At 71.1% G+C, this 54,590-nt stretch carries 64 protein-coding genes (2 of these 64 only partly in view); 54 read left to right on the top strand and 10 right to left on the bottom strand.

All coding sequences use genetic code 11. The features are described from left to right. From upp to map, 27 genes are all read left to right on the top strand, one after another. Positions 1-559, top strand: partial view of a uracil phosphoribosyltransferase gene (upp, locus tag Aeryth_RS13675; protein WP_067859826.1) — the 3' portion only. The gene continues 191 nt to the left of window position 1, outside the view; the window shows 559 of its 750 coding nt (coding positions 192-750); its start codon lies beyond the left edge, outside the window; its stop codon occupies positions 557-559. Next, positions 556-1,482 (top strand): EamA family transporter, encoded by a 927-nt coding sequence (locus Aeryth_RS13670; RefSeq protein WP_083516452.1) that lies wholly within the window; start codon positions 556-558, stop codon positions 1,480-1,482. Before upp ends, Aeryth_RS13670 begins: the two co-directional genes overlap by 4 nt. Before the next feature lie 49 nt (positions 1,483-1,531). After that, on the top strand, positions 1,532-5,422 hold the full coding sequence (locus Aeryth_RS13665; RefSeq protein WP_144433793.1) for a non-ribosomal peptide synthetase: 3,891 nt from the start codon (positions 1,532-1,534) through the stop codon (positions 5,420-5,422). Between the two features lie 500 nt (positions 5,423-5,922). Continuing rightward, positions 5,923-6,231: a 30S ribosomal protein S10 gene (gene rpsJ / locus Aeryth_RS13660; protein ID WP_067859819.1), complete on the top strand. Its 309-nt coding sequence runs from the start codon at positions 5,923-5,925 to the stop codon at positions 6,229-6,231. A 17-nt stretch (positions 6,232-6,248) separates the two neighbouring features. Then, positions 6,249-6,929: a 50S ribosomal protein L3 gene (gene rplC, locus Aeryth_RS13655; RefSeq protein WP_067859816.1), complete on the top strand. Its 681-nt coding sequence runs from the start codon at positions 6,249-6,251 to the stop codon at positions 6,927-6,929. Between the two features lie 3 nt (positions 6,930-6,932). After that, on the top strand, positions 6,933-7,904 hold the full coding sequence (gene rplD / locus Aeryth_RS13650; RefSeq protein ID WP_067859813.1) for a 50S ribosomal protein L4, sunset domain variant: 972 nt from the start codon (positions 6,933-6,935) through the stop codon (positions 7,902-7,904). Between the two features lie 4 nt (positions 7,905-7,908). Further along, on the top strand, positions 7,909-8,211 hold the full coding sequence (rplW, locus tag Aeryth_RS13645; RefSeq protein ID WP_067859810.1) for a 50S ribosomal protein L23: 303 nt from the start codon (positions 7,909-7,911) through the stop codon (positions 8,209-8,211). A 13-nt stretch (positions 8,212-8,224) separates the two neighbouring features. Beyond that, positions 8,225-9,052, top strand: a complete 828-nt coding sequence (gene rplB, locus Aeryth_RS13640; RefSeq protein WP_067859807.1) for a 50S ribosomal protein L2 — start codon at positions 8,225-8,227, stop codon at positions 9,050-9,052. 33 nt (positions 9,053-9,085) lie between these two features. Beyond that, on the top strand, positions 9,086-9,367 hold the full coding sequence (gene rpsS, locus Aeryth_RS13635; protein ID WP_067859804.1) for a 30S ribosomal protein S19: 282 nt from the start codon (positions 9,086-9,088) through the stop codon (positions 9,365-9,367). Continuing rightward, on the top strand, positions 9,364-9,801 hold the full coding sequence (rplV, locus tag Aeryth_RS13630; RefSeq protein ID WP_083516451.1) for a 50S ribosomal protein L22: 438 nt from the start codon (positions 9,364-9,366) through the stop codon (positions 9,799-9,801). The genes rpsS and rplV overlap by 4 nt, the downstream gene beginning before the upstream one ends. A 2-nt stretch (positions 9,802-9,803) precedes the next feature. Beyond that, positions 9,804-10,622 (top strand): 30S ribosomal protein S3, encoded by an 819-nt coding sequence (gene rpsC / locus Aeryth_RS13625; protein ID WP_067859801.1) that lies wholly within the window; start codon positions 9,804-9,806, stop codon positions 10,620-10,622. Then, on the top strand, positions 10,622-11,044 hold the full coding sequence (gene rplP, locus Aeryth_RS13620) for a 50S ribosomal protein L16 (RefSeq protein WP_067859795.1): 423 nt from the start codon (positions 10,622-10,624) through the stop codon (positions 11,042-11,044). Before rpsC ends, rplP begins: the two co-directional genes overlap by 1 nt. Before the next feature lie 2 nt (positions 11,045-11,046). Then, positions 11,047-11,271, top strand: a complete 225-nt coding sequence (gene rpmC, locus Aeryth_RS13615; protein ID WP_067859792.1) for a 50S ribosomal protein L29 — start codon at positions 11,047-11,049, stop codon at positions 11,269-11,271. After that, positions 11,268-11,564, top strand: coding sequence for a 30S ribosomal protein S17 (gene rpsQ / locus Aeryth_RS13610; protein WP_067859789.1), 297 nt, complete (start codon positions 11,268-11,270; stop codon positions 11,562-11,564). Before rpmC ends, rpsQ begins: the two co-directional genes overlap by 4 nt. A gap of 7 nt (positions 11,565-11,571) precedes the next feature. Continuing rightward, positions 11,572-11,940: a 50S ribosomal protein L14 gene (gene rplN / locus Aeryth_RS13605; RefSeq protein ID WP_056209423.1), complete on the top strand. Its 369-nt coding sequence runs from the start codon at positions 11,572-11,574 to the stop codon at positions 11,938-11,940. A 2-nt stretch (positions 11,941-11,942) separates the two neighbouring features. Continuing rightward, positions 11,943-12,314, top strand: a complete 372-nt coding sequence (gene rplX / locus Aeryth_RS13600) for a 50S ribosomal protein L24 (protein WP_067859786.1) — start codon at positions 11,943-11,945, stop codon at positions 12,312-12,314. A gap of 2 nt (positions 12,315-12,316) precedes the next feature. Then, complete coding sequence (gene rplE / locus Aeryth_RS13595) at positions 12,317-12,877, top strand: 50S ribosomal protein L5 (protein ID WP_067859780.1); 561 nt, start codon at positions 12,317-12,319, stop codon at positions 12,875-12,877. A 1-nt stretch (position 12,878) separates the two neighbouring features. Next, a complete protein-coding gene (locus Aeryth_RS13590) occupies positions 12,879-13,064 on the top strand; it encodes a type Z 30S ribosomal protein S14 (RefSeq protein WP_067859778.1) in 186 nt (61 codons plus the stop codon). A gap of 126 nt (positions 13,065-13,190) precedes the next feature. Then, on the top strand, positions 13,191-13,598 hold the full coding sequence (rpsH, locus tag Aeryth_RS13585; protein WP_067859776.1) for a 30S ribosomal protein S8: 408 nt from the start codon (positions 13,191-13,193) through the stop codon (positions 13,596-13,598). Positions 13,599-13,613: 15 nt separating this feature from the next. After that, positions 13,614-14,156, top strand: a complete 543-nt coding sequence (gene rplF / locus Aeryth_RS13580) for a 50S ribosomal protein L6 (RefSeq protein WP_067859773.1) — start codon at positions 13,614-13,616, stop codon at positions 14,154-14,156. Beyond that, positions 14,156-14,539 carry a 50S ribosomal protein L18 gene (rplR, locus tag Aeryth_RS13575; RefSeq protein WP_067859771.1) on the top strand — a complete coding sequence of 128 codons (384 nt, stop codon included), beginning with the start codon at positions 14,156-14,158 and terminating at the stop codon, positions 14,537-14,539. The genes rplF and rplR overlap by 1 nt, the downstream gene beginning before the upstream one ends. A 40-nt stretch (positions 14,540-14,579) precedes the next feature. After that, positions 14,580-15,203: a 30S ribosomal protein S5 gene (gene rpsE, locus Aeryth_RS13570; protein WP_067859769.1), complete on the top strand. Its 624-nt coding sequence runs from the start codon at positions 14,580-14,582 to the stop codon at positions 15,201-15,203. After that, positions 15,203-15,385 (top strand): 50S ribosomal protein L30, encoded by a 183-nt coding sequence (rpmD, locus tag Aeryth_RS13565; protein WP_067859767.1) that lies wholly within the window; start codon positions 15,203-15,205, stop codon positions 15,383-15,385. The genes rpsE and rpmD overlap by 1 nt, the downstream gene beginning before the upstream one ends. A 1-nt stretch (position 15,386) precedes the next feature. Further along, complete coding sequence (rplO, locus tag Aeryth_RS13560; protein WP_067859765.1) at positions 15,387-15,827, top strand: 50S ribosomal protein L15; 441 nt, start codon at positions 15,387-15,389, stop codon at positions 15,825-15,827. 212 nt (positions 15,828-16,039) lie between these two features. After that, the gene (secY, locus tag Aeryth_RS13555; RefSeq protein WP_067859763.1) at positions 16,040-17,344 is read left to right on the top strand and encodes a preprotein translocase subunit SecY; all 1,305 of its coding nucleotides are present in this window, start codon (positions 16,040-16,042) and stop codon (positions 17,342-17,344) included. Continuing rightward, entirely contained in the window at positions 17,341-17,907 is a 567-nt protein-coding gene (locus tag Aeryth_RS13550; RefSeq protein ID WP_257721379.1) for an adenylate kinase, read from the top strand. The genes secY and Aeryth_RS13550 overlap by 4 nt, the downstream gene beginning before the upstream one ends. A gap of 19 nt (positions 17,908-17,926) precedes the next feature. Beyond that, entirely contained in the window at positions 17,927-18,766 is an 840-nt protein-coding gene (gene map / locus Aeryth_RS13545) for a type I methionyl aminopeptidase (protein WP_067859759.1), read from the top strand. Positions 18,767-18,776: 10 nt separating this feature from the next. Here map and Aeryth_RS13540 read toward each other — a convergent pair whose 3' ends face one another. Beyond that, the gene (locus Aeryth_RS13540; RefSeq protein WP_144433792.1) at positions 18,777-20,681 is read right to left on the bottom strand and encodes a CHAP domain-containing protein; all 1,905 of its coding nucleotides are present in this window, start codon (positions 20,679-20,681) and stop codon (positions 18,777-18,779) included. 203 nt (positions 20,682-20,884) lie between these two features. Here Aeryth_RS13540 and Aeryth_RS13535 point away from each other — a divergent pair, with 203 nt between their 5' ends. Next, positions 20,885-21,532, top strand: a complete 648-nt coding sequence (locus tag Aeryth_RS13535) for a biliverdin-producing heme oxygenase (RefSeq protein WP_067859755.1) — start codon at positions 20,885-20,887, stop codon at positions 21,530-21,532. A gap of 36 nt (positions 21,533-21,568) precedes the next feature. On the opposite strand, the gene ddaH is transcribed toward Aeryth_RS13535, so the two are convergent. Continuing rightward, complete coding sequence (gene ddaH, locus Aeryth_RS13530) at positions 21,569-22,456, bottom strand: dimethylargininase (RefSeq protein WP_236749744.1); 888 nt, start codon at positions 22,454-22,456, stop codon at positions 21,569-21,571. 153 nt (positions 22,457-22,609) lie between these two features. Here ddaH and Aeryth_RS13525 point away from each other — a divergent pair, with 153 nt between their 5' ends. From Aeryth_RS13525 to Aeryth_RS13485, 9 genes are all read left to right on the top strand, one after another. Next, the gene (locus tag Aeryth_RS13525; protein WP_067859753.1) at positions 22,610-23,050 is read left to right on the top strand and encodes an Lrp/AsnC family transcriptional regulator; all 441 of its coding nucleotides are present in this window, start codon (positions 22,610-22,612) and stop codon (positions 23,048-23,050) included. A gap of 277 nt (positions 23,051-23,327) precedes the next feature. Then, a complete protein-coding gene (gene infA / locus Aeryth_RS13520) occupies positions 23,328-23,549 on the top strand; it encodes a translation initiation factor IF-1 (RefSeq protein ID WP_007078610.1) in 222 nt (73 codons plus the stop codon). A gap of 82 nt (positions 23,550-23,631) precedes the next feature. Beyond that, the gene (gene rpmJ, locus Aeryth_RS13515; protein WP_008361054.1) at positions 23,632-23,745 is read left to right on the top strand and encodes a 50S ribosomal protein L36; all 114 of its coding nucleotides are present in this window, start codon (positions 23,632-23,634) and stop codon (positions 23,743-23,745) included. A gap of 189 nt (positions 23,746-23,934) precedes the next feature. Next, entirely contained in the window at positions 23,935-24,303 is a 369-nt protein-coding gene (gene rpsM / locus Aeryth_RS13510; protein ID WP_067859750.1) for a 30S ribosomal protein S13, read from the top strand. A 5-nt stretch (positions 24,304-24,308) separates the two neighbouring features. Continuing rightward, positions 24,309-24,707 carry a 30S ribosomal protein S11 gene (gene rpsK / locus Aeryth_RS13505; RefSeq protein WP_067859747.1) on the top strand — a complete coding sequence of 133 codons (399 nt, stop codon included), beginning with the start codon at positions 24,309-24,311 and terminating at the stop codon, positions 24,705-24,707. 29 nt (positions 24,708-24,736) lie between these two features. Further along, positions 24,737-25,345 (top strand): 30S ribosomal protein S4, encoded by a 609-nt coding sequence (rpsD, locus tag Aeryth_RS13500; RefSeq protein ID WP_067859744.1) that lies wholly within the window; start codon positions 24,737-24,739, stop codon positions 25,343-25,345. Positions 25,346-25,403: 58 nt separating this feature from the next. Further along, the gene (locus tag Aeryth_RS13495; RefSeq protein WP_067859737.1) at positions 25,404-26,414 is read left to right on the top strand and encodes a DNA-directed RNA polymerase subunit alpha; all 1,011 of its coding nucleotides are present in this window, start codon (positions 25,404-25,406) and stop codon (positions 26,412-26,414) included. Positions 26,415-26,457: 43 nt separating this feature from the next. After that, complete coding sequence (gene rplQ / locus Aeryth_RS13490; RefSeq protein WP_067859735.1) at positions 26,458-27,051, top strand: 50S ribosomal protein L17; 594 nt, start codon at positions 26,458-26,460, stop codon at positions 27,049-27,051. A gap of 172 nt (positions 27,052-27,223) precedes the next feature. Further along, positions 27,224-29,368, top strand: a complete 2,145-nt coding sequence (locus Aeryth_RS13485; RefSeq protein ID WP_144433791.1) for a S8 family serine peptidase — start codon at positions 27,224-27,226, stop codon at positions 29,366-29,368. A gap of 9 nt (positions 29,369-29,377) precedes the next feature. Here the strand turns inward: Aeryth_RS13485 and Aeryth_RS13480 are convergent, their stop codons facing one another. The 3 genes from Aeryth_RS13480 to truA are packed head-to-tail and all read right to left on the bottom strand — an operon-like array spanning position 29,378 to position 31,664. Continuing rightward, positions 29,378-29,986, bottom strand: a complete 609-nt coding sequence (locus Aeryth_RS13480) for a class I SAM-dependent methyltransferase (RefSeq protein ID WP_144433790.1) — start codon at positions 29,984-29,986, stop codon at positions 29,378-29,380. A gap of 25 nt (positions 29,987-30,011) precedes the next feature. Beyond that, a complete protein-coding gene (locus tag Aeryth_RS13475; RefSeq protein WP_067859727.1) occupies positions 30,012-30,833 on the bottom strand; it encodes an endo alpha-1,4 polygalactosaminidase in 822 nt (273 codons plus the stop codon). A gap of 9 nt (positions 30,834-30,842) precedes the next feature. Further along, complete coding sequence (gene truA / locus Aeryth_RS13470) at positions 30,843-31,664, bottom strand: tRNA pseudouridine(38-40) synthase TruA (RefSeq protein ID WP_067859724.1); 822 nt, start codon at positions 31,662-31,664, stop codon at positions 30,843-30,845. A 29-nt stretch (positions 31,665-31,693) separates the two neighbouring features. On the opposite strand from truA, the gene Aeryth_RS13465 reads away from it, so the two are divergent. Next, complete coding sequence (locus Aeryth_RS13465; RefSeq protein WP_067859720.1) at positions 31,694-32,977, top strand: purple acid phosphatase family protein; 1,284 nt, start codon at positions 31,694-31,696, stop codon at positions 32,975-32,977. Positions 32,978-32,984: 7 nt separating this feature from the next. On the opposite strand, the gene Aeryth_RS13460 is transcribed toward Aeryth_RS13465, so the two are convergent. The 3 genes from Aeryth_RS13460 to Aeryth_RS13450 all read right to left on the bottom strand — a co-directional run bounded on the left by Aeryth_RS13460 (position 32,985) and on the right by Aeryth_RS13450 (position 36,520). Beyond that, positions 32,985-34,562 carry a pilus assembly protein TadG-related protein gene (locus tag Aeryth_RS13460; RefSeq protein WP_067859717.1) on the bottom strand — a complete coding sequence of 526 codons (1,578 nt, stop codon included), beginning with the start codon at positions 34,560-34,562 and terminating at the stop codon, positions 32,985-32,987. Then, positions 34,559-35,056, bottom strand: coding sequence for a TadE/TadG family type IV pilus assembly protein (locus Aeryth_RS13455; RefSeq protein WP_067859715.1), 498 nt, complete (start codon positions 35,054-35,056; stop codon positions 34,559-34,561). Before Aeryth_RS13455 ends, Aeryth_RS13460 begins: the two co-directional genes overlap by 4 nt. A gap of 171 nt (positions 35,057-35,227) precedes the next feature. After that, the gene (locus Aeryth_RS13450; protein ID WP_067859713.1) at positions 35,228-36,520 is read right to left on the bottom strand and encodes a citrate synthase; all 1,293 of its coding nucleotides are present in this window, start codon (positions 36,518-36,520) and stop codon (positions 35,228-35,230) included. 319 nt (positions 36,521-36,839) lie between these two features. Here Aeryth_RS13450 and rplM point away from each other — a divergent pair, with 319 nt between their 5' ends. Genes rplM through Aeryth_RS13430 form a run of 4 tightly spaced genes read left to right on the top strand, consistent with a single transcriptional unit; the run spans position 36,840 to position 40,146 of the window. After that, on the top strand, positions 36,840-37,283 hold the full coding sequence (gene rplM, locus Aeryth_RS13445; protein ID WP_067859709.1) for a 50S ribosomal protein L13: 444 nt from the start codon (positions 36,840-36,842) through the stop codon (positions 37,281-37,283). Then, the gene (rpsI, locus tag Aeryth_RS13440; RefSeq protein WP_067859705.1) at positions 37,280-37,798 is read left to right on the top strand and encodes a 30S ribosomal protein S9; all 519 of its coding nucleotides are present in this window, start codon (positions 37,280-37,282) and stop codon (positions 37,796-37,798) included. The genes rplM and rpsI overlap by 4 nt, the downstream gene beginning before the upstream one ends. Before the next feature lie 5 nt (positions 37,799-37,803). Then, positions 37,804-39,147: a phosphoglucosamine mutase gene (gene glmM, locus Aeryth_RS13435; protein ID WP_067859703.1), complete on the top strand. Its 1,344-nt coding sequence runs from the start codon at positions 37,804-37,806 to the stop codon at positions 39,145-39,147. A gap of 33 nt (positions 39,148-39,180) precedes the next feature. Then, on the top strand, positions 39,181-40,146 hold the full coding sequence (locus Aeryth_RS13430) for a GNAT family N-acetyltransferase (protein WP_067859701.1): 966 nt from the start codon (positions 39,181-39,183) through the stop codon (positions 40,144-40,146). Positions 40,147-40,789: 643 nt separating this feature from the next. On the opposite strand, the gene coaA is transcribed toward Aeryth_RS13430, so the two are convergent. Next, positions 40,790-41,731, bottom strand: coding sequence for a type I pantothenate kinase (coaA, locus tag Aeryth_RS13425; protein ID WP_067859692.1), 942 nt, complete (start codon positions 41,729-41,731; stop codon positions 40,790-40,792). A gap of 55 nt (positions 41,732-41,786) precedes the next feature. On the opposite strand from coaA, the gene glmS reads away from it, so the two are divergent. From glmS to tsaE, 5 genes are all read left to right on the top strand, one after another. Beyond that, complete coding sequence (gene glmS, locus Aeryth_RS13420; RefSeq protein WP_067859690.1) at positions 41,787-43,637, top strand: glutamine--fructose-6-phosphate transaminase (isomerizing); 1,851 nt, start codon at positions 41,787-41,789, stop codon at positions 43,635-43,637. A gap of 101 nt (positions 43,638-43,738) precedes the next feature. After that, positions 43,739-45,157 (top strand): NAD(P)H-hydrate epimerase, encoded by a 1,419-nt coding sequence (locus tag Aeryth_RS13415; RefSeq protein ID WP_067859687.1) that lies wholly within the window; start codon positions 43,739-43,741, stop codon positions 45,155-45,157. Beyond that, positions 45,151-46,266, top strand: a complete 1,116-nt coding sequence (gene alr / locus Aeryth_RS13410) for an alanine racemase (protein WP_067859684.1) — start codon at positions 45,151-45,153, stop codon at positions 46,264-46,266. The genes Aeryth_RS13415 and alr overlap by 7 nt, the downstream gene beginning before the upstream one ends. A gap of 32 nt (positions 46,267-46,298) precedes the next feature. Next, entirely contained in the window at positions 46,299-47,327 is a 1,029-nt protein-coding gene (locus tag Aeryth_RS13405) for an alpha/beta fold hydrolase (RefSeq protein WP_067859681.1), read from the top strand. Next, positions 47,327-48,295 (top strand): tRNA (adenosine(37)-N6)-threonylcarbamoyltransferase complex ATPase subunit type 1 TsaE, encoded by a 969-nt coding sequence (tsaE, locus tag Aeryth_RS13400; RefSeq protein ID WP_067861806.1) that lies wholly within the window; start codon positions 47,327-47,329, stop codon positions 48,293-48,295. Before Aeryth_RS13405 ends, tsaE begins: the two co-directional genes overlap by 1 nt. Before the next feature lie 352 nt (positions 48,296-48,647). On the opposite strand, the gene Aeryth_RS13395 is transcribed toward tsaE, so the two are convergent. Next, entirely contained in the window at positions 48,648-49,670 is a 1,023-nt protein-coding gene (locus Aeryth_RS13395; RefSeq protein WP_067854539.1) for an IS30 family transposase, read from the bottom strand. A gap of 451 nt (positions 49,671-50,121) precedes the next feature. Between Aeryth_RS13395 and tsaB the strand changes: the two genes are divergently transcribed. The 7 genes in view from tsaB to Aeryth_RS13360 are tightly spaced (at most 54 nt apart) and all read left to right on the top strand, a layout consistent with a single transcriptional unit that may run on beyond the window. Further along, entirely contained in the window at positions 50,122-50,763 is a 642-nt protein-coding gene (tsaB, locus tag Aeryth_RS13390; protein WP_067859678.1) for a tRNA (adenosine(37)-N6)-threonylcarbamoyltransferase complex dimerization subunit type 1 TsaB, read from the top strand. Next, the gene (rimI, locus tag Aeryth_RS13385; protein WP_067859675.1) at positions 50,760-51,206 is read left to right on the top strand and encodes a ribosomal protein S18-alanine N-acetyltransferase; all 447 of its coding nucleotides are present in this window, start codon (positions 50,760-50,762) and stop codon (positions 51,204-51,206) included. Before tsaB ends, rimI begins: the two co-directional genes overlap by 4 nt. Then, positions 51,203-51,670, top strand: coding sequence for a DedA family protein (locus Aeryth_RS13380; RefSeq protein ID WP_067859671.1), 468 nt, complete (start codon positions 51,203-51,205; stop codon positions 51,668-51,670). Before rimI ends, Aeryth_RS13380 begins: the two co-directional genes overlap by 4 nt. Further along, the gene (locus Aeryth_RS13375) at positions 51,667-52,143 is read left to right on the top strand and encodes a DUF5709 domain-containing protein (RefSeq protein ID WP_067859658.1); all 477 of its coding nucleotides are present in this window, start codon (positions 51,667-51,669) and stop codon (positions 52,141-52,143) included. Before Aeryth_RS13380 ends, Aeryth_RS13375 begins: the two co-directional genes overlap by 4 nt. Before the next feature lie 54 nt (positions 52,144-52,197). Beyond that, positions 52,198-52,980 (top strand): lysophospholipid acyltransferase family protein, encoded by a 783-nt coding sequence (locus tag Aeryth_RS13370; protein ID WP_067859654.1) that lies wholly within the window; start codon positions 52,198-52,200, stop codon positions 52,978-52,980. Between the two features lie 42 nt (positions 52,981-53,022). Further along, a complete protein-coding gene (gene tsaD / locus Aeryth_RS13365; RefSeq protein ID WP_067859651.1) occupies positions 53,023-54,066 on the top strand; it encodes a tRNA (adenosine(37)-N6)-threonylcarbamoyltransferase complex transferase subunit TsaD in 1,044 nt (347 codons plus the stop codon). A 53-nt stretch (positions 54,067-54,119) separates the two neighbouring features. Further along, on the top strand, positions 54,120-54,590 hold the 5' end (the start) of the coding sequence (locus tag Aeryth_RS13360) for an ATP-binding cassette domain-containing protein (RefSeq protein ID WP_067859646.1). 477 nt of this gene lie beyond the right edge of the window; only the first 471 of its 948 coding nucleotides appear in the window; its start codon is at positions 54,120-54,122; its stop codon lies beyond the right edge, outside the window.

Genomic DNA, 54,590 nt, shown 5'->3' with positions numbered 1-54,590 from the left:
GTTCGTGCGAGCCGCTCGCCGCATCATCCGGCTCGTGCTAGAGGAGGCCCTCGCGGTCCGACGGCACGAGCCGCACCTGGTGCGCACCCCGCTCGGGGCGACCTTCGCCGGCGCCACTCCCCGTGCGCCTCAGCTCACGGCGGTCTCGGTACCGCGTGCCGGCGACGCGATGGAGCACGAGCTGCGGGAGATCGTCCCGGACACCAGATTCGGCAAGATCCTGATCCAGCGCGATCCGGTGACCACGCAGCCGCAGCTGTTCTACGCGAAGCTTCCGCGACTGACCCGCGGACACGACGTCATCCTGCTGGACCCGATGATGGCCACGTCCGGCACGGTGCAGCTCGCGCTCAGCACCCTCCTGGATGCCGGTGTGCTGCTCGAGGACGTGATCCTCGCCAACGTCCTCACCTGCCCGTCGGCGCTAGAGCGACTGGCACAGGCAGCCCCCGGTCTGCGCGTCGTCACCAGCTTCGTGGACGAACGGCTCACCGACCAGGCATTCATGCACCCCGGCATCGGCGACTTCGGTGACCGCTTCTACGGCACGACCGCATGAGTGGGTTGGAGGTGCGTCCCGCGCCGTCGCCGCCGGCGCAGGCATCGCTCGTCGGCCTGACGCTGCTGGCGGCGATCGCGCCGCTCGTGTGGGGCACCACCTACGTCGTCACGACGGAGATGCTGCCGCCCGATCGTCCACTGACGGCAGGCTTCCTCCGCGCCGCGGTCGCGGGTCTGCTGTTGCTCGCGATCGCACCGGGCGTGCCACCTGTCGGTTGGCGACTGCGCACCGTGGTGCTGGGGGTGCTCAACATCGGAGCCTTCTTCCCGCTGCTGTTCATCAGCGCGTATCGACTCCCTGGTGGACTGGCCGCCGTCGTCGGATCGCTGCAGCCTCTCATCATCGCCGCGCTCACCGCGACGCTCGGTTGGCGACAGCCGCCCCGGCGGCAGGTGGCGCTCGCCGTGGTCGCGGCCGCCGGCGTGGCGCTCATGACCGTCACCTCGCGCACGACCGTCGACGCCTGGGGACTCACGGCAGCGATCGCCGGCACGGCGAGCATGGCGGTCGGGATCCTGCTCTCGAGCCGCTGGCGCCTCCCTGCCGGGTACCGCCCGCTCACGTGCACGGCATGGCAGCTCGTCGTCGGGGGCGTGGTGATCGCGCCCCTCGTGCCGTTCACCGACAGCGGCGCCCTCGTGCTCGACGGGGCGGCGGTCCTGGGCTACCTGTGGCTCGCTCTCGTCGGTGGTGCCATCGGGTACGGCGTCTGGCTGCACGGCGCGCGGCAGCTGCCGCCGGCAAGCACCGCGCTGCTGGGGATGCTCAGCCCGCTGATGGCCGCAGTGCTCGGCTGGGTCGTGCTCGGTCAGTCCCTCGATCCCCTGCAGTGCCTGGGCTTCGCGCTGGCCCTCGGCGGGGCTGCGTCGGGCCAGCTCGTCGGTCTGCGTGCGGCGCGCCGCGACCGCGGAGCCCACTGAGCCCGCCCCTTCCGACACCGTCGTCCACCCGAACCGCAGGAGCACCAGCATGACGAGTCCCCTCACAGCCGCGATCGCGGCGGGCCCCCGGCACGGCCACCCTTCCCGTCCTCCGACCGTCGTCGCGATGCTCGCCGGCGTGGTGCGCGATCGACCCGACGCGCCTGCCGTCGTCGACGACGAGGGGGTCCTGACCTTCGAGGGCCTCTGGCGCGACGCCGGCATCCTCGCGCGCCGTCTCCTGGACGCCGGCGTCGGTCGCGGCGACTGCGTCGGTCTGCTCCTGGAGCCGGGTCGCTCCCTGGTCGTGAGCGTCTGGGCCGTGCTGCGCGCCGGTGCGGTGTACGTCCCCCTCGCGGTCGACTACCCGACGCCTCGCCTCCAGCTGATGGCGCGCGACTCAGGGTTGCGCCTCGTGCTGACGGCTCCGGGTCTGCGGGCGCGTGCGGAGTCGATCCTCCCGGCGTGCGTCGGGATCCTCATCGTCGAGGACAGGAGCAGCGCCGACGTCCTGACGATCGAGACCGCCGACGGGACCGGGGTCGAGATCGGGCCTGACCATCGTGCCTACGTCATCTACACCTCGGGAACCACCGGTCGACCCAAGGGCGTCTCGATCCGGCATCGTGGGCTGGTCGCGCAGCTAGGGTGGCTTGGCAGCGACCACGACCTGGGGCCGGGGGCGCGCATCCTGTTCAAGACGCCGACGAGCTTCGACGCCGCACAGTGGGAGCTTCTCGCTGGAGCGACCGGCGCGACGGTCGTGATCGCACCGCAGGGCGCCCACCGTGACGTCGGCGAGCTGTGCACCCTCGTGCACCGGCACCAGGTCACGCACTTGCAGTGCGTCCCCACGGTCTGGTCGGCCATGGTCGCCATCCCGCGCTTCGCCACGTGCACCTCCTTGACCGCCCTGTTCAGCGGGGGAGAAGCCCTCACCGCGTCGCTCGCGCGTGAGCTCGTGCAGCTTCACCCGTCGGCCCGACTTGTGAACCTCTACGGTCCGACGGAGACGACGATCAACGTCACCGCGCACGTCGTCACGCCCGACGACCTCGACGCTGGGGGGATTGTGTCGATCGGTCGACCGGTTCCAGGGTCGTGGACGGTGGTCCTGGGCGACGACGACACCCCGTGCGCGACCGGTGAGCTGGGTGAGCTGTGCATCGGAGGGGTGCAGCTCGCTGCCGGCTACGTCGGTCTCGACGAGCTGACCGAGGAACGCTTCCCGTCCGTCGTCCTCGAAGGTGCACTCCGGCGCGTCTACCGGACGGGTGACCTGGTGCGTCGGGACGCGGCGGGACTTCTCGAGTTCCACGGCCGGTCCGACGACCAGGTCAAGGTCAACGGGCATCGCATCGAGACCCTCGAGGTCAAGACCGCCATCGAGGCGCACCACTGGGTGGCCGACGCCGAGGTGCTCCCGTGGGTCGATCCGCGCACCGGCGCGAGCACCCTCGCGGCGTTCGTGGTCCTCGACAGCGACGAGGCGCCCTTGATGGACCAGGGTGCGACCGGACAGCACCACCTGTCCAAGGACGACCACACGCAGGTTCACGCCCAGCTCGCCGATCCCGGCGTCCGTCACGACCTGCACGCGGCGTCCGGCACTGTGCTACCAGGGCAGGACGGGCGACCCGAGCAGCGGGAGCTGGCCTTCCGGCGCACGTCGTACCGGACGTTCGAGGGCGGGACGGTGACGTCGGACCACGTGCTCCGGCTGCTGCAGGGCGAGCGGCTGTCGCTGACCGGACCGCGCGCGCTCGCCGACCTCGCCGACGTCGCCGACCTGCTGCGCTGGTTCGGGGCCTTCGACAGCGAGGACCGACTGCTCCCGAAGTACGCCTACGCCTCGCCCGGTGCGCTGTACGCCACCCAGGTGTACGTCGAGGTGTCGGGGGTGCACGGTCTCGACGACGGCGTGCACTACTACCACCCGCGACGTCACGCGCTGCATCGAGTCGGCGATGGCGCGCCACCGTCGAACATCCATCAAGGCCGCCCGGCCGCGCGAGTGCGCCTGCACCTTCGAGGAGTGCGGGACGCCATCCGCTCGGTCTACGCCGTCAACGTCGACGAGGTGCTGGCCTTCGAGGTCGGTCACCTCCTCGGACTGCTCGACGACGTCGCCGCAGCACACGGCCGTGCGGTCCTCATCGTGGACGACGCCGTGCCGCCGGAGGTCGGGGTCGAGGGCGATGTCTGCTGGACCACCGTCGACCTCGTGGCCCCCACCCTCCCCGTCGCGGAGCGTCCCGACCCTGGGGTCGGACCGGAGGGGGTCGAGGTTCTCGTCCAGGTGCACGGGCAGGTGGTCGGACTGCGGCCCGGCCTGTACCGCGTCCGGCTGGACGGTGAGGCTTCGGAGTCGCGGCGTGGGGCGTCGCTCGAGCCGATCGGGGACGAGCTCGTCGAGCGTCGTCACGTCGTCGCCATCAACCAGCGCAGCTACGCTGCCTCGGCGTTCGCCGTCGCGCTGCGGTGCCCGCGCGCAGCGGGCCTCTCCGGCCTGCGTGCGCTCGGCCGGGCGCTGCACCGGTTGCAGGACAACTCCGTCGGCATCGGCCTGCTCTCCTCGGGATACTCCTCGTTGTCGGGTCGAGAGCTTCCCGCGGCGGCACGTCTCACGGCACTGGTTCCGGAGGACGGCGACAAGCTGTCCTACATCGCGCTCGCCGGTCGGGTCAGCGAGGACCAGCAGCGTGCCGAGGACATGCGTGAGGACGTCGTGCACATGAGCGGCCCACAGGAGATCCTGCGCGACGACCTCGCTGCGGCGCTGCCGCGATACATGGTGCCGAGCAGGGTGATGGTGGTGCCCAGCATGCCGATCGGTGCGACCGGCAAGGTCGACCGGGCGGCACTGCTCGCGGCGCTGGAGGACGAGACGACGGTCCCGCGCGGCGAGCACAGGCCGCCGGTCGGCCCGATCGAACAGCGGATCGCCGACTGCTGGACGCAGGTCCTGGGGCAGGACGTCCTCGATGTCGAGCTGGACTTCTTCGCGGCCGGCGGGAACAGCCTCGCCGCGGTGCGCCTCGTGCACCTGGTCAACGACCGCCTGGGCGCTGCGCTGCCGGTACACGTGCTCTTCACGCACGGCACGGTGCGTCAGCTCGCGGCGCGGGTGGCGAAGGCCGAGGGCGACCCGGCTCCCGCGAGTGCGAGCCGGCTCGTCCGGCTCGTCGACGGCGTTGGTCCGGCGATCGTGCTGTGGCCAGGCCTCGGCGGCTACCCCGCGAGCCTCGCACCGCTGGCCCGGCTCGTCGCGCGTGGCCGCCCGGTGGTCGCCGTCCAGACGCGGGGCCTCAACGAGGGCGAACGTCCGGTGGACGACGTCGACGAGCTCGTGAGGTCGGACCTGGCGGAGATCGAGCCACTGCTCTCGGCAGGTGCGCCGACGTTCATCGGTTACTCCTTCGGGGCGCGGGTCGCCACCGACGTCGCGTGCAGCCTGGCGCAGCGTGGCATCGACGTCGAGCTGGTGCTGCTCGCGCCCGGGTCGCCGCTGGTGCCCGACGCGCCCGACCCCGCTGGCGAGGCCGACTTCGCCGATCCCTACTTCCGGACCATCCTCTGGTCCGTGTTCCTCGGTCGGCTGCCGGCGCCTGTCCTCGTCGCTGCGACGCGTGATCGGTCAGGCTTCGAGCGGCTCCTGCGCGAGCAGCGTCCCGAGCTCGACCGGGGTCTCGCCGCTCGCATCGTCGACGTGGTGTTGGCCACCTTCGGCCTGCGCGCTGCCGAGGCGGGACACCTGCGCGCGGTGGTCGAGAGAGCCCGCGTGATCGACGCCGAAGGTGACGGGTGGTCCTTCCTCGACCGACTGGACCTGGATCTCGTGCCGCAGCGTGTCAGGATCCCGGTCGACCACTACGAGGTGCTCCGTGGACCGGGGGTGCAGGTGGTGGCCGACCTGCTGGGCGAGCCCGCGCTCGCATGACGTCGGCGGGCGACGACGGCGACCGGACCGGCGCGCGATCTCGTGTGTGAGCGGGTGCCCGGACGTGCACGCGCTGGACACGGCTGAGGCGAGCCGCCTGGTCGCGCTTCCCCGGGCAGGTCCGCGACGGCGAGCGGCGCCGCACCGGGGCGACGCGGACGACTGTGGGAGGGCGATTTGTGCTGGGGCGGGGGAGTCTGTCAGACTAGTGCGGTTGCTCCGGCCGGATCGCTGGGGCGCGCCCGCCCGGAACTCACGCCGGGATCGACGAGCGCGCCGCACGGTGTCCGGCCTGACTGCTGGAAGCGACGTGACGCGGACTCCCTGGAGGCCGCGGCCCGCGACCGGAAGTCCAACCACCCAACTCCAGAAGGTTCGCGCACGCTCGTGGCCACCACCGCGACACGCCCGACCTCGGGGGGCGGAGGGGAGCGATCCCCTCCAGGGAGAACAAGCCCCAGGGGCACACCAAGCTGACGAAGAGTAAGGACGACCAGAGCATGGCGGGACAGAAGATCCGTATCCGGCTCAAGGCCTATGACCACGAGGTGATCGACACCTCGGCGCGCAAGATCGTCGACACGGTCACGCGCACCGGAGCCTCCGTGGCCGGCCCCGTGCCCCTGCCGACCGAGAAGAACGTGTTCTGCGTGATCCGGTCGCCGCACAAGTACAAGGACAGCCGCGAGCACTTCGAGATGCGTACGCACAAGCGGCTCATCGACATCATCGACCCGACGCCGAAGACCGTCGACTCGCTCATGCGTCTCGACCTGCCGGCCGGTGTCGACATCGAGATCAAGCTCTGAGGGAGGACGAGAACACCATGAGCACCTCCTCCACCGTCAACGCGCGCGGCCTCCTCGGCCGCAAGCTCGGCATGACGCAGGTCTGGGACGACGAGGGCAAGATCGTCCCCGTCACCGTCCTCGCCGCCGAGACGAACGTGGTCACGCAGATCCGCACCGCCGAGACCGACGGCTACACCGCCGTCCAGATCGGCTTCGGCGAGATCGACGGCCGCAAGATCACCAAGCCGCAGGCCGGCCACTTCGCGAAGGCCGGCGTCACGCCGCGCCGTCACGTCGTCGAGATCCGCACCGAGGCGATCGGTGACTACACGCTCGGCCAGGAGATCTCCCCGGAGATCTTCGCCGCCGGCGACGAGGTCGACGTGACCGCCACCAGCAAGGGCAAGGGCTTCGCCGGCGTCATGAAGCGTCACGGGTTCGCCGGTGTGTCCGCCTCGCACGGCGCGCACCGCAACCACCGCAAGCCCGGCTCGATCGGTGCGTGCGCCACGCCCGGGCGCGTCTTCAAGGGTCTGCGCATGGCCGGCCACATGGGCGCCGAGACCGTCACCACCCAGAACCTGACCGTCCACGCCGTGGATGTCGCCAAGGGCGTCATCCTCGTCAAGGGTGCGGTCCCCGGCCCGAAGGGTGGACTCGTCGTGGTCCGCTCCGCGGTCAAGTCCGCCTCCAGCACCGGCGTGAAGGGAGCCTGATCCATGGCTGTCAAGACCATCGATGCCGCGCTGCCCGTCGACATCTTCGGCGTGCAGACGAACATCCCCCTGATCCACCAGGTCGTCACCGCGCAGCTCGCCGCCGCCCGTCAGGGCACGCACGACGTCAAGTCGCGCGGTGAGGTGTCCGGCGGTGGCAAGAAGCCGTGGCGCCAGAAGGGCACGGGTCGCGCCCGCGCCGGCTCGATCCGCGCGCCGCACTTCACCGGCGGTGGCATCGTGCACGGGCCCACGCCGCGCAGCTACGACCAGCGCACGCCCAAGAAGATGAAGGCCGCCGCCCTGCGCGGCGCCCTCTCCGACCGGGCCCGCTCGGGTCGCCTGCACGTCGTCGAGTCGCTGGTCACGGGCGAGGCGCCCTCCACCAAGGCCGCCGTCGCCGCGATCGCCGAGCTGACCACGCGTCGCCGGGTGCTCGTCGTCGTGCGCCGTGAGGACGCCCTCACGGCCCTCAGCCTGCGCAACGTCACCGACCTCGTCGTGCTGACCTTCGACCAGCTGAACACCTACGACGTCGTGCTCAGCGACGACGTGATCTTCACGCAGGACGCCTTCGAGGCGTTCGTCGCGGCGCGCTCCACCGAGGGCGCCGAGACGATCGCGCTCAGCGCGGCCGTCGTCGAGGCCGACGCCAAGCCCGCCGCGAAGCCGGCGAAGAAGGCGTCCGCGAAGAAGGCTCCGGCCGCCCAGGAGGCTCCGGCGCAGGCCGAGGCCGCCCCGGCGACCGAGGAGTCCGGCGCGGAGGGCGCGACCAAGACGCAGCCCTACGGCCCCGGCTCCAAGGCCCCGCTCAAGAGCGGCAACGCGCCCAAGGGTCACGAGATCAAGGGCAACGTCGACTCGATGAAGTTCCACACGCCGGACAGCCCCTGGTACGACCAGACGGTCGCCGAGGTCTGGTTCGACACCGAGGAGACCGCGCAGGCCGCCGGTTTCGAGAAGGCTGGTGAGTGACCGCATGAGCACCCTGCACAAGGACCACCGCGACGTCCTGATCGCGCCCGTCGTCTCCGAGAAGACGTACGCGCTCATCGACGACAACAAGTACACGTTCCTGGTTCACCCGGACGCGAACAAGACGGAGATCAAGATCGCCGTCGAGAACGTGTTCGGCGTCAAGGTGACGGCCGTGAACACGCTGAACCGCAAGGGCAAGACGCGCCGCACCCGCAACGGGCTCGGCAAGCGCAAGGACACCAAGCGGGCCATCGTGAGCGTCGCCGCTGGCCAGAGCATCGACATCTTCTCGAGCCCGAGCTGAGGACTGATCAGACATGGCTATCCGTAAGTACAAGCCGACCACGCCGGGCCGTCGGGGCTCCAGCGTCGCCGACTTCGCCGAGATCACCCGGACCACGCCGGAGAAGTCCCTCGTCGAGCCGCTGCCCAAGAAGGGTGGCCGCAACAACCAGGGTCGCATCACCACGCGTCACCAGGGTGGCGGTCACAAGCGCGCCTACCGCGTGATCGACTTCAAGCGCTACGACAAGGACGGCGTGCCGGCCAAGGTCGCTCACATCGAGTACGACCCCAACCGCACCGCGCGCATCGCGCTCCTGCACTACGCCGACGGCGAGAAGCGCTACATCATCGCGCCCGACGGCATCCGCCAGGGCCAGGCCATCGAGGCCGGCCCGACCGCGGACATCAAGGTCGGCAACAACCTGCCGCTGCGCAACATCCCCGTCGGCACGCAGATCCACGCCGTGGAGCTGCGTCCGGGTGGTGGCGCCAAGATGGGCCGCTCCGCCGGTGTGCGCGTGCAGCTCGTCGCCAAGGAGGGTTCGCGCGCCCAGCTGCGTCTGCCCTCCGGCGAGATGCGCTACGTCGACGTCCGCTGCCGCGCCACCATCGGCGAGGTCGGCAACGCCGAGCAGTCCAACATCAACTGGGGCAAGGCCGGCCGCAACCGCTGGAAGGGCAAGCGCCCGACCGTCCGTGGTGTGGCCATGAACCCGATCGACCACCCGCACGGTGGCGGTGAGGGCAAGACCTCGGGTGGTCGCCACCCGGTCTCGCCCTGGGGCAAGCCCGAGGGCCGTACGCGCAAGCGCAAGGCCAGTGACCAGATGATCGTCCGCCGCCGCAAGTCCGGCCGCTGAGCCTCGACGAGCTCAGGAATCCAGGAGTAGAGAATGCCCCGTAGTTTGAAGAAGGGTCCCTTCGTCGACGGCCACCTCGAGAAGAAGGTGGACGCTCAGAACGATGCCGGAACCCACACCGTGATCAAGACCTGGTCGCGTCGCTCGATGATCCTGCCGTCCTTCATCGGACACACGATCGCCGTGCACGACGGCCGCAAGCACGTCCCCGTGTTCATCACCGACGCGATGGTCGGGCACAAGCTGGGCGAGTTCGCCCCCACCCGCACCTTCCGCGGTCACGAGAAGGACGACCGAAAGGCCAAGAGGCGATGAGTGCAGCTACCCGAGAGAACGTGAGCGAGCGTCGTGCGCGCCTGCTGGGCGACGCCGCGGGCGCGTTCGCCGTGGCCCGCTTCGTGCGGGTCACCCCGCAGAAGGCTCGCCGTGTCGGCGACCTGGTCCGCGGCATGGACACGCAGGAGGCGCTCGCCATCCTGCAGTTCGCCCCGCAGGCCGTCGCCTCCAACTTCTACAAGCTGGTCGAGTCCGCCGTCGCGAACGCGGTGACCACCGAGGGCCTGGACGCGTCCGACCTCGTGATCTCCACGCTCCTGGTCGAGGAGGGCCCGACGATGAAGCGGTGGCGTCCGCGCGCGAAGGGTTCGGCCAGCCGCATCCTCAAGCGCACCAGCCACCTCACCGTCGTCGTGCAGCCGTCCGCCGACGTGCCGCAGTCGCGCAAGAACACCAAGAAGGGCGGTCGCTGACCATGGGCCAGAAGATCAACCCGCACGGCTTCCGCCTGGGCATCTCCACCGACCACAAGAGCCGCTGGTACGCCGACAAGCTGTACAGCAGCTACGTCGGCGAGGACGTCAAGATCCGCAAGCTCCTCACCAAGGGCATGGACCGCGCCGGCATCAGCCGCGTGGAGATCGAGCGCACGCGTGACCGCGTCCGCGTCGACATCCACACCGCGCGTCCGGGCATCGTCATCGGTCGCCGTGGCGCCGAGGCCGACCGCATCCGTGGCGAGCTGGAGAAGCTCACCGGCAAGCAGGTGCAGCTCAACATCCTCGAGGTCAAGCAGCCCGAGCTCGACGCCCAGCTCGTCGCGCAGGGCGTGGCCGAGCAGTTGAGCGGTCGCGTGCAGTTCCGTCGTGCGATGCGCAAGGCGATGCAGACGACCATGCGCTCCGGCGCCAAGGGCATCCGCATCCAGTGCTCGGGCCGTCTCGGCGGCGCCGAGATGAGCCGCTCGGAGTTCTACCGCGAGGGCCGCGTGCCCCTGCACACGCTCCGCGCCGACGTCGACTACGGCTTCTACGAGGCCAAGACCACCTTCGGTCGCATCGGCGTCAAGGTGTGGATCTACAAGGGTGAGGTCGCGGGCACGCGCGCCGAGCGCGAGGCCGAGGCCGCGCGTCGCGCCGCCGCTCCCGGCAGCCGTCGCCCCCAGCGCGGGCGCCGTCCCGCTCGTGACGACCAGGCCGGCCAGGGTGCTCCCCAGGCCGAGCAGGCCGCTCCCGCCGCCGAGGCTCCTGCCACGGCCGGCGCCGGCGCTGCCACCGAAGGAGGGCAGTCCTGATGTTGATGCCTCGTAGGGTCAAGTACCGCAAGCAGCACCACCCCAAGCGCCGCGGCATGGCGAAGGGCGGCACGGAGCTGGCGTTCGGCGACTTCGGCATCCAGGCGGTCGAGGGTCACTACGTGACCAACCGTCAGATCGAGTCCGCTCGTATCGCCATGACGCGTCACATCAAGCGTGGCGGCAAGGTGTGGATCAACATCTACCCCGACCGCCCGCTGACCAAGAAGCCGGCCGAGACCCGCATGGGCTCCGGCAAGGGCTCGCCCGAGTGGTGGGTCGCGAACGTCAAGCCCGGACGCGTCATGTTCGAGCTCTCGGGTGTCTCCGAGGACGTTGCGCGCGAGGCGATGCGTCGCGCCATCCACAAGCTGCCCATGAAGGCGCGCTTCATCACCCGCGACACCGAGGGAGGGTTCTGAGCATGGCTGCGAAGACCACTGCCGCAGAGCTGCGCGGCCTCGATGCCGAGGCTCTGGAGACCAAGCTGCGCGAGGCCAAGGAAGAGCTGTTCAACCTGCGCTTCCAGAACGCCACGGGACAGCTCGACAACACGGCTCGTCTGAAGACGGTCCGCCGCGAGATCGCCCGCATCTACACGGTGCTGACCGAGCGCGAGCTGGGCATCATCGAGGCGGTCGAGGCATGAGCACGAGCGAGAAGGACACCGTGACCACGAACACCGAGACCACCCGCAACTACCGCAAGGTGCGCGAGGGCCTCGTCACGAGCGACAAGATGGACAAGACCGTCGTCGTCATCGTCGAGGACCGCGTGAAGCACCCGCTGTACGGCAAGGTGCTGCGACGCAACGTGAAGCTCAAGGCGCACGACGAGGCCAACGCGGCCGGCGTCGGCGACCGTGTGCTCATCCAGGAGACCCGCCCGCTGTCGGCCACCAAGCGCTGGCGCGTCGTGGAGATCCTCGAGAAGGCGAAGTGAGAGACAGATGATTCAGCAGGAGTCGCGACTCAAGGTCGCCGACAACACCGGTGCGAAGGAGATCCTCTGCATCCGCGTGCTCGGCGGCTCGGGTCGACGCTACGCCGGTATCGGCGACACCATCGTCGCCACCGTCAAGGACGCCATCCCCGGCGGCAACGTCAAGAAGGGCGACGTCGTCAAGGCCGTGGTCGTGCGCACCGTCAAGGAGCGCCGCCGTCCGGACGGCTCGTACATCAAGTTCGACGAGAACGCCGCCGTCATCCTCAAGGCCGACGGCGACCCGCGTGGAACGCGCATCTTCGGCCCCGTGGGCCGCGAGCTGCGCGACAAGAAGTTCATGCGGATCATCTCGCTCGCCCCGGAGGTGCTCTGAACATGGCCAGCAACAAGCGAACGCTGTCGATCCGCAAGGGTGACCAGGTCAAGGTCATCGCGGGTGCCGACAAGGGCGTCGAGGGCAAGGTCATCGAGGTGCTCGCCGAGCGCGAGCGCGTCATCGTCGAGGGCGTGAACCGCATCAAGCGCCACACCCGCGCCGGTGCCGACGGCACCCAGGGCGGCATCATCACGCGTGAGGCCCCCATCCACGTCTCGAACGTGATGCTCGTCGTCGACGTCGACGGCGACAAGACCACGACGCGCGTCTCGCACCGCCGCGACGACGTCACCAAGAACCGTCCCGACGGTTCCAGCTACGAGGCGCAGCGCTCCGTGCGCGTGTCCTCCAAGACCGGAAAGGAGATCTGAGCATGGCTGAGACGACCACCGCTCCGCGGCTGAAGGCCAAGTACCGCGAGGAGATCCTCCCGGCGCTGCGCGAGGAGTTCGACCACGCGAACGTCATGCAGGTGCCCGGACTGACGAAGATCGTCGTCAACATGGGTGTCGGCGAGGCTGCCCGCGACGGCAAGCTCATCGAGGGCGCCATCCGCGACCTCACGGCGATCACCGGCCAGAAGCCGCAGGTCACCAAGGCTCGCAAGTCCATCGCGCAGTTCAAGCTGCGCGAGGGCATGCCGATCGGTGCGCACGTCACGCTGCGCGGCGACCGCATGTGGGAGTTCCTCGACCGCCTGCTCACGCTGGCGCTGCCCCGTATCCGCGACTTTCGCGGCCTCAACGGCAAGCAGTTCGACGGTCGCGGCAACTACACGTTCGGTCTGACCGAGCAGGTCATGTTCCACGAGATCGACCAGGACAAGATCGACCGGTCGCGGGGCATGGACATCACCATCGTCACCACCGCCACCAACGACGACGAGGGTCGCGCGCTGCTGAAGCAGCTGGGCTTCCCCTTCAAGGAGAACTGACATGGCGAAGACCGGCCTCAAGATCAAGGCGGCCCGCAAGCCGAAGTTCGCGGTCCGTGGCTACACGCGCTGCCAGCGCTGCGGCCGTCCGAAGTCCGTGTACCGCAAGTTCGGCCTGTGCCGGATCTGCCTGCGCGAGATGGCCCACCGCGGCGAGCTGCCCGGAGTGACCAAGTCCTCCTGGTGAACTCGTCGGCCTCGTGCCGCTGACCACCACCCCTTCCACCACGACCGTCGCAGGTCCTCCCTCACCCGTCCGGGAACCCGGGCCCGGGGACGGGATGCGAAACCACGGCAGGAACGGAAACATCACATGACCATGACCGACCCGATCGCGGACCTGCTCACGCGGATCCGCAACGGCAACCAGGCGTACCACGACGACGTGTCGGCGCCCTACTCCAAGCTGAAGGAGGGCGTGCTCGCCCTGCTGAAGCAGGAGGGGTACATCACCGACTACAAGGTCGTCGAGCCCGCCGAGGGCGAGGTGGGCAAGTCCCTCCACGTGACCCTCAAGTACGGCCCCCAGCGCGAGCGCTCGATCGCCGGCATCCGCCGCATCAGCAAGCCGGGCCTGCGGGTGTACGCCAAGTCCACGAACCTCCCGAAGGTGCTCGGTGGACTGGGCGTCGCCATCATCTCGACCAGCCAGGGCCTGCTGACCGATCGTCAGGCCACGACCAAGGGTGTAGGCGGAGAAGTCCTCGCCTACGTCTGGTGAGGGAGGAGCACACACATGTCGCGCATCGGCAAGCTTCCCGTCGCCGTCCCGAACGGCGTCGAGGTCACCATCGAGGGTCAGGACGTCCGCGTCAAGGGCCCCAAGGGCGAGCTCTCGCACCGCGTCGCCGAGCCCATCACGGTCAACCGTGGTGAGGACGGCAGCCTCGAGGTCCAGCGTCCCGACGACGAGCGTCGCAGCAAGGCCCTGCACGGCCTGAGCCGCACGCTCATCAGCAACATGGTCGTCGGCGTCACCGACGGCTACGAGAAGAAGCTCGAGATCGTGGGCGTCGGCTACCGCGTCCTGTCCAAGGGCCCGACGGAGCTCGAGTTCGCGCTCGGCTTCAGCCACCCCGTGATCGTCAAGGCCCCCGAGGGCATCACGTTCAACGTGGAGGCCCCCACCAAGTTCTCGGTCATCGGCATCGACAAGCAGTCGGTCGGCGAGGTCGCCGCGAACATCCGCAAGATCCGCAAGCCCGAGCCCTACAAGGGCAAGGGTGTCCGTTACGCCGGCGAGCGCGTGCTGCGCAAGGCTGGAAAGGCTGGTAAGTGATGGCCGTCTCCATCAAGCAGGTCAAGGGTCGCTCGGCCCGCGCCACGTCGCGCGCGCGTCGCCAGATCCGTGGCCGCAAGAAGCTGCACGGCTCGCCCGAGCGTCCTCGTCTCGTCGTGACCCGCTCCAGCAAGCACATCGTGGCCCAGGTCGTCAACGACCTCGAGGGACACACGCTGGCCTCGGCCTCGACCCTCGAGGCCGACCTGCGCGCCTTCGACGGCGACAAGACCGCCAAGGCGAAGAAGGTCGGCGAGCTCGTCGCCGACCGTGCGAAGGCTGCCGGCATCGAGGCCGTCGTCTTCGACCGCGCGGGCAACCGCTACGCGGGTCGCGTGGCCGCCCTGGCCGACGGCGCGCGCGAGGGTGGGCTGGAGTTCTGATGTCCACCAAGACGAACAACTACGACATGGGGAGTGCCGCATGAGCGCCCAGCAGAGTGGTAACCGCCGCGGAGGCGGAGACCGTCGCGGTGGTCGAGGCGACCGCGGCGGCGACAAGTCCAACTACATCGAGAAGGTCGTCACGATCAACCGTGTCGCCAAGGTCGTGAAGGGTGGTCGTCGCTTCAGCTTCACCGCCCTCGTGATCGTCGGCGACGGTGACGGCCAGGTCGGTGTCGGCTACGGCAAGGCCAAGGAGGTCCCCACGGCGATCTCCAAGGGTGTCGAGGAGGCGAAGAAGAACTTCTTCCGCGTCCCGCGCATCCAGGGCACCATCCCGCACCCGGTGCAGGGCGAGAAGGCGGCCGGTGTCGTCTTCCTGCGTCCTGCGTCGCCCGGTACCGGCGTCATCGCCGGTGGCCCGGTGCGTGCAGTGCTCGAGGCCGCCGGTGTCCACGACGTCCTGAGCAAGTCGCTCGGCTCGTCGAACTCCATCAACATCGTCCACGCGACGGTGGAGGCCCTCAAGGGCCTGGAGTCGCCCGACGCGGTCGCGCAGCGTCGTGGCCTCGCGGTCGAGGACGTCGCCCCGTCGGCCCTGCTCAAGGCTCAGGCCGAGGGCATCAAGGAGGCGCAGAACGCGCCCGCCGAGGTCGGTGTCTGATGGCGCGCCTCGAGATCACCCAGGTTCGTTCGGCGATCGGTCGCCCGCAGAACCAGCACCACACGCTGCGGTCGCTGGGTCTGAAGCGCATCGGCGACGTCGTCGTCAAGGAGGACCGCCCCGAGATCCGCGGCATGGCGAACACCATCCCGCACCTCGTGGCCGTCAAGGAGGTTGACTGACATGGCGCTGAAGCTTCACCACCTGCGCCCCGCCCCCGGCGCCAAGACCGCCAAGACCCGCGTGGGTCGCGGTGAGGGCTCCAAGGGCAAGACCGCCGGTCGCGGCACCAAGGGCACCAAGGCCCGCTACCAGGTGTCCGCCGGCTTCGAGGGTGGACAGATCCCGCTCCACATGCGTCTGCCGAAGCTGAAGGGGTTCAAGAACCCCTTCCGCGAGGAGTACCAGGTCGTCAACGTCGAGCGCATCGGCACCCTCTTCCCCGAGGGTGGCGCCATCGACGTCGACGCGCTGGTCGCGAAGGGCGCGGTCCGCAAGGGCCAGCTGGTCAAGGTGCTCGGCGAGGGTGACCTCTCCGTGGCCGTCCAGGTGACCGCCCACAAGTTCTCCGGCTCGGCCCGCAGCAAGATCGAGGCCGCCGGCGGCAGCGCGACCGAGCTCTGAATGACGCTCTGACGAGACGACGGCGAGGTTCGTGGCCCTAGCGGCCACCGGACCTCGCCGTCGTTCGTCGTCCGGCCCTCGCAGGCCGCGGCCCGTCCCGGGCGCCCGCCCCACGCGTGGGGTGCAACGACCGGGCAACGGCCGATCTGCGAGAACTGACTGTTAGAGTCGCCGAGGTCCCGCCAGGGGCCCACGATCGAGGAGGACACCCGGTGCTCAGCGCCTTCGTCAACGCGTTCAAGACGCCTGACCTTCGACGCAAGCTGCTGTTCGTGCTCGCCGTGATCGTGCTGTTCCGGTTCGGCTCGACCCTGCCGGCCCCCGGCATCAACGTGAGCAACGTGCAGCGCTGCGTCGACCTTGCCTCGCAGGGCGAGAACAGCAGCCTCTTCGCGCTCATCAACGTCTTCTCCGGCGGCGCGCTCCTGCAGCTGACCGTGTTCGCGCTGGGCATCATGCCCTACATCACCGCGAGCATCATCCTGCAGCTGCTCGTCGTCGTCATCCCGCGGCTGGAGGCCCTCAAGAAGGAGGGCCAGTCCGGCCAGGCGAAGATCACGCAGTACACCCGCTACCTGACGCTCGGCCTCGCCGTCCTGCAGGCCACGGGCATCGTGGCGCTCGCGCGCAGCGGCCAGCTGTTCGGTGGCGTCGACTGCGGCCAGCTGCTCTACCGCCCCGACAGCATCCCGGCCTTCCTGCTGATCGTCCTCACCATGGTCGCGGGCACCGCCGTCATCATGTGGCTCGGCGAGCTCGTGACCGACCGCGGCGTCGGCAACGGCATGTCGATCCTGATCTTCACGCAGGTCGTCGCGACGTTCCCCGGCGCCATGTGGCTGATCAAGGAGCAGAAGGGCTGGGCGACGTTCTCCGTCGTGGTGCTCGTCGGTCTCGTGATCGTCGCGGCCGTCATCCTCATCGAGCAGGCGCAGCGTCGGATCCCGGTCCAGTACGCGAAGCGCATGGTCGGGCGTCGGATGTTCGGCGGCTCCTCGACCTACATCCCGCTGAAGGTGAACCAGGCCGGCATCATCCCGGTCATCTTCGCCTCGAGCCTGCTGTACCTGCCGGCGCTGTACGCGCAGTTCCGACCCGACGGACCGGGCGCGGTGTTCATCACCGACCACTTCGTGCGTGGTGACCACCCGTACTACATGATCACCTACTTCGCGCTGATCGTGTTCTTCGCCTACTTCTACGTGGCGATCACCTTCAACCCGGAGGAGGTCGCCGACAACATGCGCAAGTACGGCGGCTTCATCCCCGGCATCCGTGCCGGCCGTCCGACGCAGGACTACCTGGCGTACGTCCTGAGCCGCATCACGGCACCGGGCGCGGTGTACCTGGGCTTCATCGCCCTGATCCCGATGGTGGCCGTGGCGCTGCTCGGCGCCAGCCAGAACTTCCCGTTCGGCGGCACCTCGATCCTCATCATCGTGGGCGTCGGCCTCGACACGGTGAAGCAGATCGAGAGCCAGCTCCAGCAGCGCAACTACGAAGGGTTCCTGCGGTGACTCGTCTCCTCATCATGGGTCCGCCCGGTGCCGGCAAGGGCACCCAGGCGGCGACGCTGGCGCAGCGGATCCAGGGCGCGCACGTCTCGACCGGCGACATCTTCCGGGCGAACGTGCAGCAGCAGACCGAGCTCGGCCGGACCGCGCAGCGCTACATGGACGCGGGGGAGTACGTGCCCGACGAGGTCACGAACGCCATGGTGCAGGACCGCCTCGCCCAGGACGACGCACGCGAGTCCTTCATCCTCGACGGGTACCCACGCACGCTCGAGCAGGTCTCGACCCTCGACCGGATCCTCGCCGACCTCGGCTCCGAGCTCGACCACGTGCTCGTGCTGACGGTCGACCACGAGGAGCTGATCGCCCGGCTGCTGAAGCGGGCCGAGACCAGCGGGCGCGCCGACGACACCGAGGACGTCATCCGGCACCGCCAGGAGGTCTACATCGCAGAGACGGCGCCCTTGCTGCCGGTGTACCGCGAGCGTGGCCTGCTGCGTGAGGTCGACGGCATGGGCACGGTCGACGAGGTCGAGGCGCGCATCGACGCCGCACTCGGCCTCTGACCCGAGGCCGGGGGAGACCGTGTTCGGTCGCGGCATCGAGATCAAGACGCCCGAGCAGGTGGCGCTCATGCGCCGCGCCGGACTCGTCGTCGCGCACGCGCTCGAGGCGGTCCGCGAGACCGTCGCACCCGGGGTGACGACGGCCGAGCTCGACGCCGTCGCGCACGACACCATCCGCGCACACGGCGCGACGTCGAACTTCCTGCACTACGGCGCCGAGCCCGGCGTGCCGGGCTTCCCCGGCGTCATCTGTGCGTCGGTCAACGACGAGGTCGTGCACGGCATCCCCGGGTCGCGGGTCCTGCGCGAGGGCGACGTGGTCTCGATCGACTGCGGCGCGATCGTCGACGGATGGCACGGCGACTCCGCCGTGACCGTCACCGTCGGCGAGGTCGCCCCCGAGGTGCAGCAGCTCGTCGACAACACCGAGCGGGCGCTCTGGGCCGGCATCGCCGCGGGCGGCGTGGGCCGACGCGTCGGCGACGTGAGCCACGCGATCGAGCGCAGCGTGCGCTCGGCCGGTGACTACGGCATCGCCGACGGCTACACGGGGCACGGCATCGGCACGGCCATGCACCAGGCGCCCGACGTGCCGAACGTCGGGCGAGCCGGCAAGGGTCCGCGCATCGTGCCCGGTCTCGTCCTGGCCGTCGAGCCGATGGTCACGCTCGGCTCGGCCGACACCCGCACCCTCGACGACCACTGGACGGTCGTGTCCGACGACGGGTCCTGGGCCGCCCACTGGGAGCACACGGTCACCTGGACCGCCGACGGCGCATGGGTGCTGACGGCGCTCGACGGCGGGCGTGCGCGGCTCGCCGAGCTCGGTGTGCCCTACGCGGGCGACGACGCGTCGTAGCCGTCGCGGTTCAGCGACGCGGCGCGGCGACGACCGGCGCGGTCGTGCGGGTCGAGGCGATCGTGCGGGCGACGTAGCCGCTGCGGCTGCCCGTGACCGTCACGTGGATGCGCTTGCCGCGGTCGGCGGCCACCGGGCGGTAGGCACTCCCGGTCGCGCCGGCGATGAGTCGGCCGTTGGCGTACCAGCGGTAGCTGAAGGTGGCCACGGGGGACCACGCCGGGGTGCTCGCTCGCAGCACCGCACCCACCTGGGCCGCCCCGGAGAGCACTGGCCGGTGCACCGTCCTGAACGCCACCGGTGCCGCCTGGACGGGCGGGGTGGTCCGGCTCGACGACAGCGTGCGGGTGACGTAGCCGTCGCGCGTGCCCGTGACCGCCACGCGGATGCGCTTGCCGCGGTCCGCGGACGTCAGGCGGTAGCTGGTGCCGGTGGCGCCGGGGATCGGGCGGCCGTCGGCGAACCACTGGTAGGTGAAGGTGGCGACCGGCGACCAGGCGTCGGTCCGGACCTGCAGCGTGGTGCCCACCTGGGCCGGACCGGACAGCACGGGCTGCGCCGTCGTGCTGAACTGCCCGGGCGCGACGGCGTCGGTGGGCTGGGACGCGACCTGCGTGGTCGTGTAGGCGGTGCGCGAGCCGGTGACGACGACGTGCAGACGGTGCCCTCGATCGTCCGGGGTCACGGTGTAGCGCGCCGTCGTGGCGCCGGCGATCGGGGTGTCGTCGGAGAACCACTGGTAGGCGAGCGTGGCCGTCGGCGACCACGCCGCCGTGCTCGCGGTGAGGACCGACCCTACCGCGGACGTGCCCGCGACGACCGGTGCCGGCGCGAGGTCGAAGACGCCCGGGGCGACCGGGTCGGTCACGGAGGCGGACTCCAGCACCTGCGTGTTGTAGCCCGGACGCGAGCCCGTGGCGACCACGCCGATGCGCTGCCCGAGCAGGCCGGCGTCGAGCGGCAGGGTGCTGCTCGTGGCCCCGGGGATGATCTCGTCGTCGGCGTACCACTGGTAGTCGAGCGTGGCCGCAGGCTTCCAGGCGGGAGCGGACGCGACCAGCTGGGCGCCCACGCGCTCCGTGCCCGTCAGCGTCGGTCGTGCGGTCGTGCCGAAGTCGCCCGCCGCGATCGGCTTGGACGTGCGGGCCGAGGTCGAGGGCGTCGCGGGGTACCCGGCGCGCCGCCCGGTGACGACGACGTGGACCTTGCGGCCGCGCTCGGCCGCGGTCAGCCGGTAGGTCGACGCGGTGGCCCCGCGGATCGGCGTGCCGTCGGCGACCCACTGGTAGGTCAGGGTGGCCGTCGGCGACCAGGAGCCGGCTCGCGCCGTCAGCAGGCTGCCGACCTTCTCGGCGCCGGCGAACGTGGGTCTCGGGGCCGAGGTGAAGCGGGGGGTGACGTCGGGGTCGGCGAAGTGGATGAAGCCGTCCGGCCAGCCGGACCCGGACTTCGTGATCCGCCGGTGGTCGAAGTCGCGACCCCAGTTCGACTCCGAGACGATGATCTCGGTGGGGGAGGCGACCCGCTCGACGTACGCGACGTGGTTGCCGGTGCGGCCCCACCAGGCGACGGAGCCGACCGCGGGCGTCGCGTCGGTGATGGAGGCCATCGTCGTGCCCCAGTCGCGGGCGTTGCCGACGCCGGAGGCCGGACGCCGGTTCGGCATGCCGTTGGTGGTGACGAGGCGGTACGCGACGTAGTTCGTGCAGTTCGTGCCGCCGTACATGTTCCAGTAGCTCGTGCGCTGGTTCTGCTCGTAGCCGTGGTGGTCGTACCCGGCGCGCAGGCAGTTCGCGTAGCCCGAGCACAGCAGGGTCGAGGCGGCCTGCGCGGTGGGCGCAGCGGCCAGCGTCCCGGCCACCAGGACGGCGGCGAGGGAAGATAGCAGCGCTGAGAGCACCCGGGAACGCGACACGCCGAGCAGCGTACGGGATTTCGGGGGCGCGTGGGACCTGTGTGACGGAAGTGGTCGCTGTCAGGACCTCGCGGACGGTCGCGCAGGCGGTGAGAGGGTGCTCGCCCACGCCGGGGACCCCCATGGACTGCTTAGGGTTGCCTAGCCTATGCTTCAAGCACGGGTCGGCCGACCCGTACGGTCGGGGTGGACGAGAGGCAGACATGACGATCATCGAGCCGGACACCTCCTCGTTGTCGCGCCTGCTGCGCGACGGCTCCCGACGTGAGCACGAGTCCGCGGAGGGCTCGGCCTTCATGAGCGAGCTGCTCGCCGGCCGCGTGTCGCCCCGCGGGTACGCGGACTACCTGGCACGGCTGCAGCGGGTGTACGCGGCGCTCGAGGCCGCCGGGCGGGCGCTCGCCGGGCACCCGGTGGTCGACGCCGTGCTCGACCCCGCCCTGGAGCGGTCGTCGGCGATCCTCGACGACGTCGCGCACTGGGGGACCGGCCACGCGGCGACGCCGGCGACCGACGCCTACGTGGCGCGGATCGAGACCACCCGTGACCACCCCGCGCGGTACGTGGCGCACCACTACACGCGGTACCTGGGCGACCTCTCCGGCGGTCGCGCGATCGGTCGGGTGCTGGGGCGGACCTTCGACCTCGACCACGACGGGCTCGCCTTCTACGCGTTCGCCGACGTGCCGAAGCCGAAGCCGTACAAGGACGCGTACCGCCAGCGCCTCGACGCTCTCGACCTCACTGCGCAGGAGCGGCTCGACGTCCTCGCCGAGGTGCGCCTCGTCTTCGGGCTCAACGAGGCGCTGTTCGCCGAGCTGTCCGCGGACCTCGACACGTACCGCCTCTGACGGGCCGCCTGGCGCGAGGCGTCCCGCGTCCTGGGCTCAGGAGTGGTGCTCCTGCGTGCAGCACTTGACGCTGCCGCCGGCCTTCAGCAGCTCGCTCACGTCGACGGGGACCGGCACGTAGCCGCGCTCCTCGAGCTGGCGAGCGAGGGTGCGCGCCTGCACGGGGACGACGACGTGGCGTCCGTCGCTCACCGCGTTGAGCCCGAGCACGAGGGCGTCCTCCTCGGTGCACTCGACCGCGTCCGGGAACAGCTCGCGCAGCGTGCGACGGCTGTGCTCGGAGAACGCCGACGGCAGGTAGGCGATGTCGGCCGGGGCGTCGCCGTTGCCGTCGTCGAGCACGGCCAGGGCGGTGTCGAGGTGGTAGAAGCGAGGGTCGACGAGCTGCAGGCTGACGACCGGACGGTCGAGCACGCGGGCCGCCTCGACGTGCGCGTGCAGGCTCGTCCGGAAGCCCGTGCCCGCCAGGATCATCGAGCCGAGCACGAGGAAGTCGCCCTCGCCCTCGTTGGTCTGCGTGGGGTCGGCGACGGCGACGCCCTGCCCCCGGAGCCAGGCGGCGTGCTCGACGGCCTCGGCGGCCCGCTCGGGGTGACGGAACCGAGCGCCGTACGCGCGCCCACCGACGACCGTCGCGCCGTTGGCGGCGAACACCATGTCGGGCAGGCCGGGCACCCCGTCGAGCACGTGCACCCGGTGGCCCAGCGCGCTGTATGTCTGGCGCAGCACCTCCCACTGGACGAGCGCGCGCCGGCGGTCGACGGCGACCCCCGGCCGCATCCACGCGTTGATCGCGTAGGTGACCTCGAAGTGGGTCGGTGCGCACATGAGGTACGTGCGGGTCCGGGCGGTCCGGGTGACCTGGCGCGCGGGTGAGGGACTCGCCGGGACGTGGGTGGCGGGACGGGTCTCGAGCACGGTCACGGTGACCTCCTGGATCAGTGGCGTCACCCCTGCGACGCAACGAATCCATCGTAGTTCGCCGCTCTGGTGATCCGAGAGTTCGAAACTGCGCGTCCTTGCGCAGGAACCTGACGTTCTGGGGCCAGGGGCGGCGATTCGTTGCACCATGGGTCCATGGACGACGTCGACCGCCGGATCATCGACCACCTCGTGCGCGACGGCCGGGCCGGCTACGCCCGGATCGCCGCCGACGTCGGCCTGTCGGCCCCGGCGGTCAAGCGTCGGGTCGACCGGCTCGTCGCCGACGGTGTCGTGAAGGGCTTCACCGCGGTCGTCGACCCCGACCTCATGGGCTGGGCCGTCGAGGCCTACGTGGAGGTCCACTGTCGCGGCACGATCACGCCCGAGGCCCTCGGGTCCGCGTTCGCGAGGATCCCCGAGATCCACGCGGCCGCCACCGTGTCGGGCCAGGCCGACGCGATCCTGCGGATCGTCGCGCGCGACGTGCGCGACCTGGAGCGGGCGCTCGAGCGGGTGCGCACCGAGGTCGACAACGTCGACCACACCGATACCGCGATCGTGCTGTCGCGCCTCATCGACCGCTACACCGGCTGATCGCCGCTCACGTCGGCGGCCGGACGCCGAGCGCGCCGACGTTGTTCTCCAGCCTCATCGGCCCATCCTCACGCGCGTCGGCGGTGCGGTGCCAGCGCCCGCCGACCCTCGATTTGAAACGAGTGCCCCGACCGACGTAGACTTCCCTGTCGGCCTATGTCGGGCGCATCGACCCCTGCCCTCGTGGTTCACCCCTCGTCGGAAGCGGCTCCTCGGAGTCGCGGGTCCTCGCGCGTGCCCGGGCCGTCCCTGACGATCAACCGAGAAGCTGAGGTCCATGGCGAAAAAAGAAGGCGTCATCGAGATGGAGGGTGCTGTCGTCGAGGCACTCCCGAACGCGATGTTCCGGGTCGAGCTGGCCAACGGTCACAAGGTCCTGGCGCACATCAGCGGCAAGATGCGCCAGCACTACATCCGCATCCTCCCCGAGGACCGGGTCGTGGTGGAGCTGTCGCCGTACGACCTCAGCCGTGGACGGATCGTCTACCGCTACAAGTGATCGACACGTCGGGAACGACACCGTCGAGCACGCCACAACTGCACACCGAACACGTTCAGACTGAAGAAGAGAGAGCTTCTCGATGAAGGTCAACCCGAGCGTGAAGAAGATCTGTGACAAGTGCAAGGTGATCCGTCGCCACGGCCGCGTCATGGTGATCTGCGAGAACCCCCGGCACAAGCAGCGCCAGGGCTGATCGCACTTCTTCACCGCGACCCACTGAACATCTGACGGCTCCCGACGCCCCCTGGAGACAGGACCGGCGGCGGGTCACCCCCGGCGCAGAGGCCGGGGCCCGGCTCAGGACCCCCAAGGAACGGGTCCTGGAGGCAGCTGGGGCGCCTCAGGTGACGACACCTCTGCCGTACCGGAAGGAACTGCCACCATGGCACGCCTCGTCGGAGTCGATCTCCCGCGCGACAAGCGCATCGAGATCGCACTCACCTACATCTTCGGCGTCGGGCGCACCCGCGCCACCGACACCCTCGCCGCCACCGGCATCAGCCCCGACCTGCGGGTCCACGAGCTGACCGACGACCACCTCGTCGCGCTGCGTGACCACATCGAGGCCAACTACCAGGTCGAGGGCGACCTGCGCCGTGAGGTCACGGCCGACATCCGTCGCAAGATGGAGATCGGTTCGTACCAGGGCCGTCGCCACCGTGCGCACCTGCCCGTCCGCGGCCAGCGCACGAAGACCAACGCGCGCACCCGCAAGGGTCCGAAGCGCACCGTCGCCGGAAAGAAGAAGTGATCTAGATGCCTCCGAAGAACACCGGCGCCAAGAAGGTGCGCCGCAAGGAGAAGAAGAACGTCGTTCAGGGCCAGGCCCACATCAAGAGCACGTTCAACAACACGCACGTGACGATCACGGACCCCTCGGGCGCCGTGATCGCGTGGGCCTCCGGCGGAACCGTCGGCTTCAAGGGCTCGCGCAAGTCCACGCCCTTCGCGGCGGGCATGGCGGCCGAGGCCGCCGGTCGCCAGGCGATGGAGCACGGGATGAAGAAGGTCGACGTCTTCGTGAAGGGCCCGGGCTCGGGTCGCGAGACGGCGATCCGGTCGCTGAGCGGCGTCGGCATCGAGGTCGGCACCATCTCCGACGTCACCCCCAGCCCGCACAACGGCTGCCGCCCGCCCAAGCACCGTCGTCTGTGACGGACGCGAAGAACTCAGGAGTCTGAATCATGGCCCGTTACACCGGACCTCTCACCAAGAAGTCGCGCCGCCTCGGCGTCGACCTCGTCGGTGGCGACGCCGCGTTCGAGCGTCGTCCGTACCCCCCGGGCATGCACGGTCGTGCCCGCATCAAGGAGTCGGAGTACCGCACCCAGCTGCAGGAGAAGCAGAAGGCGCGCTACACCTACGGCGTCCTCGAGAAGCAGTTCCGCAAGTACTACGAGACCGCTCACCGCAAGCCGGGCAAGACGGGTGACAACCTGCTCATCCTGCTCGAGAGCCGTCTCGACAACGTGGTCTACCGTGCCGGCCTCGCCCGCACGCGCCGCCACGCGCGTCAGCTCGTGACGCACGGTCACTTCGTCGTCAACGGCGTGAAGACGAACATCCCGTCCTTCCAGATCAGCAAGCACGACATCATCGATGTCAAGCAGAAGAGCCTGGAGTCGACGCCGTTCATCGTCGCGCGCGAGACCCACGACCGGGACACCGTTCCCGGCTGGATCGACGTCGACGCCGACCGCGGCCGCATCCTGGTGCACCAGCGCCCGGTCCGCGAGCAGATCACCGTCCCCATCCAGGAGCAGCTGATCGTGGAGTACTACTCCAAGATCTGATCGACCTGTTCCACCGAGCCGGCTCTTCAAATAGCGGGAGAGCCGGAAAGGAAGTTCCATGCTCATCGCACAGCGCCCCGTCCTGACCGAAGAGGTCGTCGCCGACAACCGTTCGCGGTTCGTCATCGAGCCCCTCGAGCCCGGCTTCGGGTACACCCTCGGCAACTCGCTGCGCCGCACGCTCCTCAGCTCCATCCCGGGCGCGTCGGTCACGTCGATCAAGATCGACGGCATCCAGCACGAGTTCTCGACCGTCCCCGGCGTGACCGAGGACGTCACCGAGATCATCCTCAACCTGAAGAACCTCGTCGTCTCCTCCGAGCACGACGAGCCGTTCGTCATGTACCTGCGCGCGCAGGGCCCCGGCGTCGCCACGGCCGGCGACATCGAGGCCCCCGCGGGCGTCGAGGTCTACAACAAGGACCTGCACATCGCCACGCTGAACGAGAAGGGCAGCCTGGAGATCGAGCTCGTCGTCGAGCGCGGCCGCGGCTACGTCTCGGCGGTGCAGAACAAGACCGGCGACGAGGAGATCGGGCGCATGCCGGTCGATTCGATCTACAGCCCGGTCCTCAAGGTCACGTACAAGGTCGAGGCCACCCGAGTCGAGCAGCGCACCGACTTCGACAAGCTGATCATCGACGTCGAGACGAAGTCCTCGATCCTGCCGCGCGACGCGATCGCGTCGGCCGGTTCGACCCTTGTCGAGCTCTTCGGCCTGGCCCGTGAGCTCAACGTCGAGGCCGAGGGCATCGACATCGGCCCGTCGCCGGTCGACGAGCAGCTCGCCGCCGACCTCGCCCTGCCGATCGAGGAGCTCAACTTCACGGTCCGCTCGTACAACTGCCTCAAGCGCGAGGGCATCCACTCCGTGGGTGAGCTCATCACGCGCTCGGAGCAGGACCTGCTCGACATCCGCAACTTCGGCTCGAAGTCGATCGACGAGGTCAAGGCCAAGCTGGCCGAGATGGGCCTGGCCCTCAAGGACAGCCCGGCCGGTTTCGACCCGTCGGCCGTCCTCGACTCCTACGACGACGACGCCAGCTTCGCCGAGGACGAGCAGTACTGAGCTGCTCGCTCATCGACCGTATTACTGACCTGGAGACAGACACATGCCCACGCCCACCAAGGGAGCCCGCCTCGGCGGCAGCCCGTCGCACCAGCGCCTGATCCTGGCGAACCTCGCGACGGCGCTGTTCGAGCACGGCCGCATCACCACCACCGAGGCCAAGGCCCGCCGTCTGCGGCCCTACGCCGAGCAGCTCATCACGAAGGCCAAGACCGACACGGTGGCGAACCGCCGCCAGGTCGTCAAGGTCGTGCGTGACAAGAGCGTCCTGCACACGCTGTTCACCGAGATCGGTCCCGCCATGGCGAGCCGTCCCGGCGGATACACGCGCATCACGAAGATCGGTCCGCGCAAGGGTGACAACGCCCCCATGGCCGTCATCGAGATCGTCGAGGAGAAGTCCTTCACGGCGCAGGCGACCGCTCCGGCGACGAGCAGCGCTGCTCCGGTCGAGGAGCCGACGGCCGAGGAGACGCCCGCGGTGAACGCGGCCGACGACTCCGCCGAGGTCGAGACCGACGTCGTCGCGGGTGCGCCCGCCACGGAGGCCGAGACCGAGCCGGCTACCGAGACCGAGGTCGAGGCAGCTGCCGAGGCCGTCGAGGGTGCGACCGACGAGGACAACACGAAGGCCTGACCCCAGGTCCCGTCACGAGGGCCCCCACCGCACCTGCGGTGGGGGCCCTCGTGCGTACGTACGGGGAACGGGACGAGATTCCCGATACTGGTCGGGTGAGCGCTCGGCTGCCGATAGGGTCGGGCCGGGCGTGTCACTCGGGGGCGCTCGTCGTCTGCACCGAGGAGTCGTCGTGGTCAGGTCCGGAGTCGTCATGCTCGCCACCGGAGCGGTGCTCGCAGCACTGCTCCCCGCCACGGCGGTGGCCGCCTCGACCACGCCGACCAGCCCGGCGCCGGTGGCCGCAGCCGCGCTGGCCGAGGCTCAGGAGCCGTCGGCCGAGCCCGAGGCCGTGGGCATCATCGTGCAGAGCACGGCGTCGCAGGAGAAGGTCGAGGCTGCGGTCGCCGACGCGCTCCCGTCCGACGTCGAGGTGCGCGACACGGTCGACGGCGCCGCAGGCCTGTCGCTCGTGGAGCTCGACGGAGCGCTCGAGGGTGGCACGGCCAGCGCGGTCGCCGACGCGATCGAGCAGCGCGGCGACGTCGCGTTCGCGACACCGAACTACCGGGTGCAGGCCTTCTCCACACCGCCCGTCTCGACCGACGACCCGTACTTCGTCGACCAGCACAACCTCTGGGACCGCTCCCGGTCCAGGGGTGGTTACAGCGTGCGCGCCCCGTCGTTCTGGCAGACCACGCGCGGCAGCAGCGACACCGTCGTCGCCGTGCTCGACACCGGCATCGTGGCGAACCATGCCGACCTCGCGGGGCAGCTGGTCCCCGGCTACGACCTGGTGACCGACGAGTACGTCTGCCCGACGGGAGCGCAGACGTGCCACACGCGCGGGACCTTCACCAACGCCGACGACGGCGACGCGCTCGACCCCGACCCGTCCGACCCGGGTGACTGGATGGACGCGTCCTGGGCGAGGAAGTGCGGCGCGCCGAAGGGCACGAGCTACGCCAGCTCGTGGCACGGCACCCACGTGGCCGGGATCGTCGCGGCCAGAGCGGACAACGGACGCGGCACCGCCGGCGTCGCGCCTGGCGTCCGGGTGCAGCCCGTGCGCGTCCTCGGCCACTGCGGGGGCGACACCTGGGGCATCATGCACGGCATCTACTGGGCGGCCGGGGCCGACCTCGGCACGGTGGAGGACAAGGAGTTCGCGGGCACGCCCGTGAACCCGACGCCGGCGAAGGTGCTGAACATGTCGCTCGGCAGCACGATGCGCACGGACGCGCAGCGGCGGCAGGCCTGCAAGGCCTACGCGAAGCCGCTGGCGTTCGCGCGGTCGCGGGGCGCCACCGTGGTTGCGGCGGCGGGCAACGACAGCTTCACCAAGAACGTCAGCGCCAACCTCTCGGTCCCGGCGGCGTGCCCCGGCGTGGTCTCGGTCGGCGCGACCAGCCGCACCGGGCACCGGTCGTACTACTCCCAGGCCGGCTCCACCGTCGACCTCTCGGCACCGGGTGGCGACACGATCATGGACGCGCGGAGCGACGAGAGCGACGGCCGGGGCCACGGCGGCATCTGGTCCAGCCTGATCACCGCCACGACCCGCCCGAACACCGGGTACGTCTCCCGCCAGTACGAGGGCACCAGCATGGCGGCTCCCCACGTCGCTGCGGCTGCGGCGCTGCTGTACTCCCAGGGCGCGACGTCGCCCGCCAAGGTCGAGGAGACGCTCAAGCGGTCCGTCAGCCCCTTCCCGGCCCGCGACAAGCGGTTCGCGTCGGTCGTGGTCAGCGACGGGCGGAAGAACTACCGGCTGTTCGACCTGAACTGCACGACGTCGCGCTGCGGCACCGGGATGCTGAACCTCGAGCGGTTCGCGCCCCGGACCGGTGGCACCGCCACCGTCGGGCGGACGGTCTCCTTCGAGGGCTGGCAGACCAGCCGCAGCGACGTCGCCTACGAGTGGTTCATGGGCGATCCCACGCAGGTCCTGGGCCGGGGCCGGACCTTCACCGTGCCGAACTCGGCGCTGGGCCGTTCGCTGGCCGTCAGGGTCACGGTGCCCGGCCAGGGCGACACGATCGTCGGCACGCCCACCGTGGGCAAGTCGACCAGCACCACCTCCACGGCGCTCGGGACGTCGGTCTCGCGGACCAAGCGCGCGACGCTGAAGGTGCGGGTCTCCGGCCCCGTGGGCGCGACGGGCACCGTGCAGGTCTACGACGGCCGCCGCCGCGTGACCACCGTGACCCTCTCGCGCGGCCGGGCGACGGTGCTGCTGCCGCGGCTCTCGAAGGGCCGGCACACCATCAAGGCCGTCTACGCGGGCAGCTCGCTGCTCAAGGGCTCGTCGCGCGCCCGGACGATCACCTCGAAGTAGGTCGGGTCCTCAGCCCCGGCGCACGGTCAGCACGCGGAACCCCTTGCTGCTGGCCGTGCGCTCGGTCGGCCAGCCCTGGCCGACCAGCCAGCGCTGCAGGCTGTCGGCACCCAGGTTCCTGCCCACGACCAGCCGGGCGTGGCCGTCGTCGGCGAGCCGGTCGAGCCAGTGCAGCAGCAGCGCGTGCAGGGCGTCCTTGCCGATGCGGATCGGCGGGTTCGACCAGATCGCGTCGAACCTCAGGTCGCCGGGCACGTCGTCCGGTGCGGCGACGTGGACGCGCGCCCCGTCGTCCGCCGCCAGCGCGTCGGCGTTGAGCCGGGTGAGCTCGCGGGCCCGCTCGTTCACGTCGACCGCCCACACCCGCGCCGAAGGCGACGCCGCCGCGACGGCGCACGCGATCGGGCCCCAGCCGGACCCGAGGTCGAGGACCGTGCCCGTCGGCGGGTCGGCGGACTCCAGCAGGATCCGCGTGGCGTGGTCGAGGTGGTCGCCGGAGAACACGCCCGTGCTCGTGGTGCAAGTGAGCCGATGCCCCCAGGCCTCGACCGCGACGGTGCGGCGCTGGTCGGGTCCGTCGGGACGGTCGTCGAAGTAGTGGCCGCTCACGCGCACCATCCTCCCAGCGGCCCCGGGGATCGGCTCAGCAGTGTCGCGAGACGTGCCCACGGGCACCACGCGGCAGCACGTCGCGGTCGCGCAGCTGGATGGGGTGCTCGCCCGCGCGCTCGCTGCAGGCACGGGCGTAGGCCCGGCGGCCGTTGTCGGTGTACTCGACCTCCACGACGGCCGAGCCGTACACGTCGGTGTAGGCGGCGCACTCGCGGTACACCTCGCACTCCTCGGCCACGGCGAAGTCGAAGCCGAGCGCCCGGCCGTCCAGGTCGGGGGTGTTCTTCTGGGCGATCGCCAGCCCGGCGTCGTGCGCAGCGCGCACGAGGGCGCGTGCCGTCGCCTCCGTCTGGCGGCGTGTCAGCAGGCCCTTCGACCGCGTCCACGCGTCGAGATTGTCGGGCTCGACCGCTGCGTAGCCGTCGCGGGCACAGGCTCGGAACCAGCGGGCGACCACCGCGACGATGGCTGCCCGACGTGCCGCGGTGCGCTGGTCCAGCAGCACCTCGTCGGGCCAGCCGGGATCGCGCACCAGCCGTCCGCCCTCGCGCAGCAGCAGCGTGGGGTGGTGCTTCTTCCACCAGCCCAGGTCGCCCGGCTGCGTCTGGAAGGCGTTGACGTAGCAGACCGAGTACCGGTCCGGGTCGACCGGAGCCGTCCGGTCGCGGACGACCACGGTGACGTCGTCGGCCGGTCGGTAGGCACCGCCCAGCTGGTAGTCGGCGACGGCATCGGCCGGGAACGGCCGCACCTCGGGCGGCGCCTGGTCGGCGGCCGCGGAGCACGCCGACGCGACCAGGACGGCAGCGACGAGCAACAGGCAGAGCCGCAGGGCGCGCGCACGGGACGTCACCGTCCCAGGCTACGGCGTGGGTGTGCCGGGCCCCTCGTCACGGCGTCGTCGCGCCTCGCCGACCCTGGCGGCGAGCCCGGCGTCGTCGGGGTACACGACCTCCTCCAGCACCAGCCCGTGCGCCGGCATCACCTTGACGCGGGGGTCGCGGGCACCGGCCAGCAGGACCTCCCGCGCCCACGACGCGGGGTGCCGTCCCTCGCCGACCGCGACGAGCGCGCCCATGAGCGCCCGCACCATGGAGTGGCAGAAGGCGTCGGCCCGCACCGTGGTCACGAGCAGCCCGTCGTCGGGGGAGCGGACCGTGCTCAGCTCGAGCAGCGTGCGGATGGTCGTCGCGCCCTCGCGTCGCCGGCAGAACGCCGCGAAGTCGTGCTCGCCCACGAGCAGACCACCTGCTGCGGACATCGCCCCCACGTCGAGCGCCCGCGGCCAGGCGACCACCATGCCGCGGTGCAGCGGGTCGACACGGGCCGGGTCGTCCTGGATCCGGTACGCGTAGCGTCGCTCCAGCGCGGCGAAGCGTGCGTCGAACCCCTCGGGCGCGCGGCGGACCCGGTGGACGACGACGTCGTCGGGCAGCAGCCGGCGCAGCCGCCGGGCCAGCACCTCGGGGTCGACGTCGACGTCGAGGTCGACGTGCGCCACCTGGCCGCGGGCGTGCACGCCCGCGTCGGTGCGGCCGGCGCAGGTCAGGCCGGGCCGCTCCTCCAGGCGCAGCACGGTGGCGACGGCCTGCTCGACGGTCTCCTGCACGCTGCGCAGCCCGGGCTGCGTCGCCCAGCCCCGGAAGCCGGCCCCCTCGTAGGAGAGGTCGAGTCGCAGGCGCACCCCGACACGGTAGTCCCTACGCTGGTCCCGTGAAGCGCGGACTCGTGGCCTCCACCTGTGCAGCCCTCGTCCTCGCGGGATGCTCCCCGAGCACCCCGCAGGAGACCGCTCCTGCGGAGAGGGGCACGGGGACGACGCCGACGTTCGTCGTCCTCAACCCGACCCCCGACCCCGCGACGTCGCAGACCGTCACCTGGCGCTCGCGCGAGGCGTTCGACGACCAACGGGTGGTCGCCCGTCCCGTCGGGGGCGGCCCCGAGGTCCGCGCCGCCGCGACCCGCAAGGCGGCGACGAGCGTGCGCGACAGCGGCTCGGCGCTGCCGGCCTACACGGCCACCCTGCGCGGGCTGCAGCCCGGCACGCGCTACCGCTACCGCGTCGAGAACGCCGGGGGCACGGCCGGTCCGTACACGTTCCGCACGCCCCGCGACGACGACGCCCCGTGGACGTTCCTCGCCCTCGGCGACACCCAGGTCGACAACGCCGACGTCCCCGCGCGGATCGTGCGCGAGGCCGTCGACGAGCACCCGGAGGCCAACCTCGTCCTGCACGCCGGCGACGTCGTCAACGAGCCGTGGCGCCACGGTGAGTGGGTCGACCTGATGAAGGCCCTCGCCCCCGTGCGCACCAGCCGCAACCTCGCGGTCTCGATCGGCAACCACGAGCGGTGCATCCTCGTGCGCGGCTGCCGCTCGGGCGGCGCCGAGGGCTTCCGCACCTACTTCACCGACCCGTCGAACGACGTCGAGGGCCAGCAGCCGACCTGGTACAGCTTCGACCAGCAGGGCGTGCGCTTCGTGGTGCTCGACTCCTTCGGCACGGACCTCGAGGCCCAGGCCCGCTTCCTCGACGAGCGGCTCGCCGACAACCCGAACCGGTGGAGCGTCGTGCTCATGCACGCGGGGCCGTTCGCGTCGCGGGTCTACCGCACGAACACCGAGGTGTACTCGACGATCCTGCCGGTGGTCGAGAAGCACGACGTCGACCTCTTCCTCAACGGGCACGACCACGTCTACACCAGCGGCTACCACGGCGACCCGGACGGCACCGTCTTCGCGGTCTCGGACTCCGGGCCGAAGTACTACCAGATCTCGGGCGAGGACTGGACGCGCCGAGGAGCCACGCGCACGCGCTGGGCCAAGCAGGTGAGCACCTACCAGGTCGTCGACGTCGGGCCCGACGCGCTGCACTACCGCGCGGTCGTCGCCGCCCACGGGTACGCGCCCCAGCCGCGGCTGCGACCCGGGACGGTGCTCGACGACGTCACCGTCCGCAAGGACGCCGAGGGGACGAAGACCGTCACCCGCCGCTGAGCCGTGCTCAGCCGGCCAGGCGGGTGGCCGAGCACGACGGCGTGCCCAGCATCCGGACCTCCATGATCCCGAGCTGGATGCCGAGCATCTTCAGCAGGGGTTGGACGAGCAGGTCCAGCGTGCCGGTGAGCTTGTTGATGCCGTCGAGCACGGAGTTCGTGGTGCTGTCGACGCTGCTCAGGATGATCCGCTCGCCGCCGCCGTAGATCTGGGTGAGGTCCGGGGCCGGGGGATAGGGGAACTGCTGCGTGGTGGACTTCGCGCCCACGGTCCCGGTGATCCGCACGACGCCCGCGAGGGGGATGCCCAGCAGCGACAGCGGGGTGACCGTGGCGCTGCCCGTGCCGCCCGGCCCGCTGAGCGTCGCGAGCGAGGTGTCGCCGCGCACGGTCGTGGAGGCCTGCACGCCACTGGACGCGCACGTGACGCTGGTCAGCGTGGCGGTTCCCTTGCCGACCTGCACGCCCAGCGAGATGTTGCCGATGCCGGCGATCCCGAGGACGCTCACCCCGGTCCTGACGTCGAGCCGGACCTGGGCGGTGCGTGCCTGCGCCCCGACCCCGCCGCAGGCGATGACCGGCGGCTCGATGATCGTCAGCTGCGTGTTGGCGGTGACCAGGTCGAGCGGCACGCCGAGGTCGGTGCCGATCGCGACCGCGTTCTTGCCGTTCGCGACCGCGGCGGAGACGGCGGCGGTGCCGATGAGGTCGAGGGCGTTCAGCTGGGCGTCCAGGCCGGACTCCCCACCGGTGCCCACCGACAGGAAGCGCCCGAGATTGACGTTCAGTGCGCCCACCTGGCCGCTGAGGGTGTTCAGCAGGGTCGCCTGTGCCGTGCTGCCCTGGCGCTGCAGGACGGTCGCGGTCGCGACCATCAGCTGGCGCAGCGTCACGGTCGCGGTCGCGAGCTGCTGCGTCGTGCCGATGCCCAGCTCGGCGGCCACGTCGCCCAGCCGGACGGAGAGGGTCTTGAGGTCGACGAGACCGGAGTAGCCGACGAGACCCAGGTTCACCCGCAGGATGCGGTCGAGCAGTGGACTCAGGGCGCTCTGCGAGGAGTTGAGCACGAGCGACTTGGTGCCCGCGGAGAAGCAGACGGCGGGCTGGGCGCGGGCGCCGACAGCACTGCGTGCCGCGCTGCCCGAGCTGCGACCGATGACCGGTGCGAAGGCGAAGTCGACCGTGGTGCTGGACTCGACCTTCACCGCGTCGCAGACGCCGTTCGCCGCACCCGCCACGAACGTCTTCGTCGTCGTGTCGAGGTGGCCCGGCGTCACCACGAGCGGCGAGGTCCGGCCGATGCGACGGTTCTGGCGGGCCAGGCTCGCGTTCGCGGCGGTCGTCAGCGTCGTGGCGTCACAGGTGGGCAGCTTGCGGGCGGCGTCGAGCGCGACGACATCGGCGACCGACTGCATGTCGCGGACCGCCACCCGCTGGAGGCCGAGGTCGGCCGCGAACGCCGTGAAGCCCAGCAGGATCGTCATCGTGAGGATGGTCAGCGGCAGGATCGAGCCGCGCTCGTCGCGCCGACGCGAGGGCCGGCGGTCGTCGCCCCGCAGCGCGAGACGCGCCCACCGCCCGGTCACGAGTTGATCTCCGCCGTCGTCTCGTAGGAGACCTTGGACGGCAGGACCACCCCGAGCCCCGGGAACGACGGCAGCAGGGGGTGGTCGCGGTAGAGGTGGGAGATCGCGACCTTCGCGCACTTCGACGTCGAGCCGGTGCAGGTCATCGACGGCGTGATCACGCACGTGCCGACGACCTCGCTGCCGCGGGTGAGCGTGCCCGCGGACGTGCACGTGACGCCGTAGGAGCCGAGTGATCGGTTGACGGCCGCGCGGGCGTCGGACAGCGACGTCGTCGAGCCGCTCGGCGCCACCGCGAGGACCCGCGCCCCCTCGGCCGCGGCCTGGCTGATCCCCTGGCGGTAGCTCAGCATCCAGCCGTAGCTGATGATGCCGAACAGCAGCGCCACGAAGATGGGCAGCACGAGCGCGAACTCGACGGCTGCCGCACCGTCCTCACGGCGGCGCTGGTGCGTGGTGCGTCCCTGGACGCGTCGGTGTCGTCGTCCGACCATCACGATGCTCCCTCAGTCGTGACCGTCGGTTCTGCCGTGTGCAGAGCCGGCGTGAAAGCTCCCTCCCCTCCGGCGCTCCCACACCGGAAAGGTCTTTCGTCCCGCAACATAGCGCGAAAACGGCCCCCTGTCCGTGGAACCAGGACAGAGGGCCGTCGAGCGGTGCGGGGGTCAGGCCCAGCGCTGCTCCGCGGGCACGAAGTCGAGCGTGCGCGCTCCCGTGTAGATCTGCTTCGGGCGAGCGATCTTCTGCTCCTTGTCGTCGACCAGCTCGATCCACTGCGCCAGCCAGCCGGCCGTGCGGGGGATGGCGAACAGCACCGTGAACATCTCCGGCGGGAACTGCAGCGCCTCGTAGATGAGGCCGGAGTAGAAGTCGACGTTCGGGTACAGCTTGCGCTGCACGAAGTACTCGTCCTCCAAGGCGATCCGCTCCAGCTCCTGCGCGATCTCCAGCAGCGGGTTGACGCCGGTGACCTCGAAGACGTCGTCGACGGCCTTCTTGATGATCTTCGCGCGCGGGTCGTAGTTCTTGTAGACCCGGTGGCCGAAGCCCATCAGGCGCTCCTCGCCCTTCTTCACGCCCTCGATGAAGCTCGGGATGTTGTCCTTGCTGCCGATCCGCTTCAGCATGCGCAGGACGGCCTCGTTGGCGCCGCCGTGCAGCGGGCCGTAGAGGGCCGCGATGCCCGCGCTGACCGCCGAGTACGGGTCGACGTCGCTCGAGCCGACCGAGCGGACCGCGTTCGTCGAGCAGTTCTGCTCGTGGTCGGCGTGCAGGATGAACAGCACCTCGAGCGCCTTCGACAGGCGCGGGTCGGGGTCGTACTTCTGCTCGCTCATCTTGAACAGCATCGACAGGAAGTTCTCCGTGTAGGAGAGGTCGTTGTCGGGGTAGACGTACGGCTTGCCCTGGGCGTGACGGAACGCCCACGCACCGAGCGTCGGCATCTTGGCGATGAGGCGCACGACCTGGTCGTGACGCACCTCCTCGTCGGTGATCGCCCGCGCCTCGGGGTAGAAGGTCGACAGCGCGCCGACGCTCGACAGCAGCATGCCCATGGGGTGCGCGTCGTAGCGGAAGCCCTGCATGAGGCTCTTGAGGTTCTCGTGCACGAACGTGTGGAAGGTGATCTCGTGCACCCACGCGTCGTGCTGGTCCTTCGTCGGCAGCTCGCCGTGGATGAGCAGGTAGGCCACCTCGAGGAACGTCGAGGACTCGGCCAGCTGCTCGATCGGGTACCCGCGGTACTCGAGGATGCCCTTGTCGCCGTCGATGTAGGTGATCGAGCTGCGCGTGGACGCGGTGTTGGTGAAGCCGGGGTCGTACACGGCGATGCCGGGCTCGTCCTCGGTCTTGCCGATCTTGCCGAGGTCGGAGGCGCGGACGGTGCCGTCCGTGATCTCGAGCTCGTACTCCTCGCCCGTGCGGTTGTCGCGGACGGTCAGGGTCTGGTCGGTCACGATGGGTCTCCTGTGACGTGCTGTACGGGTCGTTGATGTGGTCCCGGACTCACTTCCAACCTAGTGCGGCCCCCCTCGGTGCGCGAGGCTGGGTCTCGGGGACCGGACCCGCGACCGGGGCTCGCGTCGTGCCCGGCACCCCGTTTTGACCCGGCTGGGGCGGGCCGGTTACTCTTGGACGTCGTTGTGCCCTGCGTGCGCGATCGCCCTCCGGCGGTCCGGCGCCGACGCGGGAAACCACGTCCCTTCCGCCGCCACCTCGCGGCACGGGACCGCGCAACGACACCGACGCCAAGAACGACAACGAGAAGGTCACGCCGTGCCCACGTACAGCCCGAAGCCTGCTGACATCAGCCGTCAGTGGCACGTCATCGATGCCCAGGACGTCGTCCTCGGGCGTCTCGCCGTCTCGGCCGCGCACCTGCTGCGCGGCAAGCACAAGGCGACGTTCGCCCCGCACGTCGACGGTGGTGACTTCGTCGTCATCATCAACGCCGAGAAGGTCGCGCTGACGGGCAACAAGCGCTCCGACAAGGACGTCTACCGCCACAGCGGCTACCCGGGCGGCCTGAAGACGATCGCCTACGGCGACCTCCTCGACAAGGACGCCCGCAAGGCCGTCGAGAAGTCCGTGGCCGGCATGCTGCCGAAGAACCGCCTCGGACGTCAGATCATCAAGAAGCTGAAGGTCTACGCCGGCCCGGAGCACCCGCACGCCGCGCAGCAGCCCCAGCCGTACGAGATCAAGCAGATCTCCCAGTGAGCACCCGAGCAGAAGAGACGAGCACCGTGGCCGACACCACCGAGACCGACGTCCCCACCAGCACCGACGGCGTCTACACGACCGAGACCTCGCCCTCCTCGGAGATCGCGACCAGCAACTCGGTCATCGCCCCCGGCGCGGCCACCGGCCGTCGCAAGGAGGCCGTCGCCCGCGTGCGCATCGTGCCCGGCACCGGCGTGTGGACCGTCAACGGCAAGCCGCTCGAGGAGTTCCTCCCGAACAAGCTGCACCAGCAGATCGCCAAGGAGGCCCTGGCGGCCACCGGCCTCGAGGGCAGCTTCGACGTCGTCGCCCGGGTCACCGGCGGCGGCATGACCGGCCAGGCCGGTGCGCTGCGCCTCGGCGTCGCCCGTGCTCTGAACGGCGTCGACGAGGAGGTCAACCGTCCGATCCTCAAGAAGGCCGGACTGCTGACCCGCGACGCCCGCATCAAGGAGCGCAAGAAGGCCGGCCTCAAGAAGGCCCGTAAGGCTCCTCAGTACAGCAAGCGCTGACTCCGTTGGGCCGGATCTTCGGCACCGACGGCGTACGCGGCCTCGCCAACCGCGACCTCACGGCCGAGCTTGCGCTCGACCTGTCGGTCGCTGCTGCCCACGTGCTGGGCGAGGCCGGTGCGTTCGCCGACAGCCGGCCCACGGCCGTCGTCGCCCGCGACCCGCGTGCCTCGGGGGAGTTCCTCGAGGCCGCGATCGTCGCCGGCCTGGCGTCGGCCGGGGTCGACGTCCACCTGCTCGGCGTCGTCCCGACGCCCGGTGCGGCGTACCTGACGGCCGAGCTCGACGCCGACATGGGCGTGATGATCTCCGCCAGCCACAACGCGATGCCCGACAACGGCATCAAGTTCCTCGCCCGCGGCGGCCACAAGCTCGACGACGCCGTCGAGGTGGCCATCGAGCAGCGACTGCGTGAGCCGTGGGACCGGCCGACCGGCATCGGCGTCGGTCGCGTCGGCGACAGCCACGTGGGCGTCGACGCCTACGTGAAGCACCTCGTCGGCACCGTGCCGGGACCGCTCACCGGCCTGAAGGTCGTGCTCGACTGCGCGAACGGCGCGGCGTACCACGTGGGGCCGGCGGCGTTCCGGCGCCTCGGCGCCGAGGTCGTCGCGATCCACGACGAGCCCGACGGCCTGAACATCAACGAGGCGTGCGGCTCGACCCACCTGGACGACCTGCAGGCGGCCGTCGTGCGTCACGGTGCCGACGCCGGATTCGCGTTCGACGGCGACGCCGACCGGTGCCTCGCGGTCGACGCGTCGGGTCAGGTGGTCGACGGCGACCAGATCCTCGCCGTGCTCGCCCTCGCCCGGCTCGAGCGCGGCCTGCTGCACGCCGACACGGTCGTCGCGACCGTCATGAGCAACCTCGGGTTCGTGCAGGCCATGGAGGCCGCCGGGATCACGGTGCTGCAGACCGCGGTGGGCGACCGCTACGTGCTCGAGGCCATGCGTGCCGGGGGCTTCACGCTCGGCGGCGAGCAGTCGGGGCACGTGATCATGGCCGACCACGCCACCACCGGCGACGGGGTGCTGACCGCCCTGCACCTCGCGGCCCGGATGAGCGAGACCGGCCGTACGCTCGCCGACCTCGCCGGCGTCATGCGACGGCTCCCGCAGGTGCTCGTGAACGTCCCCGACGTCGACAAGAGCCGGGTCGACGCCGACCCCGTGCTGCAGGGCGAGCTGGTGGCCGCGAACGGTGGCCTCGAGGGCCGCGGCCGCATCCTGCTCCGCCCGTCCGGCACCGAGCCGCTCGTCCGCGTCATGGTCGAGGCGCCGACGCTCGAGGAGGCCACGTCGGTGGCCGAGCACCTCGCCGGCGTCGTGCGCCGCACGCTGGGCTGAGGGCGTCCGCGGTGACCTCGTTACGGTGTCGCCATGCGCCTCGCCGAGATCGACCTGAGGGACGACGCTGCCTACACGGCCTTCCACGCGGTCTACGCACGCGCCCACACGGAGCGTTTCGACGAGCCGTGGGGGTTCGCCGAGAAGCGCACCAACCTGACCAGCGACGCGTACGCCGAGCACGTGGTCGTGGCGGGTGAGGTCGACGGCGAGGTCGTCGGGGGAGCGTGGGTGTCGTTCCCGCAGCAGGACAACCGGACGCTCGCGTACCTGCACGTCTTCGTCGTCCCCGAGGAACGTCGTCGTGGGTACGGCAGCTTGCTGCTGCGCGAGGTCGAGCGGCTCGCGGCGGAGCGCGGTCGGGTGAACGCGTTCGCGGAGGCGTCGTGGCCGGTGGAGGAGACCGAGGGCGCGGGGTCGGCGTTCGCGCTGTCGCACGGGTACGCCGTCGACCTGCTCGATGCGATCCGCGCACTCCCGCTGCCCGCCGAGGTCGCACCGCCGGTGTGGCGCGACGGGTACACGTCGGTGGCCTGGCGACGCTGCCCCGACGAGTGGCTCGACCAGTACGCGGTCCTGCGGGCGCTGATCCTCGCGGAGGCGCCGTCGGGGGAGGTGGGGCTGGAGCCCGAGCACTTCGACGCGCAGCGGGTGCGTCACGAGGAGGCCCGCTGGGCCGAGCAGGGCCGGGTCGGGCAGACGGTCGCCGCCGTCGCACCCGACGGCACCCTCGCCGGCCACACCCAGCTCGTGGTGCCCGACCACGGCGACACCGCCTACCAGTGGGACACGCTCGTCCTCCCCGCCCACCGAGGCCACGGCCTCGGCCTCGCGATGAAGACCGCCGCCCTCGACGAGGCCGCCGACCTCCTCTCCGGCCGCGCCCGCGTGACCACCTGGAACGCCGCCTCGAACACGCCGATGATCGCGGTCAACGAGGCCCTCGGATACCGGCAGGTGGCGTGGGCGGCGGAGCTGGTCAAGCCGTTGGGGAGCTGAGAGCTTCGACCTGCGGCTGCGCTGCTGCGGCTTGTTGTTCGGGTGGGGGTGCGCTGGCGCAGCTCCTCGTTCGGGTGGGGCTGCGTTGGTGCGGCTTCGACTCGTCCTGCGCTCCGAAAGGGCCTCGACCGGGCGGCTGGCGACCGCGCTGGTCTGGGGTCTCGGGCTGCGGCTTGGTGCTGGGGGTGGACGCAAGAATCTGCGTTTGCGCCCCCTCAGCGGTGGATCTGCCACAGAAACGCCGGCGGGGTCGGACGTGCGTTGTATCCCGAACGCTTCTGCGTTCGCGACGGGATCCCGTAGGAAACGCAGAAGTGTTCGCCCTTTAATGCACGAACGCAGAATCTTGCGTCCCCCGCGAGCCACAGCCCGAGAACCCGGGCCACCGCGCCCGCCAGCTGCCCGGTCGAGGCCTTTCGGAGACCACCCCCAGCGAGAGCCGAGGCAGCGCACCAGCAAGCCCAGACCACCTGCGCCAGCGCACCAGCAAGCCCGGACCCCCCGAGGCATCGCACCAGCACGACGAGACCCCCCGGGGGCAGCGCACCAGCAAGCCCAGACCCTCCCGCGGCAGCGCACCAGCACGCCCAGACCCCCGCGGCAGCGCACCCGCAGGACGACGCCCAGCAGGACCCCCGCGACGTCACATCTTGCGGAACCGCACCCACTTGACGGAGTGGTCGCTGCCCTTGCGGAGCACGAGGTCGGCGCGGCCGCGGGTGGACTGGATGTTCTCGCGCAGGTTGGGCCAGTTGATCGTGTCCCACAGCTCCTCGGCGCGGGCGACGGCCTCGTCGTCGGTGAGGCTGCTGTAGCGGTGGAAGTAGGAGGCCGGGTCGGCGAAGGCGGTGCGGCGCAGGGCGAGGAACCGGTCGACGTACCAGCGGCGGATGTCCTTGCTCGACGCGTCGACGTAGATCGAGAAGTCGAAGTAGTCGCTGACCGACAGGCCCGGGGAGCCGTCGCCACGGTCCTTTGCGGGAGCGAGCACGTTGAGGCCCTCGACGATGACGATGTCGGGCCGTTCCACGACCACCGTCTCCTCGGTGCGGTCGTAGGTCAGGTGGGAGTAGACGGGGGCGGTCACCTGCTCGACGCCCGACTTCACGTCGATGACGAACCGCAGCAGCGCCTTGCGGTCGTAGGACTCCGGGAAGCCCTTGCGCTGCAGGATGCCGCGACGCTCCAGCTCGGCGTTCGGCCACAGGAACCCGTCGGTGGTCACCAGCTTCACGTGCGGGTGCTCGGGCGACGTCGACAGCAGCTCGCGGAGGAGGCGGGCGGTGGTCGACTTGCCGACGGCGACCGACCCGGCGACGCCGATGACGAACGGCGTGCGCTGCGGCTGCGGCTCGCGCAGGAACGACTCGGTGGCCTCCCAGAGGCGGGTCGCGGCGCGCACGCGCAGGCTGATGAGCTCGGTCAGCGGCAGGTACACCTGCCGCACCTCGTCGATGTCGAGCTCCTCGCCGAGGCCCTTGAGACGTTGGACGTCGTCCTCGGTGAGGGGCTGGGGGACGTCGTCGGCGAGGTCGGCCCACGCCGACCGCTCGATCTCGACGTACGGCGAGAGCTCACGGGCCATGACGCCATCCTGCCGGTACCGGGGCCCACGGGCGCTCCTGGGTACCCTGGAGCGCATGTGCGGAATCGTGGGATACGTCGGGCACCGCAACGCCCTCGACGTCGTCATGGGCGGGTTGCGACGGCTCGAGTACCGCGGGTACGACTCCGGCGGTGTCGCCCTGCCCGATCCCACGACCGGACGGATCGCCTGGGCGAAGAAGGCCGGAAAGCTGGCCAACCTCGACGGCGTCCTGGCCGAGACGACGATGCCGGAGACGGCCACCGGCATCGGCCACACCCGCTGGGCGACGCACGGTGCGCCGAACGACCGGAACGCCCACCCGCACCTGAGCGAGGACGGCCGCCTGGCGGTCGTGCACAACGGCATCATCGAGAACTTCGCGGTGCTGCGGGCCGAGCTGGAGGCTGCCGGGCACGAGCTGCAGTCCGAGACCGACACCGAGGTGGTCGTGCACCTGCTCTCCGACGAGCTGCAGCGCACCCCCGCCCTCGACGACGCCGTCCGCGCCGTCTGCCAGCGGCTGGAGGGCGCGTTCACGCTCGTCTTCACCGACGCGCAGCAGCCCGAGGTCGTGGTCGGCGCCCGACGCAACTCCCCGCTCGTGGTGGGTCGCGGCGACGGCGAGAACTTCCTCGGCTCCGACGTGTCGGCCTTCATCGAGTTCACGCGCGAGGCCGTCGAGCTCGGCCAGGACCAGGTCGTCGCCATCACGCGCGACTCCATGACGGTCACCGACTTCGACGGCGCGCCCGCCGAGACCACCAGCTACCACGTCGACTGGGACGTGTCCGCCGCCGAGAAGGGCGGCTACGACTGGTTCATGCTCAAGGAGATCGACGAGCAGCCGCAGGCCGTCGCCGAGACGCTGCTGGGACGCTACGGCCGGTCAGGCCGCCTGCAGCTCGACGAGATGCGCCTCAGCGACGACGAGCTGCGCGACGTCGACAAGATCATCATCATCGCCTGCGGCACCGCGTCGTACGCCGGTCTGGTCGCGAAGTACGCGATCGAGCACTGGACGCGCATCCCGTGCGAGGTCGAGCTGGCGTCGGAGTTCCGCTACCGCGACCCGATCATCGACCGGTCGACGCTCGTGGTGGCGATCAGCCAGTCGGGCGAGACGATGGACACGCTCATGGCGATCCGCTACGCCCGGCAGCAGCGGGCTCGGGTGCTGAGCATCTGCAACACCAACGGCTCGACCATCCCGCGCGAGTCCGACGCGGTCATCTACACGCACGCCGGCCCCGAGGTGGCGGTCGCGTCGACCAAGGGCTTCCTGTCGCAGATCGTCGCCTGCTACCTGCTCGGTCTGTACCTGGCGCAGGTGCGGGGCGTGAAGTACGGCGACGAGATCGACGCCATCATGGCCGCGCTCGAGAAGCTGCCGGCCGGCATCCAGCGGATGCTCGACGAGGGCGAGCAGGTCCGCAAGCTCGCGGCCGAGCTCGTCGACACCCGTTCCGTGCTGTTCCTCGGCCGCCACGTCGGCTACCCCGTGGCGCTCGAGGGTGCGCTGAAGCTCAAGGAGCTCGCGTACCTGCACGCCGAGGGGTTCGCGGCCGGTGAGCTGAAGCACGGTCCGATCGCGCTCATCGAGGACGGCATCCCCGTGTTCGTCGTCGTGCCGCCGAAGGCCCGCGACCAGCTGCAGGAGAAGATCGTCAGCAACATCCAGGAGATCCGCGCGCGCGGTGCCCTCACCATCGTGCTCGCCGAGGACGGCGACGACGACGTCGTGCCGTACGCCGACCACCTGATCCGGCTGCCGAAGGTGCCGACGCTGCTGCAGCCGCTCGTCGCCACGGTGCCGCTGCAGATCTTCGCGTGCGAGCTGGCCGGTCTGCTCGGGCACGACGTCGACCAGCCGCGGAACCTCGCCAAGTCCGTCACGGTCGAGTAGACCGCCGTGTCCGGCATGAGGGGTGCCGCGCACCTGCGCTCGCTGGGGGTGGCGCGGCACGCCGGTGGCGAGAGCGTCCGCCGTGGCGGAGGCTTGAGCCCGTGCTGAACGCCCACACCGTCGCCCAGGTCCGTGCCGCCGAGGAGCGGCTGGCCGCCGAGACCGGCTGGGACGCGCTGATGCAGCGCGCCGCCCGCGGTCTCGCCGACGCCCTCGCCGACGTGCCGGCCGGCGCGACGGTCCTCGTCCTCGTCGGCCCCGGCAACAACGGAGGCGACGCGCTCTTCGCCGCCACGCACCTGCTCGCCCGTGGCGTCCGCGTCGACCTCGCGCTGCTCGACCCCGATGCCGTCCACGCCGAGGGACTGGCCGCGGCCGAGGCGGCCGGAGCCGGGCGCGTGTCGTCGCCGGGCGACCAGCGGTGGTGCCTCGACGCGCTGTTCGGCATCGGCGCACGTCCTGGCCTCGAGGGTCGTGCGGGGGAGTGGGCCGACTGGACCCACGACACCGACGCCCACGTGGTCGCGGTCGACGTCCCGTCGGGCGTGGCCGTCGACACGGGCGCGACGCCCGGCCGGCACGTCCGCGCCGACCGCACCGTCACGTTCGGCACCCTGAAGGTCTGCTCGATCGTCGGGCACGCCGCCGACGCCGGTGGCGGCGAGCCGCCGACGCTCGTCGACATCGGCCTCGGCCCCCACCTCGACGCGCCGACCGTGACGTCGCTCGAGGCCACCGACGCCGAGCTCCTCCGCCGGCACGTGCCCGGCGCCGCGTCGCACAAGTACGCGCGCGGCGTGGTCGGGGTCGACGCCGGATCCGACGCCTACGCCGGCGCCGCCCACCTGTGCGTCGCAGGCGCGCAGTCGGGCCTCGCCGGCATGGTGCGCTTCGTCGGCAGCGACACCCTCGCGGCGCGGGTGGTCGACCGCGCCCCGGAGGTCGTGCACGGCCGCGGACGGGTGCAGGCCTGGGTCGTCGGACCCGGGGCGGGCGACGACGTGGCCGACCAGCTGGCCGCCTGCCTCGACGACGACGTGCCGCTCGTCGTCGACGCCGGCGCGCTCGAGCACCTGCCGCGTCCCGTCGGCGTGCCCGCGCTCCTGACGCCGCACGCCGGTGAGCTCGCCCGGCTGCTCGACGTCGAGCGCGAGACCGTGGAGGCCGACCCGCTGGAGCACGCGCGGCAGGCCGCCGCGCACTGGGACGCGACCGTGCTGCTCAAGGGAGCCCGCACGGTCGTCGTGGCTCCCGACGGACGCGCGGCTGTCAACCTGTCCGGCACCCCGTGGCTCGGCACGGCGGGCTCGGGCGACGTCCTCGCCGGGTTCGCGGCGTCACTGCTCGCCGGCGGGCTCGACCCGTTCGACGCCGCGCGCCACGCAGCCCTCCTGCACGGCGCCGCCGGCGTCCGCGCGAACCCGGGCGGACCGTTCGTGGCCTCCGACGTCGCTGCCGCCCTCCCGCAGACCCTGGCTGCGTTCCTCGCCGGCTCGCTGGAGCAGGTGCGCGCGTGGTGAGCCCGCAGGCCGAGGCCGTCGTCGACCTCGAGGCGTACCGGCACAACGTCGCCACGCTCGCGGCGCACGCGCCCGGTGCCGCGCTGATGTCCGTCGTCAAGGCCGACGCCTACGGCCACGGGCTGCGACCGGTCGCGCGGGCCGCGCGCGACGCGGGAGCGTCGTGGCTCGGCGTCGTCACCGTCGAGGAGGCCCTCGCGCTGCGCGAGGCCGGCGACACCGGGCCCGTCCTGTGCTGGCTCGCGGCACCTGGCGCCGCCTACGGTGCAGCGGTCGAGCACGACGTGGAGCTGACGGCGTCGTCCGTCGAGCAGCTCGACGAGATCCTCAACGACGCGCCGACGGGTCGACGACCCCGCGTGCAGCTCAAGGTCGACACCGGGCTCTCGCGCAACGGTGCCCGCGGTCCGGCGTGGGACGACCTCGTCGTCGCCGCCTCCCGCGCGCAGGCCGCGGGCAAGGTCGAGGTCACCGGCGTGTGGTCGCACCTGGCGTGCGCCGACGAGCCCGGCCATCCCGCCAACGACCAGCAGGAGACCGTGTTCCGGGACGCGCTCGACGTCGTCGGCGAGGCCGGGCTCGAGCCGCAGTGGCGCCACCTCGCCAACTCCGCCGCCCTCCTGACCCGCCCCAGCGCGCACTTCGACCTGGTCCGTCCGGGCATCGCCACGTACGGCATCGACCCCGACCCCGCGGTCGCCGGCATCGTCGACCTGCGCCCGGTCATGACGCTGCGCGGCCGGCTCGCACAGGTCAAGCGGGTCCCCGCCGGCACCGCCGTGTCCTACGGCCACACGTGGACCACCGACCGCGAGACCACCCTCGGCCTCGTGCCCCTCGGGTACGGCGACGGTGTCCTGCGCTCCGCGTCGGGTCGCGCCGAGGCCGCCCACGACGGCGAGCGCGTGCCGGTCGTCGGCCGCATCTGCATGGACCAGCTGGTCGTCGACCTGGGGGACCGCGCGGCGCGGCGCGGTGACGTCGTCACCCTGTTCGGCGCCGCCCCCGGTGCCCCCACCGCCCAGGACTGGGCGACCGCCGCCGGTACGATCGCCTACGAGGTCGTCACCCGACTCGGCGACCGCGTCGTGCGTACCCACCGAGGCTGAGGGCCGTCCGAGCCCCGCCACCGAGGACAGTGATGAGCCCCGCCCCCTCCCGTCTGGCAGCACTCGCCGCGACCGCCGGAGCCTTCGTGGCTGCCGGGGTGACCGCCAAGGTCGTCGACACCCGACGTCGCGAGCACCGCCGCGAGCAGCGCGGCGAGGAGGTGCCGTTCGGCAGCGTGCACAGCCCCGTCCGCACCGTCGTCGCCTCCGACGGCGTCGCGCTCAACGTCGAGGTCGACGAGGCCGACGCGGCGCACGCGGACAGCGCAGCTCCCACCGTCGTGTTCGTGCACGGGTGGGTGTGCACCCTCGACACCTGGCACTACCAGCGTCTCGCGCTGCGCGGCCTCGTGCGGATGGTGTTCTACGACCAGCGCTCCCACGGTGGCTCCGGCCGCTCGACGCGCCAGGGGTCGAGCTTCGGCCAGCTCGCCGACGACCTGCGGACCGTCCTCGACGAGGTCGTGCCCGAGGGCCCCGTCGTGCTCGTCGGGCACTCGATGGGCGGCATCACGGTGCAGCAGCTCGCGGCGGAGTCGCCCGAGCTGTTCGGCGACAGGGTCGTGGGTGCCGTGCTGCTCTCGACCAGCGACAACCGGCTCGTGCGGCAGAGCCCGGCGCTGCGCCGCGTCCTGCCGTTCCTGCGGGCCGGCGCGCCCCTGCTCGACTGGGGCCGGACCTTCAACAGCTACAGCGTCATCCGTCGCTGGGCGGTCGGGCCCGACGCGCCCCGCAAGTACGCCGACATGTCCGACGAGATGATCCTGCGCGCCCAGACGCACGTGCTGCTCGACTTCTACCCCGCGTTCGTGGACCTCGACGTCCGCAGCGGCGCCGAAGGGCTGGGGCGGGTGCCCGTCGTCGTCGCCTGCGGCGACCACGACCTGCTCACGCCCATCAAGCACGCCCGACGCCTCGCGCGCACCATCGAGGACGCGCGTCTGGTGACGCTCGGCGGTGCCGGGCACATGGTGCCGTTCGAAGAGAACGTGGCCGTCACCCGGATCATCGAGGACCTGCTCGACCGGATCGGGCACCCCGTGCGCGAGGGCGACCGGTGATGCGGGCGCTCGACGTCCTCGACGCCGGCCCCGAGCACGCCGAGGCGATCGTCGACATCATCCACCGCTCGTTCAGCGTCCGACCCGACCTCGACCCGCCCTCGACCGCCCTCGACGAGACCGTCGAGTCGGTGTCGGAGGTGCTCGCCACGGCCGGTGGGCTGCTCGTGGAACGTCGCGGCGTGCCCATGGGCGCGCTGCTGTTCGACGAGTCGCGGCCGGGCAAGCTCGGCCTGCGTCGCGTGTCGGTCGACCCGGAGATCCAGGCTCGCGGCGTCGCGTCGGCCATGGTCGGCGTCGCGGAGGACACGGCCGAGGAGCGCGGCAAGGACGGCATCTGGCTGCACGTGCGCGAGGAGCTGCCCGACACGGTGCGGTTCTGGACCCGCCGCAAGTACCACCCGGTGGGCCAGGAGGGTCCGCTGCTGGTGCTCGGCAAGACGTTGTGGCTCGCCCGCGAGGTGCCGACGCCCGACGCGATGCAGCACCTCGCCGCGCGCGTGGCCGAGCTGGTGCGCCCCGGCGACCTGCTCGTCCTCTCGGGCGACCTCGGCGCCGGCAAGACGACGTTCACCCAGGGGCTCGGCGACGCGCTGCACGTGCGCGGACCCGTCACGTCGCCGACGTTCGTGCTCGCCCGCACGCACCCGTCGCTCGTCGACGGTCCCGCCCTCGTCCACGTCGACGCCTACCGCCTCGGCAGCGCCGCCGAGGTCGACGACCTCGACCTCGACACCGCCTCCGACGAGGCCGTCACCGTCGTCGAGTGGGGCGAGGGGATGGCCGAGCAGCTCAACGACAGCTGGCTCTCGGTGAGCATCGAGGTTCGCGGTGCCCGCCCCATCGACCCCCTCGGCACCGAGCACGACGGCGACCACCCCGACGAGGCCGAGCCGCGCGTCGTGACCATCAAGCCACACGGTCCCCGCTGGGTCGACGTGCCGCTGCGCTCCACGCTTCTCGGCTGAGGTGCTGGCCGCGGCGCTGCGGGGTGTGGCGGCGTGACCTTGGGGTGCGCTGCGGTCGTCGTGACCTTGCTGGTGCGCTGCCTGCGTGGGTCTCGTCTTGCTGGTGCGCTGCCTCGACTGGCGCTGTGTCTGGTCTCCGAAAGGGCCTCGACCGGCAGCGGGTCTGGGGGCGGCTTGGGGTATCGGGGTCTGGTCTGGGCCCACCCTTGGATCCACGATTCTTCGTTTCTGCGTTCAGGGGCCAAGGTTCTGCGTTTGCGCGTCCGGGCGGTGGATCTGCAACCGCAGGAGCGCTTCTACGGTTGCGGATCCACCGATAGAGGGCTGAGCGGCGGAAGGATTCTTGTTGGGCTCAACCGGTTGTTGCAAGTAGCCCTTCGTTGAGGGTCTGGGCTGGAGTCTTCCATCCGAGGGTCTGGCGTGGGCGGGTGTTCAGGCGTAGGGCGATGGCGTCGCATTCGTCCTGGGTGACGTGGCGCAGGTCCGCACCCTTGGGCCAGTACTGGCGCAGGAGTCCGTTGGTGTTCTCGTTGCTGCCGCGCTGCCAGGGCGAGTGGGGGTCGCAGAAGTAGACGGGCATGCCGGTGGCGATGGTGAACTGGGCGTGTTGGGCCATCTCGCGGCCCTGGTCCCAGGTCAGGGACTTGCGCAGCTCCAACGGGAGCCGGGCGATGATCGCGGTCAGCTGCTCGCGGGTATCGGCCGCGGTGCGCGAGGTGTTCAACGGCGCCAGGAGCACGAACCGGGATCGGCGTTCGACCAGCGTGATGATCTGGCCCTTGCCGATCCCGCCCAGCAGCAGGTCGCCCTCCCAATGGCCGGGCACGGCCCGATCATCTGCCTCAGCCGGCCGCGCGGAGATCGAGACCATGCCCTTGAGCTTGCCGATCTTCTCGCTACGGGTCTTCGTGCCGCGCGCGACCCGACCGGTGCGTAGATGCGCCGTCAGCTCCCTGCGCAGCTCGCCACGGGTCTGCACGAACAGCGACTGGTAGATCGTCTCGTGACTCACGCGCATAGCCTCATCGTCCGGATACAGGCTCGGCAACATGGCGGCGATCTGCTGTGGTGACCAGTCAGCCTCCAACAAGCCAGCGACCACCGCAGCAAGCTCGCCCACCACCTTGCACGGCTTGGGTCGACAAGCCCGCCGCCGCGCCAACCGCTGCGCCTTGGACGCCCGATAACGGGCAGGCCGACCGATCAGCACCACACCGGCACGCGACGAACGCGGACCACCACCACGACGCACCTCACGCGAGATCGTCGCCGGCGAACGACCCAGCACCGCAGCGATCTGGCCCTGCGTCAGACCAGCCTCCAAACCACGCTCGATCACCCACCGCTCACCCTCGACCAGACGAGAACCAGGCATACCCACCTCCAGTAGTCACATCGTCTTGCAACTACCGGTTGAGACCACCCTTCCTTCGCGTGGAACGGTCCACGCAAAGGAAGAATCGTTCGTCACCCCAACCCAAAGAGCACCCACGATTCTTCATTCGCGCGTGCGAGGCCGAACGCCTCTGCGTTCACGGCGGGATCCCGTACCAAACGCAGAAGCCTCGGCCCTCCGACGCACGAACGCAGATCCTTGCGTCCCACGCGAGCCACAGCCCGAGACCCCGGACCAGCACGGTCGCCAGCTTCCCGGTCGAGGCCCTTTCGGAGACCACCCACAGCGAAGGCCGAGGCAGCGCAGCGGCAAGGTCCACACGACGGTGCACCCACGCAGCCGCAGGACGAGTCGGACGACACCCACGCAGCGGCGAGTCGCCGCACCGACCCCACGTGACGCGTCAGGAGGTGAGGGTAGGCTCACTCGTGTGCTGCTGCTCGCGATCGACACGTCCGGACCCGCGGTGAGCGTCGCCGTGCACGACGGTGACCAGGTCGTCGGGTCGGCGCAGGGCGAGGGGACGATGGCGCACGGCGAGCTGCTCGCCCCGGCGGTACGCGACGCGCTCGCCGACGCCGGACGTAGCGCCGCCGACCTCACCGACGTCGCCGTCGGGGTGGGTCCCGGACCGTTCACCGGGCTGCGGGTCGGGATCGTCACCGCGCGCACCCTCGCCGCGACCCTCGGCCTCACGAGCCACGGCGTCTGCTCGCTCGACGCGCTCGCCCTCGACGCGGGCCTCGGCGCCGAGCACCTCGTCGCCATCGACGCGCGGCGCAAGGAGGTCTACTGGGCGCGCTACGTGCCCGACGCCGACGGCGTCCCGCGCCGGGTCGACGGACCGCACGTCGACAAGCCCGTCGAGCTCGCGCGGCTCCACCCCGACCTGCCCGTCGTCGGACGTGGCGCCACCCTCTACGCCGACGTGCTCGACGCCACCGACGGTCCCCTCGACCCGTCCGCCGCCGCGCTCGCCGAGGGCGTCGTGCGAGGCCACGTCGAGGTGCTGGGGCTCGAGCCGCTCTACCTGCGCCGCCCCGACGCGCAGCCCGCCGCCCCGGTGCGGTGATCCGGCCGGCGCTGGAGACCGACCTGCCCGTCCTGCTCGAGCTGGAGGGGCAGGCCTTCGCGGCCGACGCATGGTCCGAGCCGACCCTGCGCGCGGAGATCGCCCACCCCGATCGTGCCGTGCTCGTCGCCGAGAGCGACGCCACCGTGGTCGGGTACGTCGACGTCGGCGTGGTGGCCGACGTCGCCGACCTGCACCGCGTGGCCGTCGCGCCGACGCACCGCCGACGTGGCCTCGCGTCGCAGCTCGTCGAGGCCGGCCGCGACGCGGCCCGCGAGCGCGGCGCCGACCGCATGCTGCTCGAGGTGGCCGCCGACAACGACGCCGCCCTGGCGCTCTACGCGGCGCACGGGTTCGAGCACCTCGCCCGACGTCGCAGGTACTACGCCGGTGGTCGCGACGCCCTCGTCCTCCAGGTCGGGCTGACGGGGGAGCTCACGTGACCGAGCAGATCCGTTCCTGGCCGTGGGCGTGGGCCTGGCTGACGCTCTTCGCCATCGTGCTGCTGCGCGCGGGCGCCACCTACGGGATCGGTCGCCTGGTGGCCGCCGGCGTCGTGCGGCGCCGACCGCCCGGACCGCGCCTCCAGGCCGCCGTCGACCGCGTCGAGCGGTGGGGGCCGCCGGTCGTCACGGCGAGCTTCCTCACCGTCGGCGCGCAGACGGTCGTCAACGCCGGCGCGGGTCTGGCGCGCATGTCCGTGCCCCGCTACCTCGTCGGCCTCGTGCCCGGCGCCGCGCTCTGGGCGACCGTCTGGAGCACCGTCGGGGCAGGTGTCTTCCTCGCGGCGCTGCGCACCGGCACCGACCGCGGCCAGGCCGTCGCCGTCGCCGTCGCGGCCGTCGTGCTCGTGGCGGTCGTCGCAGCGGTTGCGTCGCGTCGACGCCGTGGAAGGCTGGACGCATGACTGACGGACCCCTCGAGTTTGACGACACCCAGGAGAACCGCGACGACTCGGAGGTGCTCGACCAGCTCCAGCCCGACGACACGCTCGTCGACCGCGGCGTCGACGACGTGCTCGACGAGGGCTACTCGCCGGCCGAGAAGTGGAGCCCCGGCGAGGGCTTCGGCACCACCGCGGAGGAGGCCCTGGAGGGCGAGACGCTCGACCAGCGCGTCGCCCAGGAGGAGCCCGACGTCGACCCGTACGCCGACGTCGATCTCGAGGGCAACGCCAACGAGCTGGGCGAGCCCGAGATCGGCGACGACCGCTCCGGTCGTCTCGTCGCGCCCGACGAGGGTCTGGCCGAGGACACCGAGAAGGCTCTCGTGGGCGACGAGGTCGGCATCGACGGTGCGGCCGCGAGCGCCGAGGAGGCTGCCGTGCACGTCGTCGAGGACGACCCCGACGACATCAGCGCGGGCACGCCCGACGTCTGAGCGACGGCCCGTCCTCGCACTCCTGGGTGCACATCTGTGCACTATCCTGAGCCGATGCGCGACTACACGTACCCGACGGTGATCGTCACCGCCAAGACCCTCTTCAAGGTCCTCGGCATGAAGTTCCAGACGTCGGGGACGGAGCACATCCCGCGCGAGGGCGGTGCCATCCTGGCCGCCAACCACATCGGCTACGTCGACTTCGTCTTCGACGGGCTCGCCGCGCAGCCATCGGGCCGGCTCGTCCGCTTCATGGCGAAGAAGGAGGCCTTCGACCACGCCGTCGGCGGGCCGCTCATGCGCTCGTTCCACCACATCGAGGTCGACCGCGACGCGGGCCAGGCGTCCTACGACAAGGCCGTCGAGTACGCCCGCTCCGGCGAGATCGTCGGCATCTTCCCCGAGGCCACGATCAGCCGCTCGATGGAGATCAAGGAGCTCAAGACCGGTGCCGTGCGCATGGCCGCCGAGGCGGGCGTGCCGCTCATCCCCATGGTCACCTGGGGCACCCAGCTGCTGAAGACGAAGGACCACGACTCCGACATCTGGGGTCGCGGCAAGACGATCGCGCTGCACGTCGGCGAGCCGATCCCGGTGACCGGCGAGGACCCGGTCGCCGAGACCCAGCAGCTGCGCGAGGCCATGACCGCCCTGCTCGACAAGGCGATCCGCGAGTACCCGACCCCGCCCGAGGGCCAGTGGTGGGCACCGGCCCGGTACGGCGGACTCGCGCCCACGCCCGAGGAGGCCGCCCGCCTCGACGCCGAGGAGAAGGCCGCCAAGGCAGCCCGCCGTGCGGCCCGTGCAGCCGAGCGTGGGACCGACCCGCAGACCTGAGCCGCGGGCCGCCCGCGGTGGCCGATCTGGGACACTGGGCCGGTGAGCGAACCCCTCGTCCTCGGCATCGAGTCGTCCTGCGACGAGACCGGTGTCGGCATCGTCCGCGGCACCGAGCTCCTCGCCCACGCGGTCGCCTCCAGCGTCGAGGAGCACGTGCGTTTCGGCGGTGTCGTGCCCGAGGTCGCGAGCCGGGCCCACCTCGAGGCGATGGTGCCCACGCTCGAGCAGGCGTACGCGCAGGCCGGACTCGACGTGAGCGACGTCGACGCGATCGCGGTCACCTGCGGACCAGGTCTCAGCGGTGCGCTCCTGGTCGGCGTCGCCGCGGCCAAGGCGCTCGCCGTCGCGCACGACAAGCCGCTCTACGGCCTCAACCACCTGGCCGCCCACGTGGCGGTCGACCAGCTCGAGCACGGCCGCTTCGACCGTCGCGTCGCCGCCCTGCTGGTCAGCGGCGGCCACACCGAGATCCTCCTCGTCGACGACATCGCCTCCGACATCACGATGCTGGGCACCACGATCGACGACGCCGCCGGCGAGGCCTTCGACAAGGTCGCCCGCCTGCTGGGCCTGCCGTACCCGGGCGGTCCGCACATCGACCGGGTGGCGCGCGAGGGCGACGGCACCGCGATCGCCTTCCCGCGCGGTCTCACCGCGGCCAAGGACGCCGAGCGCTACCGCTACGACTTCTCCTTCTCCGGCCTCAAGAGTGCCGTCTCGCGGCACGTGCAGCACGAGCAGCGCATGGGACGCCAGATCGACGCCGCCGACGTCGCCGCCTCCTTCCAGGACGCCGTCGTCGACGTCCTGACCCGCAAGACCGTCCAGGCCTGCCGCGACCACGACGTCGACACGCTCGTCGTCGGCGGTGGCGTGGCCGCCAACGGACGACTTCGCGAGATGGTGCTCGCCCGGGCCGAGGCGGCGGGCATCGAGGTCCGCATCCCTCGGCCCGGGCTCTGTACCGACAACGGCGCCATGGTCGCGGCGCTGGGCGCCGAGGTCGTCGCGCGCGGCGTCGCTCCGTCGTCGCTCGACCTACCCGTCGACTCCAGCCTGCCCGTCACCCGCATCGTCGCCTGACCCGCCGCGCGCGGGACGCCACCCCCGGCCCGTCCGTCTGGCAGGCTGACCCCGTGGCAGTCATCGAGGCACGAGGGCTCGGCAAGAGCTACGGCACCCGGCGAGCGGTCGACGACCTGAGCTTCACCGTGCACCCGGGGAGCGTCACGGGCTTCCTCGGCCCGAACGGGTCGGGCAAGTCCACGACCATGCGGCTCATGCTCGGTCTCGACCGCGGCGAGGGTCGCACGACGTTCGACGGACGCACGTTCGCCGAGCTCGAGCAGCCGATGCGCCACGTCGGGGCCCTGCTGGAGGCCAAGCCCTTCCACCCGACCCGCCAGGCACGCCATCACCTGCAGATGCTCGCGGTGGCCAACCGGATCGAGCGGCGCCGCGTCGACGAGGTGCTCGAGCTCGTCGGTCTCTCGGCACAGGCGAAGGGCCGGCCCCGCAAGTTCAGCCTCGGCATGGGCCAGCGGCTCGGCATCGCCGCCGCCCTCCTGGGCGACCCGCACACCCTGATCCTCGACGAGCCCAGCAAC

Origin of the sequence: Aeromicrobium erythreum (genome assembly GCF_001509405.1) — a bacterium.
Lineage (GTDB): Bacteria > Actinomycetota > Actinomycetes > Propionibacteriales > Nocardioidaceae > Aeromicrobium > Aeromicrobium erythreum.
The sequence above is the reverse complement of the archived record's forward strand: the minus strand, read 5'-3'. Positions and strand labels throughout refer to the sequence as shown.

Excerpts from the sequence above, each read along its gene's own strand:
- Aeryth_RS13670 (WP_083516452.1), top strand. The coding sequence starts at position 556 with ATGAGTGGGTTGGAGGTGCGTCCCGCGCCGTCGCCGCCGGCGCAGGCA.
- Aeryth_RS13665 (WP_144433793.1), top strand. The coding sequence starts at position 1,532 with ATGACGAGTCCCCTCACAGCCGCGATCGCGGCGGGCCCCCGGCACGGC.
- rpsJ (WP_067859819.1), top strand. The coding sequence starts at position 5,923 with ATGGCGGGACAGAAGATCCGTATCCGGCTCAAGGCCTATGACCACGAG.
- rplC (WP_067859816.1), top strand. The coding sequence starts at position 6,249 with ATGAGCACCTCCTCCACCGTCAACGCGCGCGGCCTCCTCGGCCGCAAG.
- rplD (WP_067859813.1), top strand. The coding sequence starts at position 6,933 with ATGGCTGTCAAGACCATCGATGCCGCGCTGCCCGTCGACATCTTCGGC.
- rplW (WP_067859810.1), top strand. The coding sequence starts at position 7,909 with ATGAGCACCCTGCACAAGGACCACCGCGACGTCCTGATCGCGCCCGTC.
- rplB (WP_067859807.1), top strand. The coding sequence starts at position 8,225 with ATGGCTATCCGTAAGTACAAGCCGACCACGCCGGGCCGTCGGGGCTCC.
- rpsS (WP_067859804.1), top strand. The coding sequence starts at position 9,086 with ATGCCCCGTAGTTTGAAGAAGGGTCCCTTCGTCGACGGCCACCTCGAG.
- rplV (WP_083516451.1), top strand. The coding sequence starts at position 9,364 with ATGAGTGCAGCTACCCGAGAGAACGTGAGCGAGCGTCGTGCGCGCCTG.
- rpsC (WP_067859801.1), top strand. The coding sequence starts at position 9,804 with ATGGGCCAGAAGATCAACCCGCACGGCTTCCGCCTGGGCATCTCCACC.
- rplP (WP_067859795.1), top strand. The coding sequence starts at position 10,622 with ATGTTGATGCCTCGTAGGGTCAAGTACCGCAAGCAGCACCACCCCAAG.
- rpmC (WP_067859792.1), top strand. The coding sequence starts at position 11,047 with ATGGCTGCGAAGACCACTGCCGCAGAGCTGCGCGGCCTCGATGCCGAG.
- rpsQ (WP_067859789.1), top strand. The coding sequence starts at position 11,268 with ATGAGCACGAGCGAGAAGGACACCGTGACCACGAACACCGAGACCACC.
- rplN (WP_056209423.1), top strand. The coding sequence starts at position 11,572 with ATGATTCAGCAGGAGTCGCGACTCAAGGTCGCCGACAACACCGGTGCG.
- rplX (WP_067859786.1), top strand. The coding sequence starts at position 11,943 with ATGGCCAGCAACAAGCGAACGCTGTCGATCCGCAAGGGTGACCAGGTC.
- rplE (WP_067859780.1), top strand. The coding sequence starts at position 12,317 with ATGGCTGAGACGACCACCGCTCCGCGGCTGAAGGCCAAGTACCGCGAG.
- Aeryth_RS13590 (WP_067859778.1), top strand. The coding sequence starts at position 12,879 with ATGGCGAAGACCGGCCTCAAGATCAAGGCGGCCCGCAAGCCGAAGTTC.
- rpsH (WP_067859776.1), top strand. The coding sequence starts at position 13,191 with ATGACCATGACCGACCCGATCGCGGACCTGCTCACGCGGATCCGCAAC.
- rplF (WP_067859773.1), top strand. The coding sequence starts at position 13,614 with ATGTCGCGCATCGGCAAGCTTCCCGTCGCCGTCCCGAACGGCGTCGAG.
- rplR (WP_067859771.1), top strand. The coding sequence starts at position 14,156 with ATGGCCGTCTCCATCAAGCAGGTCAAGGGTCGCTCGGCCCGCGCCACG.
- rpsE (WP_067859769.1), top strand. The coding sequence starts at position 14,580 with ATGAGCGCCCAGCAGAGTGGTAACCGCCGCGGAGGCGGAGACCGTCGC.
- rpmD (WP_067859767.1), top strand. The coding sequence starts at position 15,203 with ATGGCGCGCCTCGAGATCACCCAGGTTCGTTCGGCGATCGGTCGCCCG.
- rplO (WP_067859765.1), top strand. The coding sequence starts at position 15,387 with ATGGCGCTGAAGCTTCACCACCTGCGCCCCGCCCCCGGCGCCAAGACC.
- Aeryth_RS13535 (WP_067859755.1), top strand. The coding sequence starts at position 20,885 with ATGACGATCATCGAGCCGGACACCTCCTCGTTGTCGCGCCTGCTGCGC.
- Aeryth_RS13525 (WP_067859753.1), top strand. The coding sequence starts at position 22,610 with ATGGACGACGTCGACCGCCGGATCATCGACCACCTCGTGCGCGACGGC.
- infA (WP_007078610.1), top strand. The coding sequence starts at position 23,328 with ATGGCGAAAAAAGAAGGCGTCATCGAGATGGAGGGTGCTGTCGTCGAG.
- rpmJ (WP_008361054.1), top strand. The coding sequence starts at position 23,632 with ATGAAGGTCAACCCGAGCGTGAAGAAGATCTGTGACAAGTGCAAGGTG.
- rpsM (WP_067859750.1), top strand. The coding sequence starts at position 23,935 with ATGGCACGCCTCGTCGGAGTCGATCTCCCGCGCGACAAGCGCATCGAG.
- rpsK (WP_067859747.1), top strand. The coding sequence starts at position 24,309 with ATGCCTCCGAAGAACACCGGCGCCAAGAAGGTGCGCCGCAAGGAGAAG.
- rpsD (WP_067859744.1), top strand. The coding sequence starts at position 24,737 with ATGGCCCGTTACACCGGACCTCTCACCAAGAAGTCGCGCCGCCTCGGC.
- Aeryth_RS13495 (WP_067859737.1), top strand. The coding sequence starts at position 25,404 with ATGCTCATCGCACAGCGCCCCGTCCTGACCGAAGAGGTCGTCGCCGAC.
- rplQ (WP_067859735.1), top strand. The coding sequence starts at position 26,458 with ATGCCCACGCCCACCAAGGGAGCCCGCCTCGGCGGCAGCCCGTCGCAC.
- Aeryth_RS13480 (WP_144433790.1), bottom strand. The coding sequence starts at position 29,986 with ATGGTGCGCGTGAGCGGCCACTACTTCGACGACCGTCCCGACGGACCC.
- Aeryth_RS13455 (WP_067859715.1), bottom strand. The coding sequence starts at position 35,056 with ATGGTCGGACGACGACACCGACGCGTCCAGGGACGCACCACGCACCAG.
- Aeryth_RS13430 (WP_067859701.1), top strand. The coding sequence starts at position 39,181 with ATGCGCCTCGCCGAGATCGACCTGAGGGACGACGCTGCCTACACGGCC.
- coaA (WP_067859692.1), bottom strand. The coding sequence starts at position 41,731 with ATGGCCCGTGAGCTCTCGCCGTACGTCGAGATCGAGCGGTCGGCGTGG.
- glmS (WP_067859690.1), top strand. The coding sequence starts at position 41,787 with ATGTGCGGAATCGTGGGATACGTCGGGCACCGCAACGCCCTCGACGTC.
- Aeryth_RS13405 (WP_067859681.1), top strand. The coding sequence starts at position 46,299 with ATGAGCCCCGCCCCCTCCCGTCTGGCAGCACTCGCCGCGACCGCCGGA.
- tsaE (WP_067861806.1), top strand. The coding sequence starts at position 47,327 with ATGCGGGCGCTCGACGTCCTCGACGCCGGCCCCGAGCACGCCGAGGCG.
- Aeryth_RS13395 (WP_067854539.1), bottom strand. The coding sequence starts at position 49,670 with ATGCCTGGTTCTCGTCTGGTCGAGGGTGAGCGGTGGGTGATCGAGCGT.
- Aeryth_RS13375 (WP_067859658.1), top strand. The coding sequence starts at position 51,667 with ATGACTGACGGACCCCTCGAGTTTGACGACACCCAGGAGAACCGCGAC.
- Aeryth_RS13370 (WP_067859654.1), top strand. The coding sequence starts at position 52,198 with ATGCGCGACTACACGTACCCGACGGTGATCGTCACCGCCAAGACCCTC.